Source organism: Streptomyces globisporus C-1027, from assembly GCF_000261345.2.
Taxonomy (GTDB): domain Bacteria; phylum Actinomycetota; class Actinomycetes; order Streptomycetales; family Streptomycetaceae; genus Streptomyces; species Streptomyces pakalii.
The window spans coordinates 1,481,629-1,538,034 of the sequence record NZ_CP013738.1; the positions used below are offsets into that span (position 1 = coordinate 1,481,629).

General features: G+C 71.9%; 52 protein-coding genes (2 of these 52 cut by a window edge). 10 read left to right on the plus strand and 42 right to left on the minus strand.

Annotation, left to right across the window (positions count from 1 at the left end):
- Positions 1-212: the 5' portion of an esterase/lipase family protein gene (locus WQO_RS06440; RefSeq protein WP_010057009.1), read on the minus strand. Its footprint begins 679 nt before the window's first position; 212 of the gene's 891 nt are visible here — the first part of the coding sequence; its start codon is at positions 210-212; the stop codon falls past the left edge of the window.
- Between the two features lie 364 nt (positions 213-576).
- On the opposite strand from WQO_RS06440, the gene WQO_RS06445 reads away from it, so the two are divergent.
- Positions 577-1,074: a phospholipase gene (locus WQO_RS06445; protein ID WP_010057007.1), complete on the plus strand. Its 498-nt coding sequence runs from the start codon at positions 577-579 to the stop codon at positions 1,072-1,074.
- A gap of 94 nt (positions 1,075-1,168) precedes the next feature.
- Here the strand turns inward: WQO_RS06445 and WQO_RS06450 are convergent, their stop codons facing one another.
- Complete coding sequence (locus tag WQO_RS06450) at positions 1,169-2,254, minus strand: S1 family peptidase (RefSeq protein ID WP_010057005.1); 1,086 nt, start codon at positions 2,252-2,254, stop codon at positions 1,169-1,171.
- 448 nt (positions 2,255-2,702) lie between these two features.
- On the opposite strand from WQO_RS06450, the gene WQO_RS06455 reads away from it, so the two are divergent.
- The gene (locus tag WQO_RS06455) at positions 2,703-3,590 is read left to right on the plus strand and encodes an alpha/beta fold hydrolase (RefSeq protein WP_010057003.1); all 888 of its coding nucleotides are present in this window, start codon (positions 2,703-2,705) and stop codon (positions 3,588-3,590) included.
- A gap of 84 nt (positions 3,591-3,674) precedes the next feature.
- Here the strand turns inward: WQO_RS06455 and fxsT are convergent, their stop codons facing one another.
- The 4 genes from fxsT to fxsA all read right to left on the minus strand — a co-directional run bounded on the left by fxsT (position 3,675) and on the right by fxsA (position 11,546).
- Positions 3,675-7,610, minus strand: coding sequence for an FxSxx-COOH system tetratricopeptide repeat protein (gene fxsT, locus WQO_RS06460; RefSeq protein WP_010057001.1), 3,936 nt, complete (start codon positions 7,608-7,610; stop codon positions 3,675-3,677).
- The gene (gene fsxC, locus WQO_RS06465; protein WP_158514062.1) at positions 7,607-8,947 is read right to left on the minus strand and encodes an FxsC protein; all 1,341 of its coding nucleotides are present in this window, start codon (positions 8,945-8,947) and stop codon (positions 7,607-7,609) included. The genes fxsT and fsxC overlap by 4 nt, the downstream gene beginning before the upstream one ends.
- 73 nt (positions 8,948-9,020) lie before the next feature.
- Positions 9,021-11,351, minus strand: a complete 2,331-nt coding sequence (gene fxsBH / locus WQO_RS06470; RefSeq protein WP_010056999.1) for a radical SAM/SPASM protein FxsBH, inactivated beta-hydroxylase extension form — start codon at positions 11,349-11,351, stop codon at positions 9,021-9,023.
- Between the two features lie 30 nt (positions 11,352-11,381).
- Positions 11,382-11,546, minus strand: coding sequence for an FxSxx-COOH cyclophane-containing RiPP peptide (gene fxsA / locus WQO_RS34420; protein ID WP_010056998.1), 165 nt, complete (start codon positions 11,544-11,546; stop codon positions 11,382-11,384).
- A gap of 659 nt (positions 11,547-12,205) precedes the next feature.
- On the opposite strand from fxsA, the gene WQO_RS06475 reads away from it, so the two are divergent.
- Positions 12,206-13,102: a DUF4231 domain-containing protein gene (locus WQO_RS06475; protein WP_032747716.1), complete on the plus strand. Its 897-nt coding sequence runs from the start codon at positions 12,206-12,208 to the stop codon at positions 13,100-13,102.
- A 24-nt stretch (positions 13,103-13,126) separates the two neighbouring features.
- On the opposite strand, the gene WQO_RS06480 is transcribed toward WQO_RS06475, so the two are convergent.
- The 10 genes from WQO_RS06480 to WQO_RS06525 form a co-directional block, all read right to left on the minus strand.
- Positions 13,127-13,606, minus strand: coding sequence for a hypothetical protein (locus tag WQO_RS06480; protein ID WP_029181960.1), 480 nt, complete (start codon positions 13,604-13,606; stop codon positions 13,127-13,129).
- 187 nt (positions 13,607-13,793) lie between these two features.
- Positions 13,794-14,693 carry a S1 family peptidase gene (locus WQO_RS06485; RefSeq protein WP_010056994.1) on the minus strand — a complete coding sequence of 300 codons (900 nt, stop codon included), beginning with the start codon at positions 14,691-14,693 and terminating at the stop codon, positions 13,794-13,796.
- A gap of 231 nt (positions 14,694-14,924) precedes the next feature.
- Entirely contained in the window at positions 14,925-15,746 is an 822-nt protein-coding gene (locus WQO_RS06490; protein ID WP_010056992.1) for a DUF1684 domain-containing protein, read from the minus strand.
- Positions 15,747-15,750: 4 nt separating this feature from the next.
- Positions 15,751-17,031 (minus strand): NtaA/DmoA family FMN-dependent monooxygenase, encoded by a 1,281-nt coding sequence (locus WQO_RS06495; RefSeq protein WP_010056990.1) that lies wholly within the window; start codon positions 17,029-17,031, stop codon positions 15,751-15,753.
- A 14-nt stretch (positions 17,032-17,045) separates the two neighbouring features.
- Entirely contained in the window at positions 17,046-18,122 is a 1,077-nt protein-coding gene (locus WQO_RS06500; protein ID WP_058953890.1) for an LLM class flavin-dependent oxidoreductase, read from the minus strand.
- A 105-nt stretch (positions 18,123-18,227) separates the two neighbouring features.
- The gene (locus WQO_RS06505) at positions 18,228-19,202 is read right to left on the minus strand and encodes an ABC transporter substrate-binding protein (RefSeq protein ID WP_010056986.1); all 975 of its coding nucleotides are present in this window, start codon (positions 19,200-19,202) and stop codon (positions 18,228-18,230) included.
- Between the two features lie 47 nt (positions 19,203-19,249).
- On the minus strand, positions 19,250-20,002 hold the full coding sequence (locus WQO_RS06510) for an amino acid ABC transporter ATP-binding protein (protein ID WP_010056984.1): 753 nt from the start codon (positions 20,000-20,002) through the stop codon (positions 19,250-19,252).
- 17 nt (positions 20,003-20,019) lie between these two features.
- A complete protein-coding gene (locus WQO_RS06515) occupies positions 20,020-20,937 on the minus strand; it encodes an amino acid ABC transporter permease (RefSeq protein WP_010056983.1) in 918 nt (305 codons plus the stop codon).
- 83 nt (positions 20,938-21,020) lie between these two features.
- Positions 21,021-22,862: an FAD/NAD(P)-binding protein gene (locus tag WQO_RS06520; protein ID WP_010056982.1), complete on the minus strand. Its 1,842-nt coding sequence runs from the start codon at positions 22,860-22,862 to the stop codon at positions 21,021-21,023.
- Entirely contained in the window at positions 22,859-23,734 is an 876-nt protein-coding gene (locus tag WQO_RS06525) for an amino acid ABC transporter permease (RefSeq protein ID WP_029181958.1), read from the minus strand. The genes WQO_RS06520 and WQO_RS06525 overlap by 4 nt, the downstream gene beginning before the upstream one ends.
- Before the next feature lie 505 nt (positions 23,735-24,239).
- On the opposite strand from WQO_RS06525, the gene WQO_RS06530 reads away from it, so the two are divergent.
- Entirely contained in the window at positions 24,240-25,178 is a 939-nt protein-coding gene (locus tag WQO_RS06530; protein ID WP_010056980.1) for an ABC transporter substrate-binding protein, read from the plus strand.
- Positions 25,179-25,212: 34 nt separating this feature from the next.
- Here the strand turns inward: WQO_RS06530 and WQO_RS06535 are convergent, their stop codons facing one another.
- Complete coding sequence (locus WQO_RS06535; RefSeq protein ID WP_029181957.1) at positions 25,213-26,427, minus strand: DUF5685 family protein; 1,215 nt, start codon at positions 26,425-26,427, stop codon at positions 25,213-25,215.
- Positions 26,428-26,736: 309 nt separating this feature from the next.
- On the opposite strand from WQO_RS06535, the gene WQO_RS06540 reads away from it, so the two are divergent.
- Complete coding sequence (locus tag WQO_RS06540) at positions 26,737-27,180, plus strand: cell division protein SepF (RefSeq protein WP_010056978.1); 444 nt, start codon at positions 26,737-26,739, stop codon at positions 27,178-27,180.
- A 67-nt stretch (positions 27,181-27,247) separates the two neighbouring features.
- Here WQO_RS06540 and WQO_RS06545 read toward each other — a convergent pair whose 3' ends face one another.
- Positions 27,248-28,468 carry an acyl-CoA dehydrogenase family protein gene (locus WQO_RS06545; protein WP_010056976.1) on the minus strand — a complete coding sequence of 407 codons (1,221 nt, stop codon included), beginning with the start codon at positions 28,466-28,468 and terminating at the stop codon, positions 27,248-27,250.
- Positions 28,469-28,570: 102 nt separating this feature from the next.
- Entirely contained in the window at positions 28,571-30,292 is a 1,722-nt protein-coding gene (locus tag WQO_RS06550; protein WP_010056974.1) for an MFS transporter, read from the minus strand.
- 501 nt (positions 30,293-30,793) lie between these two features.
- Between WQO_RS06550 and WQO_RS06555 the strand changes: the two genes are divergently transcribed.
- A complete protein-coding gene (locus WQO_RS06555; protein ID WP_029181956.1) occupies positions 30,794-31,810 on the plus strand; it encodes a phosphatase PAP2 family protein in 1,017 nt (338 codons plus the stop codon).
- A 68-nt stretch (positions 31,811-31,878) separates the two neighbouring features.
- On the opposite strand, the gene WQO_RS06560 is transcribed toward WQO_RS06555, so the two are convergent.
- The 4 genes from WQO_RS06560 to WQO_RS06575 form a co-directional block, all read right to left on the minus strand.
- Positions 31,879-32,094 (minus strand): I78 family peptidase inhibitor, encoded by a 216-nt coding sequence (locus WQO_RS06560; protein WP_010056972.1) that lies wholly within the window; start codon positions 32,092-32,094, stop codon positions 31,879-31,881.
- A gap of 272 nt (positions 32,095-32,366) precedes the next feature.
- Positions 32,367-33,332 (minus strand): helix-turn-helix transcriptional regulator, encoded by a 966-nt coding sequence (locus tag WQO_RS06565; protein ID WP_058953891.1) that lies wholly within the window; start codon positions 33,330-33,332, stop codon positions 32,367-32,369.
- 51 nt (positions 33,333-33,383) lie between these two features.
- Complete coding sequence (locus WQO_RS06570) at positions 33,384-34,220, minus strand: hypothetical protein (protein ID WP_010056969.1); 837 nt, start codon at positions 34,218-34,220, stop codon at positions 33,384-33,386.
- A complete protein-coding gene (locus WQO_RS06575) occupies positions 34,217-35,500 on the minus strand; it encodes a glycosyltransferase family 4 protein (protein ID WP_010056967.1) in 1,284 nt (427 codons plus the stop codon). The genes WQO_RS06570 and WQO_RS06575 overlap by 4 nt, the downstream gene beginning before the upstream one ends.
- Before the next feature lie 571 nt (positions 35,501-36,071).
- Here WQO_RS06575 and WQO_RS06580 point away from each other — a divergent pair.
- Positions 36,072-36,854: a hypothetical protein gene (locus tag WQO_RS06580; protein ID WP_010056965.1), complete on the plus strand. Its 783-nt coding sequence runs from the start codon at positions 36,072-36,074 to the stop codon at positions 36,852-36,854.
- 137 nt (positions 36,855-36,991) lie between these two features.
- The gene (locus WQO_RS06585; RefSeq protein ID WP_029181955.1) at positions 36,992-37,327 is read left to right on the plus strand and encodes a hypothetical protein; all 336 of its coding nucleotides are present in this window, start codon (positions 36,992-36,994) and stop codon (positions 37,325-37,327) included.
- A gap of 70 nt (positions 37,328-37,397) precedes the next feature.
- Here WQO_RS06585 and der read toward each other — a convergent pair whose 3' ends face one another.
- The 7 genes from der to WQO_RS06620 all read right to left on the minus strand — a co-directional run bounded on the left by der (position 37,398) and on the right by WQO_RS06620 (position 42,944).
- Positions 37,398-38,867, minus strand: coding sequence for a ribosome biogenesis GTPase Der (gene der, locus WQO_RS06590; protein ID WP_006123505.1), 1,470 nt, complete (start codon positions 38,865-38,867; stop codon positions 37,398-37,400).
- Positions 38,868-38,945: 78 nt separating this feature from the next.
- Positions 38,946-39,602 carry a lysophospholipid acyltransferase family protein gene (locus WQO_RS06595; RefSeq protein ID WP_010056960.1) on the minus strand — a complete coding sequence of 219 codons (657 nt, stop codon included), beginning with the start codon at positions 39,600-39,602 and terminating at the stop codon, positions 38,946-38,948.
- Positions 39,599-40,294, minus strand: a complete 696-nt coding sequence (cmk, locus tag WQO_RS06600) for a (d)CMP kinase (protein WP_029181954.1) — start codon at positions 40,292-40,294, stop codon at positions 39,599-39,601. Before cmk ends, WQO_RS06595 begins: the two co-directional genes overlap by 4 nt.
- 133 nt (positions 40,295-40,427) lie before the next feature.
- On the minus strand, positions 40,428-41,513 hold the full coding sequence (locus WQO_RS06605) for a prephenate dehydrogenase (RefSeq protein ID WP_010056957.1): 1,086 nt from the start codon (positions 41,511-41,513) through the stop codon (positions 40,428-40,430).
- Positions 41,510-41,872: a chorismate mutase gene (gene aroH, locus WQO_RS06610; protein ID WP_010056956.1), complete on the minus strand. Its 363-nt coding sequence runs from the start codon at positions 41,870-41,872 to the stop codon at positions 41,510-41,512. Before aroH ends, WQO_RS06605 begins: the two co-directional genes overlap by 4 nt.
- Before the next feature lie 101 nt (positions 41,873-41,973).
- The gene (locus WQO_RS06615; RefSeq protein ID WP_010056955.1) at positions 41,974-42,576 is read right to left on the minus strand and encodes a TetR/AcrR family transcriptional regulator; all 603 of its coding nucleotides are present in this window, start codon (positions 42,574-42,576) and stop codon (positions 41,974-41,976) included.
- 5 nt (positions 42,577-42,581) lie between these two features.
- Positions 42,582-42,944, minus strand: coding sequence for a DUF1304 domain-containing protein (locus WQO_RS06620; RefSeq protein ID WP_010056954.1), 363 nt, complete (start codon positions 42,942-42,944; stop codon positions 42,582-42,584).
- A 134-nt stretch (positions 42,945-43,078) separates the two neighbouring features.
- Here WQO_RS06620 and WQO_RS06625 point away from each other — a divergent pair, with 134 nt between their 5' ends.
- Positions 43,079-43,504, plus strand: coding sequence for a Rieske (2Fe-2S) protein (locus WQO_RS06625; RefSeq protein WP_058953892.1), 426 nt, complete (start codon positions 43,079-43,081; stop codon positions 43,502-43,504).
- A gap of 55 nt (positions 43,505-43,559) precedes the next feature.
- On the plus strand, positions 43,560-44,300 hold the full coding sequence (locus WQO_RS06630) for a nucleotidyltransferase domain-containing protein (protein ID WP_010056952.1): 741 nt from the start codon (positions 43,560-43,562) through the stop codon (positions 44,298-44,300).
- On the opposite strand, the gene WQO_RS06635 is transcribed toward WQO_RS06630, so the two are convergent.
- The 12 genes from WQO_RS06635 to WQO_RS06690 all read right to left on the minus strand — a co-directional run.
- The gene (locus WQO_RS06635; RefSeq protein WP_029181953.1) at positions 44,266-44,709 is read right to left on the minus strand and encodes an SRPBCC family protein; all 444 of its coding nucleotides are present in this window, start codon (positions 44,707-44,709) and stop codon (positions 44,266-44,268) included. The two genes, WQO_RS06630 and WQO_RS06635, sit on opposite strands and share 35 nt — an antisense overlap.
- Positions 44,710-44,771: 62 nt before the next feature.
- A complete protein-coding gene (locus WQO_RS06640; protein ID WP_010056948.1) occupies positions 44,772-45,797 on the minus strand; it encodes an ADP-ribosylglycohydrolase family protein in 1,026 nt (341 codons plus the stop codon).
- Entirely contained in the window at positions 45,794-46,561 is a 768-nt protein-coding gene (locus tag WQO_RS06645) for an NUDIX hydrolase (protein ID WP_058953893.1), read from the minus strand. The genes WQO_RS06640 and WQO_RS06645 overlap by 4 nt, the downstream gene beginning before the upstream one ends.
- Positions 46,558-47,637: an AAA family ATPase gene (locus tag WQO_RS06650; RefSeq protein WP_010056945.1), complete on the minus strand. Its 1,080-nt coding sequence runs from the start codon at positions 47,635-47,637 to the stop codon at positions 46,558-46,560. The genes WQO_RS06645 and WQO_RS06650 overlap by 4 nt, the downstream gene beginning before the upstream one ends.
- On the minus strand, positions 47,634-48,290 hold the full coding sequence (gene pnuC / locus WQO_RS06655; protein ID WP_010056944.1) for a nicotinamide riboside transporter PnuC: 657 nt from the start codon (positions 48,288-48,290) through the stop codon (positions 47,634-47,636). The genes WQO_RS06650 and pnuC overlap by 4 nt, the downstream gene beginning before the upstream one ends.
- A 124-nt stretch (positions 48,291-48,414) precedes the next feature.
- Positions 48,415-49,701: a pseudouridine synthase gene (locus tag WQO_RS06660; protein WP_010056943.1), complete on the minus strand. Its 1,287-nt coding sequence runs from the start codon at positions 49,699-49,701 to the stop codon at positions 48,415-48,417.
- Positions 49,701-50,357, minus strand: a complete 657-nt coding sequence (gene scpB, locus WQO_RS06665; RefSeq protein WP_010056942.1) for an SMC-Scp complex subunit ScpB — start codon at positions 50,355-50,357, stop codon at positions 49,701-49,703. Before scpB ends, WQO_RS06660 begins: the two co-directional genes overlap by 1 nt.
- A complete protein-coding gene (locus WQO_RS06670; RefSeq protein WP_058953894.1) occupies positions 50,354-51,397 on the minus strand; it encodes a segregation/condensation protein A in 1,044 nt (347 codons plus the stop codon). Before WQO_RS06670 ends, scpB begins: the two co-directional genes overlap by 4 nt.
- Before the next feature lie 66 nt (positions 51,398-51,463).
- On the minus strand, positions 51,464-52,027 hold the full coding sequence (locus WQO_RS06675; protein WP_010056939.1) for a hypothetical protein: 564 nt from the start codon (positions 52,025-52,027) through the stop codon (positions 51,464-51,466).
- A complete protein-coding gene (locus WQO_RS06680) occupies positions 52,024-53,142 on the minus strand; it encodes a ParA family protein (protein ID WP_010056937.1) in 1,119 nt (372 codons plus the stop codon). Before WQO_RS06680 ends, WQO_RS06675 begins: the two co-directional genes overlap by 4 nt.
- 368 nt (positions 53,143-53,510) lie before the next feature.
- Positions 53,511-54,626, minus strand: a complete 1,116-nt coding sequence (gene ald, locus WQO_RS06685; protein ID WP_010056935.1) for an alanine dehydrogenase — start codon at positions 54,624-54,626, stop codon at positions 53,511-53,513.
- Positions 54,627-54,769: 143 nt separating this feature from the next.
- Positions 54,770-56,406, minus strand: the 3' portion of a protein-coding gene (locus WQO_RS06690) for an ATP-binding protein (RefSeq protein ID WP_010056933.1). The gene runs 496 nt beyond the window's last position; 1,637 of the gene's 2,133 nt are visible here — the last part of the coding sequence; the start codon falls outside the window, past its right edge — the gene reads right to left on this strand; it ends in the stop codon at positions 54,770-54,772.

Below are 56,406 nucleotides of genomic sequence, written 5' to 3' on the forward strand. Positions count from 1 at the left end.
CCGAAGGTTCCGTGGACCAGGACGACCGGGCGGGGATGAGCGGCGGAAGGCTTGCAGGAGTAGTCGTTCCAGCCTCGCGACGTGGCCGCTTCGGCAGCGGGGGCCGCGCTCGCGGTCGCCGTGGGGGCGACGAGAACGGTGAGGGCGAGAAGCAGGGCGGCGAGCAGACTGCGCGTGCGGGGAACGCGCGCAGCACGGAACCAGGGCAGCATCGTGGGGTCTCCTTGCGGCTCAAGGGAGGTGCGATGGCGGTGCGCCCTGTGGTCCGGACCACAAGCTTTATGTGCTCATGCCAAGCTACGCACGAGTAAGCAGGCGAGGGAAGTTACGCGTCGGTAAAAAGTGGCGCGACCCCGGGCGGGATCACGTAATGACGTCGGCCGCGGCCAGAGCCCCGACGGCCACCCCGACCGACGTGCGCCCCAACTCCCGGTGCCGGACGGACAATTCCCGATGTCCACTCGGTGCGACATCTAGGCATGACGCGTTCATGACGACATGCTGCTCCTGCTCCCTCGCACCACCCGGCGAGGAGCGCCTCAGGAGCAACTCCCTTCACCCCCACGGAGGTCGTCCATGCGTCGTCGCTTCACGGTTCCGCTCGCCGCCGTCGCCCTGTCACTCCCCCTCACCCTGGGCTCCGCCGTCTCCGCCTCGGCCGCCCCCGCGGACAAGCCCCAGGTGCTCAGCTCCTGGACCCAGACGAGCGCCTCCAGCTACAACGCCTGGAACGCCGCCCGCAACAACCAGGGCGCCTGGGCGGCGTACGGCTTCGACTGGTCGACGGACTACTGCAGCAGCTCCCCCGACAACCCCTTCGGCTTCCCGTTCCAGAACTCCTGCGCCCGCCACGACTTCGGGTACCGGAACCACAAGGCCGCGGGCACGTTCTCCGCCAACAAGGCCCGGATCGACTCCGCCTTCTACGAGGACCTCAAGCGTGTGTGCGCCGGCTACTCGGGCGCGACGAAGACCTCGTGCAACAGCACGGCCTGGACCTACTACCAGGCCGTGAAGGTCTTCGGCGTCTCCCCGGCGGACGGGGGCGCCCGCAATCTGCCCCGGGCCGCCTGAGCCCGATCTCGATCACGTCCGGGCATACGGGAAGGGCCCCCGGCGAACCGGGGGCCCTTCCTCGCGCCGTCGCACGGTGGAGCGGTGGTGCGTGTCAGCCGATCTCGGCGCCGTAGGCGGCCAGCGCCTCCGGGACCGGCTGGAAGAAGGTCGTACCTCCCGAGGAGCAGTCGCCGCTGCCGCCCGAGGTCAGACCGAGTGCGGTGTCGCCCGCGAAGAGGGCGCCGCCGCTGTCGCCCGGCTCGGCGCAGACCGTCGTCTCGATGAGGCCGTTGACGATGTCGCCGTTGCCGTAGTTGACCGTGGCGTCCAGCCCGGTGACCTCGCCGTCGTGCACCTGGGTGGTGGAACCGCTGCGGGTGACCGCCTGGCCGACCGTCGCGTCACCGGCCTGGGTGATCGCCTGGGTGGAGCCGTCGTAGAGGTTCACCTCGCTCGGGTGCTCGGTGTCCGAGGTGTACTTGACCAGGCCGTAGTCGTTCTCCGGGAAGCTGGAGCCCTCGTTCGCCCCGATCTCCGCGCCGCCCTGGCTGTCCGACCAGCTGCTGACGGACTCGGTGCAGTGCCCGGCGGTCAGGAAGTACGGTTCGCCGTCCTTGACCACGTTGAAGCCGAGCGAGCAGCGGGAGCCGGAGCCCCAGATCGCGTCGCCGCCCGCGATCAGCGGCTTGAACTCACCCTTGGTCTTCGTGAGTTCGGCCTTGCCGCCGAGGCCATCGACCACGGCCGAGAGCTTCTTCCAGGCCGCGCCGTCGACCGTGCTGTCGGCGGTGACCTTCACCTTGTTGGTCACCGGGTCGACGGCCCAGGAGGTGCCCGGGATCGTCGCCTTGTCGGTGAGGGTCTGCCGGGCCGACTTCAGCTCGGCGAGGGAGTTCTGCACGATTCTGGCCTTGGCGCCCGCCTGGCGGACCTGCTCGGCGCCGGCCTCGTCGACGACGTTCACGACGAGAGCCTTCGCCGTCGTGTCGTAGTACGAGCCCGCCGCGTCCGCACCCAGATCACGGTCCAGGCTGTCGGCGAGCTTTCCGGCCGCGTCCGCGCTGAGAGTCTTGGCCGCGAACTGCGGCACATCGTCACTGGCGTTCGCAGACTGGAACGTGAATCCCGCTGCGACCAGGGCGACGACGGCCGAGCCGGCCAGCGTCGCGCGCTTCCTGGATATGCGTCGATGCTTCAACTTCGACCTCCTGTGGGGCCGCGCACGGAGCATGTGGGGTGCCCGTACACGGAGGATGGGGCGCCCACTATTCCGAGGCCGGGAAACGCACACAAGGCCGACTTCCGGACGTGCACACGACACCGACGCTTCGCCCTCGGGTCGTTCACTTACCCCGGGTCACGCCATGTCGGTTCCCTTCGCAAACACCCGCTGCAACCGTCGACGGCCCCAGGGTGAGGACTAGTCCTGTCCGATTCTCGCCCCCTCGGTCCGGATGGTGGTGCGGTCCGTCCGGATGGCGACGGGAATCGTCCCTCGGCCGCCTCCCAGGACCTTCACAGTTCCTCGTCGACGAACGGTCCCCGTAACGCCCCTGATGGGTCATCATCGAAACGGCGGCAGGCACCGGGAGCACCACGGGTCCGGGCCCGCCGGGTGACCGGTTGACCGAGCGGGGGAGGCACGGGTGCGCAATCGGGTGCTCGCGGCGGACGGGCGGCATCTGATGGTCGAGCGGATGGGCGATCCACGGGGAAGACCCGTCTTCCTCCTCCACGGCACCCCGGGCAGCCGGCTCGGCCCCGCTCCCCGCGGCATGGTCCTCTACCAGCGCCATACGCAGCTGATCGCCTACGACCGCCCGGGCTACGGCGGCAGCGACCGCCACGAGGGCCGGCGGATCAGCGACGTCGTCGAGGACGTCCGCGCCATCGCCGACGCGCTGGCACTCGACCGCTTCGCCGTGGTCGGCCGCTCCGGCGGGGCCCCGCACGCCCTGGCCTGCGCGGCGCTGATGCCGGAACGGGTCACCCGGACCGCGGCCCTGGTCAGTCTCGCACCCCGGGACGCGGCCGGGCTCGACTGGTTCGAGGGGATGAGCGCGTCCAATGTGCTCGCGTACTCCACGGCGGCCGACGACCCGGAGTCCCTGGCACGGTCCTTCATCGTCCGCTCGGCACAGATCCGGCAGGACCCGGTCCGGCTGCTGGACGATCTGCGCCGGGAACTGACCGACTCCGACCGGCTGGTGGTCAACGACGCGGGCATCCGGTCCATGCTGCTGCGCAACTTCAGCGAGGGGCTGCGCAACTCGGCGTACGGCTGGATCGACGACGCCATCGCGTTCTGCCGCCCCTGGGGGTTCGATCCGGCCCACATCGTCGGCAAGGTGCTGCTCTGGCACGGGGAGAAGGACGTCTTCTCCCCGGTCGGCCACTCCCGCTGGCTGGCGGGGCAGATCCCGGGCGCCACGACCGTACTGGAGCCGAGGGCGGCGCACTTCGACGCGTTCCCCATGCTCCCCCGCATCCTCGACTGGCTGCTGGACGAGCGGGAGCACTGCGGCGGGAACTGACCCCGGCCGCCGTGCGCCGGGAGGAGGAGGGGGCGTCCGGCCCTGATCCGCCGGACACCCCCTGGCCTCCCGGCGCGAGGTGCGTCACACCGACATGGGTTCCAGCTCCCGCCGGAACCGCTCCTCGGACCGGGCGATCCGGACCAGCGGATGGTCGTCGCCGAGCAGGCGCGACAGGTCGGGAACGATGTCCGCCCGCAGCTGTACCGCCTCCTCCTCGCGCCCCATGGCGTCCAGCGTGACCGCCATGTTCGAGGTCATGGCCAGGGTCTCCGGATGGTGCGCCCCGAGCGCCTCCCGCAACTGGCCGCACAGCCGCTGCTCGGTCTCCAGCACGATGTCCAGCTCACCCCGGTCCGCCGTCGCGCTGGCCAGGTTCATCACACAGAACAGGGTGTTGGGGTGCTCCCGGCCGAAGGCCTCGCGCATGCCCGCGACGACCAGTTTCAGCACCCGCTCCGCCGCTTCCGGCTCTCCGGCCCCGGTCAGATAGACGCCGAGGTTGTTCTGCGCGGCCAGGGTGTACGGGTGCTTCTCCCCCGGCACCTTCATGTACTGGTCGACGACCTCCTGCGCCGTGTCCCTCGCCTCGGCACTCTCCCCGGCCGCGAACAGGTCGGCGGCGAGGTTGAGGTCGCAGGCCAGTGAATCGGGGTTGGCGGTGGTGTACTTCGCCCGGTACCGGGCGCGGGTCGCCACCGTGAGACGGCGCGCGTCCTCCAGCCGGCCCGCCCTGCGCAACGACACCGCGAGGCTCTTGGCGGCGCTCAGCGTGGTCGGGAAGCTGCGGCCCATCGTCTCCTTGAAGCTGTTGTACGTCGTGCTGAGCAGTGCCGCCGAGTCCTCGTAACGCCCGACTTCCCGCAGGTCACGGGCGAGGTTCATGGCCGAGGAGAGGCTGTAGGGGTGTTCCGCTCCGAGCACCTGGGTGCGGAGGTCGTAGACGTCCTGGTCGATCTCCCGGGCGCGGGCATACTGGCCGACGCTGCGCAGGTTCAGCGCCAGGTTGTTGGCCGCGGCCAGGGTCCGGGGGTGGGAGTCGTGGAAGATCTGCCCGAACCCCTCGTGGGCCTCGGTCGCCATCTCGATCGCCCCCGCGTAGTCCCCCAGCAGGCCGAGGTCGATGGCCAGGCTGCTGGTGGTCATGTACGTGTGCGGGTGCTCGGGTCCCAGCACCTCGCGCTGGCGTTCCAGGGTGACCTGGTCCAGCTCCCTCGCCTCCACGTAACGCCCGCGTGTGCGAAGGATGTTGGAGAGGTGGAAGCGGAGGTAGAGGTACTGGAGATCGCGCTCGCCCAGCTTCTCGCGCCAGAGCTCGCGCAGATCCTCGCCCAGCGCCCACGCGGTCCTGACGTCGCCGCGCTTCCAGAGGTAGCGGACCCGGTCGATCAGGAGCCTGCGGGTCTCCGGCTCGGTGCAGTTGCGGGCGTCGGAGGGGCCGAGGTGCGGCCAGATCGTGGCGAAGGTCGGCCAGGTGGCCGGATTGTCTATCGGCTCGTCGTCGTCGGGCCGGGCCCCGGCGAGGATGCGGTGCACGACGTGCCGGGCCTCACGCTGCTCCTCCTCGCTGAGCTGTGCCTTGATCACGGCCTGGACGAGGCGGTGCACCTGGATGGAGTTGGAGACCTGGTCGACCTTGGCGAGGGCGAAGCGGCCGATCTCCCGGATGACCCGGCCGAGCACCAGCTTCTCCTGGAGCGAGGAGTCGTACGGCTTCAGCGCGTCGATCATCTCCTTGCTGTAGAGGAGGTTCGCGGAGATCGGCTCCGGGGCGAAGAAGGCACAGAGCTGAAGCAGCCGAACGGCGGCGGGCGAACGCTCCTTGAGCCGGGAGATGGAGATGTTCCAGGTCGCTGCGACCGGCTCCGGGTAGCCGGCCGGCTGGTTGAGCGCGAGGACCTGGGTCGCCTGCTGGGCGAGCTGTTCGAGATAGGTGCCGATGGGGGTGGCGGTCTCCGCGATCCAGGCGGCCGCCTGCTCCACGGCCAGCGGCAGGTCGCCCACCGCGGTCGCCACCTGGTCGGCGTCGTCGTCGCTGAGCCCCGGGGCCCGGCGCTGGAGGTGTTCGATGGACTCCTCGCGGAGGAAGACGTCCACGGGCAGCGCGTCACCGTGCTGGGACCAGCTCTGGTTGCGGGAGGTCACCAGGATGTGGCCGGACCCTCCCTGCGGGAAGTAGCGGCGCAGCTGCTCGGGGTCGTCCGCGTTGTCGAAGACCAGCAGCCAGCGGTCGGAGGGCACCCCGCGCCGCAGCAGGTCGACGGCCTCCTGGGAGGCGGCCGCCATGTCGTCGCCACCCTGGGCGCCGAGCCGGCCGGCGAGTTCGGCGAGCGAGGCGACGACGTCGTCGGGCTGCTCGGACGATATCCACCACACCAGGTCGTAGTCGGCCATGAAGCGGTGCACGTACTCCAGGGCCACCTGGGTCTTGCCGACGCCGCCGAGTCCGTACAGGGTCTGCGGCTGCGGCAGGACGACGGCCAAACCGCCGCCGAGCTGGTCGCGCATCCGCTCCAGGACGAGCGAGCGGCCAGTGAAGCCGGGGTTGCGGGGCGGCGCGTTCCAGATCCTCGGCACGGTGCCGGGGAAGCGGGGCCCGGGCGAGACCCCGTCGGTCACCTGCACCGGGCGGTCCAGGGCCCGCATCACGGCGGTGGTGGCGTGCACCTCGTCCAGCCGGTAGAGGTCGATCGGGTTCCGGTCGATGTACGGGGTGGTCAGCCGTACGTCCCCGACCCGCAGCGGGACCAGCCGGCGGCGACCGCTGCCCATGGACTCGGATGCGGTCCGTTCCCACAGCTCGACCGCGCGCTGGGACTTGAGATAGGCGCTGGAGAGCAGGACCACGGTGCGGGCGGCGTTCTCGGCGGTGGTGTCGGCCGGCTCCTCGGGCGGGCGTTCGGCGGAGACGTCGCGCGGGACGACGCGGAAACCGGCCCGGGTGAGGATCGATTCGAGCCAGTCGGCCCACATCCGGTTCTCCGCCACATAGCTGAGGTGGAGATCGGCGGGCAGGGCGGGCCTGCGCCGGGTGAAGGCGTCGCGGATCCGCAGCCGGACCTCCTCGCCGACCGGGGGCATCGAGGTGATCTCCCGGTCGGTGATGACCGCGGTGAGCCGTTCGAAGGCGGAGAGCAGCGAGTTGGTGAGCCCGGCCTCGTCCCCGAAGGTGGCCAGCGTCTCCTCGTAGGCGTAGTAGGGCCGGTACGGGATCTCCACCGCCCCCCAGTAGGCGGTGAGTTCATCGCCGGACAGATCGCGCGGCAGCCGGTCGAACTTGAGCCGGGCCAGCGCCCGTCCGGCGTCCGCCTTCTCCTTCTCGCCCTCGTCGATCCGCATCGGTACGGGGTAGAGGGCGATCGGGCGGCCGGTGTTGCGCTCGGCGATCTGGCGGGCGACGGAGGCCGCGCCGTCGATGGACTGGTCGCTGAGGGTGAAGCAGTCGACGAGCACGTCCGGGAGGTGGACGGTGCAGATGTCGGCGATGTCGCTGAGGCCGGTCCGGCTGTCGATGAGGACGTAGTCGTAGTTGGCCTTCATGTCGTCGCGCAGGGCGTCGAAGAAGTGGCCGCCGCCGAACCGGTCGTAGAAGTTGTCCCAGTCGAAGGTGGAGACCGTGGCGCTGTACTCGCGGTTCTGCCGTCCGGCGGAGACGAAGTCGAGCGTGCCGCCCTGCGGGAACTCCCAGCCGAGCGACTCAGGGGTCAGCGACACGGCGTGCGGCTGGATACGGGCGTAGTCGCGGTGCCAGTCCTCGGCGCGCTGGGCGGGGCTGGTCGCGGCCCAGGCGTACTCGGTGATCAGGTCGATCACACCGGTGGTGGCGCCGAGGGTGGACGGGTCGAGGAAGGGGTGGAAGAACCGGTGGAGTCCGGGGGCTTCCAGGTCCCAGTCGACGGCCAGCACCCGCTTGCCGTTGGCCGCGAGGATCCAGGCCGTGTTGGCGAGCGCCATGGTGCGCCCGGTACCGCCCTTGTACGAGTAGAAGGTGACGATGCGCCCGTCACGACCGGCACTCATAGGTCCTCCGCTTCCGTCGCAGGGTCGTGCGGGTCGGGTATGTAGCTCGTGTTGCCCATAGGGCCGGTGAGCCGGGTCCGCTCGCCGGATCCGCCGCCGGATCCGGGCGGGTAGGCCTTCGCGTGCTTCAGATACTGCTGGGCGGCCACCTCGACCACCTGGGGCAGGAGCTGGCCGAACGCCTCCATCGTCGGCACTCCTTTGGCGGCGGCACGGCACAGGGCCCGGCCCTGGCCCATCTTGACCGGCATGACCGCTTCGAGCTTCTCGGTGAGCTCCGTCTCCGCCGCTCTGCTCTGGTGGTCCTCGCGGCTCCACGGGACGACCATGGTCACCCAGGGCCGGTTCTCCGCGTCGAAGGCGGCGAGCCTGCGGCAGTGGTCCTCGTCCCGCAGGGCCCAGCGGTCGACGAGCAGGATCTCGGGGGTGCTGGGCGGGGCCTTGCCGTCGTGCCGGTCCTCGTCGAACGAGGTGATGACGGCCTGGTAGTTGAGCGAGCGGACCAGTTCCTCGGCCACGTAGGCCAGCGGCCGGGCGGAGGCGGGGTAGTACGGGTTCCAGTCCTGGGGATGGTCGCCGTAGTGGTCGCTGTTGCGTCCCTCGGGCAGATCGTGGCGGGTGGGCGCCGCGATGGTGATCTGCATCGGCCGGGGGGCGCCGACTCCGCTGCTGGGGGAGCCGAAGGCGCTGGGGGCGAGCCGGTAGTCGACGGGCCGGCCGGTGTCGATGCGGACCGAGTCGGCGACGCTGACGATGCGTTTGGCCAGTTCGTAGACGGCCCGTTCGTACTCCTCGGCGAAGAGTCTGAGCTTGATCAGACCGTAGAGGCCGTCACTGACGTACCGTTCGCCGAAGTCGCGGTGGTTGAACTGCAACCGCTCAGCGGAGCCGGGCAGTTGGCTCGGGGGAACCGGCACCCAGAGCGCGGGGACGATGGCCTCGGCCGGCTGGTTGGAGCGGGCCCGGTGGTGGATGGCCCGCTGTTCGAAGGCGTACCACTCCTTGCCGCACATCTCGCTGGCGAAGTAGCGCGGCGAGAACAGCGGAACGAAGACCCGGCAGGTGGCGAGGACGTCGCCGAGCCGTTCCGACCAGCCCTCGCCGGAGCGTATCTCCCGGTCCATGAAGCCCGCGGGGGCGCCGGCGGGTAAGTCGGTCATGGCCATCACATGGCCGCAGAGATCCTGGAAAAGCCGTTCGACCCACATATCGGGGTCCGTGCCGGCGCCGTACCCGGGCGTGTGGGCGTAACTCAGAAAGAAATACGGCCGATGGCCCACCGCTCGCTGTTGCGTCGATGCGTGCACCCGCCCCCCGTCCTGTATGAGCACTCGCATCCCGGAAGGAGGAAGGGAGTGCAAGCGAACTCATCATTCCGGAGCGGGCCGCATTCCAGCCCCTCCCGTTCGGTCATTCGAACGTCACTTTCCGGTCAGAGGCCAGGACGTTCACCGAAGGACCGGACGGCGAGAGGCTCCTTCCGTGATTCTTACCGGCCGCACTCCGCGTTCCGCTGATCTCCTTGCGGACAGCGGCGATCAGCTGTTTTCCGTCGACCGTCACCTCCGCCGCTTTTTCGATCATGTCGAGTGCTTCCGGAACACCCGTGAGGAAGCGCGGTTCGTAAAGCCCGAGCCCCGCCCGTTCGAATGTCTCGGCCAGCAGTTGGGAGAACGTCACGTGTTCGCTCCCCCAAGGCGTTCGATGGTCCCAGGTACCGTCCAGGGCGTAAAGATCCGTCACTTCACCGAGCGCGCGCAGTTTCGCCCGGCGAAATCCGCTGAGCAGGCCGAGTGCCAGCTCGTCCGCGCCGGTCAGCGGCCCGGCGCCGAGTGCGCCGGGTCCGTGGTGCCCCGGCGCGGCCGCCCCGGTGGACAGCGGGGTGAGCGTGGTGAGCGTACGGGCGGCCTCGGCGGCCTGGTCCGGTACGGCGTCGGCCAGCAGCGACCAGGCCTCGGCGATGCGGTGTGCCCAGGCCTCGGCGTCCTCCGCTTCCAGACGGTCGGCCGCGGGGGCGTCGAAGCAGTCGCGGAGGGGGTCGAGGTCGTCCAGGAGGAGGGCGGGGGCCGGTGCCTGCCGCAGGACGCGCACGGGCAGCCAGTGCGGGGCTTCGGGCTCGTCGGGTGCGACGCGCCGTTCGGTGCCGGGTGTGGCGTCCGTCCCCCGGACGAGGAATCCGCCGTCCGCGGGGTGCACGACGGCCGTCCCCCGCTCCCCCGGACCGCCGAGGACCACGGTGCCGAGGGTGGGCAGGTGGAGTCTTCCGTCGCGGTACGCCACGGGGACGGGGAGGTCGAGCCGGGCGCGGACGGCGGCGGCGGCCACGGTCGCGGCGAGCCGTTCGGCGGCGGGTTTTGTGAGTCCTCGGCCGGCGTCGACGTCCGCCAGGGCGTCGACCAGCCAGGTACGGGTGTAGGGGTGCGCGAGGACCGCGTCGAGCGCGTCGGCGCCGGCGGTGTCCGCCTCGACCGCCGCGGCGAGCCGCCAGGCGTCGTCCCAGAGCGCTCCGCCCCGCCCGCCGAGGGTGTCGTGGACCAGGGCGAGCAGGGTCCGGGTCAGGTCCTGGTGGGCGGCGAGCAGGGCGTCCGGCGACCGGACGGCGGGTGACTCGGTGGCGGCGGCCGTCCGTTCCTCGATGCCCCGGATGAGGGCGGCCAGGTCGTCGCTGTACACGGACGGGTTGTCGAAGCCCCCGCCGGAGTCGTCGGAGCGGTACCGGTGGGTGTAGAGCCCGCCGCCGCACGAACGTACGACCGGGCAGCTGCGGCAGGTCTCGCTGACGCCGGCCAGACCGAGCTGGCGCGCCCGGACGCCGGGGTGGGCGGCGACCTCGTCGAAGGTGTTGCGGAAGACGTCGAACCCGGTGGCGGCGGCGCCCTCGTAGGCGCTCTTGAGCGAGTCGACCTGTTCCAGCTTCCCGTCGGTCTCGATGACGACGAGGTCGGTGGGGGCGAGACCCAGGGACTCGGTGAGGCTGGGGCCGCCGCTCAGGCTGGAGAGCACCGAGGCGAACATCCGGACGGGCATGGGGCGGCCCTGTTCCGTCCAGCGGTCGAAGACCGTCAGGAGCCATGCGGCGTACGCGGTGGGCGAGCCGTCCGGGCGCGGCGGCGGGTCGTCCCAGGTGGCGTGGGGCAGCAGGAAGTCGACGAGCGGGGGTTCGAGCGCGGCGAGGGCGTCGTGCACGGCCACCGGGTCGTTGTGGATGTCGACCGTGCAGAGCAGGCCGAGGTCCAGGTGGCGGTAGCGCTCCTCGCGGAGCAGGTCGACCGCGCGCAGCACCATCGGGTGGCTGCTGCGTCCGTCGGCGTACCGGCGGTGGCGGTCGTTGGCGGCGCGGTCGCCGTCGAGCGAGATCCCGACGCGGACGTGGAACTCGTCGAAGAGGTCGAGGTAACGGGGGCTGAGCTGGACGCCGTTGGTGTGGATCCTGAGGTCCAGCTCAGCGATGCCGTTCAGGGCCGAGCCGAGCTCCTCGCAGACCCGGCGCAGTCGCGCGGGCCCTGCCAGGAGCGGTTCCCCGCCGTGCAGGATCACTGTGACGGAGGGAAGCGCATGGGTGGTCGCATGCTCGGCCAGACGCCGGGCCGTCCAGGAAATTGCCTCGTCGGAGATGGCTTTCGGTCGGGTCAGCCAGCTCTGATCTGCGTGTTCGTAGACGTAGCAGTGGTCGCAGGCGAGATCGCACCTGCTGTGCACTTTGAGAACGAATTCACGGAAGGGGACCAGGGGTCCTGTCATTCCGCCATTCTAGCCAGTTCTGACGCCTGCTCAGAGAGCGGAATTGAACGTGGAGATCCGGGTGGACCGGGCCGTGGTCGCACCGCATACGCGGTTGATCTTGGTGACGGCGTCGGCGCTGCGGACGTCGGTCGCCGCGAGGGTTGCGCGGGTCTTCGCAGGGGCGAAGTCGGGGGTGGTTCCGTAGGTCTTCACGGCCGTCCTAGGGGGATCCTGAGGGGGTCTGTTTCCGGACATTGAAACGCTGCCGGATTCCGTGTCATCACACGTCCCGGCACGCGCACTTTACTACCGGTAGGGCCCCTCCACATGCCGGCGGAACAGCCTTCACTCCAGTGTTTCGAAAGTCGAAACATCCCCTCCGTTCGGCCTCTTGGGTGGGCGGGCCACGAGCGGCGGAGGCTTCGGGCGGGAGAGCCGGCTTGTCCGCCGCCGGCTTTCGCAGGTGGGAGGCTTGCGGGCGGTTTCGGAGCCGATCCGGAGAGGGGGCGCTCGCGCGAACCGTGACGCGTCCGCCACGGCCTCGCGGAGCCGCCGGGACGCCCTGGCGACGTCGGTAATTCACTCGTTCACCGGTTCCGCGCCGGGGAGGTCGCCTTCCGCGCGGCGGTCATGAGGTCCGTGCGCCGGCCCCGGCCCGATCACGGAGCGGCCCGGCCTGCTCGTCACCCCCTTCGCGGAGGTGGCCGAACCCCGTCGTGGCAGCCGTCCGGGGGGCCGGGACGCTCTTGCCCGGCCCTTCCCTCCCCCCTACTCTCGTGGCCCCGGGCGGGTGAGGCGTGACGGCCGGCCGGGTCATACGACAACTGCAGACGGAGGCGACCGTGACGGCGCTGCCCGAGCCGCTGAGATCCATGGTCTTCAGGAACGACGACCTGCCTGAGCTGTTCCATCACACGGACGCGATCGCCGTGGCCCGCCAGCGCGAGGCCGTGAACACCACCCGGGTGCAGCTGGCGCTGCTCGTGGCCGGCACGGTGCCCGCGGCGCTGCCCTGGGACGCCGACGACGGGCCCGCGGCCCGGGCGCTGTACGGCGCGGCGGTGCTGGCCTATCTGGGCGTGCTCTTCACTACCTTCCTCGCCTCCCAGCGCAAAGCAAAGTCGCATTGGCAACTCAACCGCTCCGCAGCGGAGTTCATCAAATCGAACTGCTGGCGCTACGCGGTGCACGGCGCCCCGTTCGACAGTGCGTCCGAGCATCCGGAGGCGCTGTTCGCCAATCGTCTGGAGGACGGTCTCCAGGAGCTGCGGAAGGTGGGCTGGGCCGACCCGCGCGAGGAGCTGCCGGATTCCGGCGGACTGATCACGGAGTCCATGCGCGCCTTGCGGAACAAGGCGTACACGGTCCGCAAGGAGACATACGTACGGGACCGGCTCATCGAACAGCGCCGTTGGTACCGCCGGCGTCAGCAGGCCTCCCGGCGCGGGGCGCTCATGTGGTCGGGTGCCATTGTCGCGCTGACGCTCCCGGCGCTGGCGCTGAGTGTGCTCCAGACCTTCGGCGTGGGCCGGTCGTTCGGTCTGACGGGGGCGCTGTCCGCGGCGGCGGCGGCCTGTCTCGCCTGGAACGAGATGCGCCGGCACCATCCGCTGATCTCGGCGCACTCGCTGGTGGAGGAGGACCTGGAGTCGATGCAGGCCGCCATGGAGACCACCCTCACCGAACGGCACTGGCCGGCGGCGGTGTTCGAGACCGAGCGGATCGTGTCGCCCGAGCACACCGACTGGCTGGTCAGACACCGCGTGTGACCCGCTCCCCCGCCCCGGCCGGGGTCAGCCGCGCAGCACCCCGTCGCGCCAGATGACGGTGACGGGGCGGCCGAGCGTGCGGGCGTACGTCACGATGTCGCCCGTTCCGCCGAGGCCCCGGGCGGGGAGGCCGTCCCAGACCGCGAGCAGCCGGTCGCAGTGGTCGGCGATGTAGGCGCCCGCCGCGTAGTACGCCTCGTCGGTGGAGTGCGGGAAGTCGAGCCGGACCTCCCGTGCCGCGCGCGCCTTGAGTGTGCGGTAGCGGGCGAGGTCGGCGGCGTTGTCGAAGCAGGCCTCGTAGTCGCCGCTGGGGATCACGGCGGTCAGTTCGGCGCCGCAGGTGAGGGCGAGGTCGGCGAAGAGCTGGTCGGCGCCGACCGCCAGGCTGGAGAGGGCCTGGCTGGGGCGGTCGCGTCCGCAGAGGGCGGCCCGCATTCCGGCGAGGACATGGGCCTCCGCCTCGGCGGGGATGGAGCGGTGACCGGTCACTCCGATGCGATACACGGACCTGCTACCCCCTGATGCCAGCGGAGCGCACCCCGGGAGCGCCCCCGCCCCCTGCCGCCCCGTCACGACGATCCGTCGTGGCGACATCCTCTCAAGAGCCCCCCGGCGAGCGGGAGCCCCCGTCCGGAATTCCGGACGGGGGCACGTATGTACGGACAGCTCCGTACCTGATCGGCGGGGCCGGTCAGTACACGCTGACGCCGTACGCGTTCAGGGCTTCCACGACCGGCTGGAAGAAGGTCGTGCCACCGGAGGAGCAGTTGCCGCTGCCGCCGGAGGTGAGACCGATCGCCCGGGTGCCGGAGTAGAGCGGGCCGCCGGAGTCGCCGGGCTCGGCGCACACGTTGGTGCGGATCATGCCGTAGACGACGTCGCCGCCCCCGTAGTTGACGGTGGCGTTGAGTCCGGTGACCGAGCCGCTGTGGGTGCCGGTGGTGGAGCCGCGGCGGGTGACGGCCATGCCGACGGTGGCGTTGGCGGCGCTGGTGATGTCCTGGCCGCCGACCGTGCCGTCCTTCGGGATCGTGGTGTTGGTGTAGCGCACGATGCCGTAGTCGTTGTTCGGGAAGCTGGACCCGGAGGTCGTCCCGAGCACGGTGGTGCGGGCGGAGTTGGCGTACCAGGTCGTCGCACCGTCGGTGCAGTGACCGGCGGTGAGGAAGTAATAGGTGCTGCCGCTGCGGACGTTGAAGCCCAGCGAGCAGCGGCCGGTGCTGGAGTAGATCGCGTCGCCGCCGGAGATCAGCTTGGTGAACTTGCCGGGGGTGCGTTCGATGCGCAGCGCGTCGGCGTGGGCGCCCGCCGACTTCTTGATGGTGTTGATCTCCGCCTGTGTGACCGTGCTGTCCACGGTGACGACGAGGCGTTTGGTCTGCGGGTCGATGTTCCAGGCGGTGCCCGCGATGTCGGCGCCGAGCACGGCGTCGCTCGCCGCGGTCAGCTGGTTGGCGCTGAACGTCCGGGGGGTTTCGGCGTTCGCGGTGGGGATGGCCATCGCCGCGACGGCGGCGAGCCCCGCGAGGACGGCCGTGGTACGGACGCGTCTCGCCGCGTTGGAGCGGTTGTTGGTTCGCTTGATCCTCACGTCGGGTTCCTCCGAGGGGAATCGGGGGCCCTCCTGTGGGGTGGCGGGCCCGTGAGGCGCAGTCGGGGGCCTGTCCGGATTCCGGAGTTGCCGTGCCCCTGACAATCGCTGACCGGAGTATCGAGGCGCCCGGACGGGAGGCGCAAGAATGCCTTTCGGCCACGCGGGTCCCACACGTCTCCGGCCCCGGGAGCCGTGGGGCTGCCGGGGCCGGAGAGGTCTCGCGCGGGGTCAGGCGTCGATGCGGTTCCGCTCCCCCGCCTCGACCGCCACGGTGAGCGTGTTGCCCGGGGGCGGGAAGGGGCAGATGAAGTGATCGGCGAACGCGCACGGCGGCAGCAGCGCGCGGTTGAAGTCGACGCTCACGCTGCCGTCGGCGGCGGGCGCGCCCGGTCGCAGGAAACGGAAGCGGTAGCTGCTGTTCCCGCTGGTCGCGTCGGCGAAGACGGCCCACAGCGAGCCGTCGGGCTCGACCGCGACCTGGAGCGTGTGCTCCTGTCCTTCCACCGTGAAGGCGAGCTCCCCGCCGAGCCCGAGACCGCGCTCGACCCCGTCCGCGTTGGCCACCCGTACGGTCCGGTCGGCGTACGGGCGGAAGGCCCCGGACAGCGTCCAGCGGGGGTCGTACGGGGTGGCCTCAATGGTCGAGAAGGCGTGCCGGGCCGGTGATCCCGGGTCGAAGTCCCGTACCGCCCACAGCCCTTCGCGACGGAGAACCACCAGTCGCCGCTCCCCCTGCGCGACCCGGGAGTCGTCGATGGGGCCGCGGTCCGCGCCGAGCCGGACCTCGCCGGTCAGGGGCTTGCCGTCGACGACGATGCCGTCCTCGGGGGCGGCCGTGAGGACCACCTCGTCGCCGTCCTCGCGCCAGCGACCGGGGACGGCCGGAATTCGCCCTTCCGGGTAGTCGGAGAGCCAGTGGGTTCCGGTCAGGGACAGCGGGCCGTACGGGGCGGCGACGGCGACGACGCGCCCCTCGTGCCACCGCTGCCAGTCCCGCGCGGCGTCCGGCCCACCGCCGCCCTGTTCCTGCTGCTGTGCGTCCGTGCTCATACGGTCAACCTTTCCATACCGGCTCCGGGAGGCCGAGGTGCGACCGCAGCGTGGAGCCGGTGTATTCGGAGCGGAACGCCCCGCTCTCCTGGAGGAGCGGGACGACCCGGTCGACGACGTCGTCCAGGCCGCCGGGGGTGAGGTGGGGGACGAGGATGAAGCCGTCGGCGGCCCGCTGGTCGACGAAGGCCGTCAGCTCCGCCGCGACGGTGCCGGGCGAGCCGATGAACGACTGCCGGGTGGTCGTCTCGATGACGGTCCCGCGCAGGGAGAGCCCCTTGGCCTCGGCGAGCGCGCGCCAGCGGGCGACGACCGCGGAGGGGTCACCGTGCAGGACCCGGCCCCGAGTGATCCCGGAGTCGGTGACCGGGTCGATGTCGGGGAGCGGCCCGTCGGGGTCGTACGCGGAGAGGTCGGTGCCCCAGATCTGCTCGGCGGCGAGGATCGCGTTCTGCGGGGAGACCTGCTGACGGCGGATCTCGGCGGCCTTCTCCTGGGCTTCGGCATCGTTGTCGCCGACGACCACGGTGACCCCGGGCATGATCTTGAGGCTGTCGGCCTCCCTGCCGTACGCCGCGAGCCGGCCCTTGACGTCGGCGTAGAAGTCCCGGCCCGCCTCCAGGGTGCCGTGCCGGGTGAAGATGATGTCGGCGGCGGACGCGGCGAACTCCCGGCCCTCGGAGGAGTCCCCGGCCTGGATGACGACCGGGTGGCCCTGCGGCGAGCGCGGGACGGTGAACTCCCCGGAGATCGTGAACTGCGGCCCCTCGTGGGCGAACGGCCGCGAGACGCCCTCGGGCGTCCAGGAGTCCCACAGTTCCCGGGCGGTGGCGACGAACTCGGCGGCCCGGGTGTACCGGTCGGCCCGGTCCAGATAGCCGCCCCGGCGGAAGTTCTCCCCGGTGAAGGCGTCGGACGAGGTCACCACGTTCCAGGCGGCGCGGCCCCCGCTGAGGTGGTCGAGGGTGGCGATCCGGCGGGCCAGCTCGTAGGGCTCGTTGAAGGTGGCGTTCACGGTGGCGGCGAGGCCGAGCCGTTCGGTGACGGCGGCCAGCGCGTTCAGCACGGTCAGCGACTCGGGCCGGCCGACCACGTCGAGGTCGTGGATGCGGCCGTTGTGCTCGCGCAGCCGCAGCCCCTCGGCGAGGAAGAAGAAGTCGAACTTCCCGCGCTCCGCCGTCCTCGCCAGCTGCTCGAAGGAGGAGAAGTCGATCTGGCTGCGGGAGCGTGGATCGGCCCACACCGTGGTGTTGTTGACGCCCGGGAAGTGGGCGGCGAGATGCATCGGACGGGGCACGGTCAGGCCTCCTTCGCAGCGGTCCTGGCGGCGGCGTAGCGGCTGGCGGGGCGCACGAGCCCCAGGTGTTCGCGCAGGGTGCCGCCGGGGTGGAAGGTACGGAAGAGGCTGCGGTGCTGGAGGAGGGCCACGGTGCCGTTGACGATCCTTTCGAGGTCGCGTTCGGGGGTGATGGGCGTGAGGTGGAAGCCGTCGGCCGCGCCGGAGCGGTGCCACTGGGCGATGAGGTCGGCGAGGTCGACCGGGCCGCCCCGGAAGTAGGTGCCGCGCCCGGCGAGCTGCGGTCCGCTCTCCAGACCGGGTTCCGGCGCGGTCTCCACGTCCCCGAGGTCGACGGTGAGCGCGACCAGGACCCGCAGGGACCCGGGGTCGCGCCCGTGGGCGGCGGCCTTGCGGAGCAGATCGTCGCGGACGGCGGCGGCCTGTTCGGGGGTGGTGGCCCGGATGTGGACGACATCGGCGTGCCGGGCGGCCGCCTCGCGGGCCGGGACGGTGGTGGCGTCGATGACGGTGACCGGGCTGCCCTGCGGCGGTCGCGGCACGATCGCGGGGCCCTTCACCGTGAAGGTGGAACCCTCGAAGTCGACGTAGTGCAGCTTGTCCCGGTCGATGAAGCGGCCGGTGGCCGCGTCCCGGATCTCGGCGTCGTCCTCCCAGCTGTCCCAGAGCCGCCCGGAGACGTCGGCGACCTCACCGGCCTCCTGCCAGAGCGCGGCGGGCGGCGCGGCGGGGCGTCGGCCGAAGAGCCGGGCCTCCGCCTCGGTGGTGGAGACGTCGGCCTGCCAGCCCGCGCGGCCCCGGCTCACCCAGTCCAGGGTGGCGACGGCCGAGGAGACGTGGAAGGGCTCGGTGTGGGTGGTGGTGACGGTCGGGACGAGGCCGATGCGGTCGGTGGCGGGGGCGACCCGGGCGAGGACGGCGAGCGCGTCGAGCCCGGGGCGGGCGAAGGAGTCGCCGAGGGTGACGTAGTCGAGCGCGCCGTCCTCGGCGAGCCCCGCAAGCCGGAGGTAGTGCCCGGCGTCGTAGTGCGGCGGGCCGCCGATCTCGGCGGCCAGATGGAGGGATGTACGGGCGGACATGTCGGGGACCTCTCGGGTCTGCGGTCGGTCGGGGGCCTCACGGGTGCCGTCGTGGCCGGGCCGGACGGAGCCCGGCCACGACGACAGGCCCTTGAGGCCCGGGCGTCAGCTCTTGGTCTTGGGCAGGCCGGGCGGGTTGATCTCCGACTTCTCGACGGCCTCGCCGCTGAGCCCCCAGCGCCCCAGGACCTTGCCGTAGGAGCCGTCCTGCACGATGTGGTCGATCGCGGCGGCGTACGCGTTCACCAGACCGCTGTCCTTCCTGGTGGTGGCGGCGATCTTGCCCTGGAGGTCGCCGCCCGCGCCGGAGAGCTGGCCGATGATCTCGGACTGGCCGGCCGTGGCGACGTGGTAGGCGGCGGTGGGGCTCGGGCCGAGGTGGGCGTCGATACGGCCGGACTGGAGGGCCAGGTAGTAGTCGGTGTCCTTCTGGAAGTACTTGATGTCCACCGGCTTGCGCCCGGCCTTGACGTTCTCCTCGCTCCACTCGACGAGGATCTTCTCCTGGTTGGTGCCGGAGGAGACCGAGATCGTCTTCCCGGCGACGTCGGCGGGCTCCTTCACCGTCCAGCCGGAGCCCTTCTTGGCCTCGAAGGCGATGTTGTCGAGCCGGTAGGTGGCGAAGTCGTACTTCTCCTTGCGCTCCTCGGTCACGGTGACGTTGGACAGGACGGCGTCGAACTTGGAGCTGTCCAGGCCGACGAAGAGGTTCTCCCAGGAGACCTCCTCGAACTGCGGCTTCAGACCGAGGGTGTCGGCGACGAGGGTGGCGATGTCGATCTCGGAGCCGATCCGGGTCTTGTCGTCGGTGGCGTAGAAGCCGAGCGGCGGCGAGGCGTCGGCGCTGGCCCCGATCCGGAGCGTGCCGCGCTTGCGGATCGCCTCGGGGACGAGATCGGCGGCGGCCGCCACCTTCTTGCCTCTGATCCGGTCCTGGTCGGGTCCGATGTTGACCCCGCCGTCCTTGTGGCCCTTCGGGGCCGCCAGGTCGGCCGCGGGGTCGGAGGTGCCGCAGGCGGTGAGCAGACCGGTGGCGGTGAGGGTGGCGAGAGCGAGGGTGATGCTGCGGCGGACGGACACGTACGTGCTCCTTGCGTGGGAAGTGAGGGAGATGGCGGGCTGGGCGGTCAGAGGACCTTGGAGAGGAACGCGCGGGTGCGCTCCTGGGTGGGGTGGTCGAGTACGTCGGCGGGCGGGCCCTGTTCGACGATGCGGCCCTCGTCCATGAACACGACGGTGTCGGCGACCTCGCGGGCGAAGCCGATCTCGTGGGTGACGACGATCATCGTGGTGCCGCCGTGGGCCAGGTCCTTCATGACGTCGAGGACCTCGCCGACGAGTTCGGGGTCGAGCGCGGAGGTCGGCTCGTCGAAGAGCAGCAGCCGGGGTTCCAGGGCCAGGGCACGGGCGATGGCGACGCGCTGCTGCTGGCCGCCGGAGAGCTGTGCGGGGTAGGCCGTCGCCTTGTCGGAGAGGCCGACCCGTTCCAGCAGCTTCTCCGCCGCCGCCACGGCCGCCTTGCGGGGGCGGCCCAGCGCCGAGACCGGGGCCTCGGTGATGTTCTCCAGGACGGTGAGGTGCGGGAAGAGATTGAAGTTCTGGAAGACGAAGCCGATCTTGGTGCGCTGGCGCAGCACCTCGCGTTCGCGCAGCTCGTAGAGCTTGTTGCCGTCCCTGCGGTAGCCGACCAGGGTGCCGTCCACGCTGATCCAGCCCTGGTCGACCTTCTCCAGGTGGTTGATGGTGCGCAGGAGCGTGGACTTGCCGGAGCCGGAGGGGCCGAGGACGACGGTGACCTCGCCGGGGCGGACCGACAGGTCGATCCCGCGCAGCACCTCCAGGGAGCCGAACTTCTTGTGCACGGAGCGGATTTCGACCATGGCATCGCTGGGTGCGCTCATCGCACGGCCCCCTTGGCGTAGTGACGTTCGACGTAGTGCTGGAGGACGGAGAGCGCGGTGGTGAGGAGGATGTACCAGACGGTGGCGACCATCAGCAGCGGCACCACCCGGCCGTTGCGGCCGTAGACCACCTGCACCTGGTAGAAGAGTTCACCGATCGCCATGACGGAGACGATCGAGGTGCCCTTGAACAGCGAGATGATCTCGTTGGCGGCGTTGGGCAGGATCGAGCGCATGGCCTGTGGGAGGACGATCCGCCGCAGCTGCCGGAACTTGGGGATGCCGAGCGCGGCAGCCGCCTCCGACTGGCCGCCACCGACGGCCAGGACGCCGCCTCGTACGATCTCCGCCGCGTAGGCCGCCTGGTGCAGGGCGAGGCCGAGCACGGCGGCGCTCATCGCCCCGACCAGGTTCATCGTGTCGAAGGAGAAGAACCCCGGGCCGAACGGGATGCCGAAGGTCAACTCCTTGTAGAGGTAGGCGAGGTTGAACCAGAACAGCAGCTGCACGATGAGCGGGATCGAGCGGAACGCCCAGATGTAGCCGTACGCGACGGTCCTCAGGAACCCGCTCGCCGACAGCCGCATGAAGGCCAGGACGATCCCGAGGGCGAAGCCGATCGCCGTTCCGTAGAAGGTCAGTTGGAGGGTGATCCAGACGGCCTTGAGGATGGTCGGCGCGGTGAAGAACTGCGCGAAGACGTCCCATTCCCAGCCGGGGTTGGTGATCAGCCCGTGGAGGAACTGGGCCAGCAGGACGGCCGTCGCGGCGATGGCGACCCACCGCCACGGATGGCGTACGGGCACGACGGTCAGCTCGTCGGGGCCCGCCCCGCTTCCGGCCTCCTTCGCGGCGGGCGGATCTGCGGGCGGCTCGACGGGCGGATCGATGGGTGGGTCGCTGGTCAGTGACATGAGAGGAGTCCTTGGGCGCGGAAGCGGCGGTACGGGAGAGAGGTGCTGAGGGTCCGGCTGTACGGAAGGGAGCCGGGCGGCGCTCAGGAGGCGAGGTGGCCGCGACAGGAGAGGTCGCGCAGGAAGGTGAGCGCGGCGCGGGCGGCGGCGTCGTTCTGCCGGAACGCGGGCCCGCCGGTACGGGGCCGGGTGAAGGCCCCGCTGGAGCGGGCGGTGGTGAACGGGCCGAGCGCGAAGCGGCGCGGGTGCGGGCGGCCCTCGTCGTCCAGGACCCGGCTGTCGGCCGGGTCCACGGCGAGCAGCCCGTCGTCGGCGATGGCGGCACCGCCGTCGCGCAGGGCGCGGAGCAGGGGGCTCGCGGTGTGCCGGAGCGAGGGGTCGGGCAGCCGGGCCTCGACCAGCGCGCGGGCCTCGGTGCGGGCACCGGGGACGGTGGCGCTGCGGGCCCGGAAGAGGCCCTGCTCCTCGTCGGTCTCCACGGTGAGGCCGGCGCCGAGGAAGCGGACCACGCCGGCCCGGGAGAGGGCCAGGAGTTGCTGGAGGCGGGGGCCCGGCGGGCCGGAGGCCAGATAGCTGAAGAAGCCGTGCCACCAGGAGCCGATGTCGCCGAGCCGGACGATCTGCGCGTAGGCGGAGAGCAGCCCGAGGAAGACGGCGAGGTCCTCGCTGTGTTCCGGGTCGTGACGGCGGGCCAGGTCGGCGGTGATGTAGTTGCGCAGGGCTTCCTGGAGGGCTTCGGGCGAGTCGTGGCGGACGCCGTCCAGGGGCCGGTCCAGCGCGTCGAGGTCGAGCCGGTCGGCGGGATCGGGCACGGCCTCGGCGATCAGTCCGGCCAGTTCGGGGCTGCCCGGATCGGCGGCGGTGTACTTCTCGGCGAAGACCTCGTGGGCCAGGGCGGTGCGTTCGGGGTGGGCGGTGAACAGCCGGTGGTAGTGGGCGTGGCCCAGCTCCTTCGCGACCGCCGGCCAGATGTCGCGCCGGAAGTCGAGCGGCCCGGTCCGCTTCAGCAGCTCCTCGGTCCACGCGGGCCCCAAGTGCTGTGGCAGGGACGGCCGTTCACCGGACCAGGGGTAGCCGATCTTCGCGTGGTACGGGACGCCGCGCCGCGATCCGACGTACAGCACGGGCTCGCGGCCGGACGGCAGGTACTCCCCCCTCTCGTACCGTCCGCCGCGTCCTTCGGTGAGCAGGACCATCAGGTCGACGAAGGCGAGGCCGAAGCCCCGGACGATGACCGGTTCCCCGGCACGGAGGGCGTCGAGGTCGCTGTCGGCGGTGAAGTCGGGCGGCAGGTGGACCAGGGCGTGCCGCCGGGCGAAGTCGGCCAGTCCCTTCTGCTCGGGGTCCTGTTCGGCGTCGAGGTGGCCCACGGTGAGGACGACGAGGTCGGCGAGCAGGGGTTCGGGGCGGCCCTGGAGCCGGACGCGCTGGAGGCCGCCGCGCGGTCCGGTGACGGCGAGGGCGGTGGTGCGGTGCTCGTGCACGGTGATGCCGGGCGGCAGGGCGGCCAGCGCGCGCTCGTAGGTCCAGCGCAGATAGGCGCTCTGGAGGCGCCGGGTGGGGAAGTCCGCTCCGGCGAGGCCGTGGATCTCGGCCAGCACTGCGGGGTCCGCGTCCGGGGTGATGCGCCCGGTGCGGACGTCCTCGGCCCAGGCGTCCAGGGCCGGTCCCGCCACCACGGGTCCGGCCAGCTCCACCGTCTCGTCGGTGAACATGGTGACGTCCTCGGCCATGGAGTTCATCCACAGCAGCGGCGACTGGTCGGGCCGCCAGATCCGGCCGCCGCCCGCCGGGTGGGGGTCGACGACGTGGAGGTCCAGGGGCCGGTCCCCGTACAGCTCGACGGCGTTGGCGGCGATGCGCTCGATCACGCCGGTGCCGCGGGGGCCGCCGCCGATCACCACGATGCTGGGCGCGGCGGTCATCGCGCACCCGCCGTGCCACGGGCGTAGTACCGCTCGACGTAACGCTGGCCGATGCTCAGCAGCGTGGTGACGGCGGCGTACCAGATGGTGGCGACGAGGAGCAGCGGGATGACCTGGTAGGTGCGGTGGTAGACGAGCTGGACGGAGTACAGCAGGTCCTGCACGGCGATGATGCTGACGATGGAGGTGCCCTTGAGGGTGCCGATCAGCATGTTCCCGGCGGGCGGCACGATGGAGCGCATGGCCTGCGGCAGCACGATGCGCCGGAACCGCCGCCAGGGGCCGAGGCCGAGGGACTGGGCGGCCTCGATCTGTCCGCGTTCGACGGAGAGGATGCCGCCGCGCACCACCTCGGCGGCGTACGCGGCCTCGTGCAGGGTGAGCCCGATGACGGCGATGGTGACGGGGCCCAGGAGGCTGACCGTGGAGACACCGAGGATCTGCGGGTACAGGGCGCCGATGTTGAACCAGAACAGCAGCTGGACCAGGATCGGGGTGGAGCGGAAGAGCCAGACGTACCCCCAACTGACCGCCTGGAGAACCGGGTTGCCGGAGAGTCGTAGGACGGCGAGCAGCGCGCCCAGCGCGAATCCGAGCACCATGACCACCGCGGTGAGCCAGAGGGTGAGCCAGAGCCCGCGCAGGACGGGCACGGTGGCGAAGTAGGCGAGCACGACGTCCCACTGGAAGGCGTCGTTGCGGATGACGGAGTCCATCGCGAGCGCGAGCAGCACAAGTACGGCAACAGCCGCTGCCCAGCGGCCTGTTCGGCGGACGGGGACGATGCGCGGCACCGCATCGGCGTCCTTGGCGAGCGACGGTGAGGCGGGGGGAGGCGAGGAGGAGGGCAGCGAGACGGTCTGCGGGGGCATGCGGGAGCTCCGTGGATGCTCAGATCGAACACGGGGCGTGCCTTCACACCGGAAAACCACACGTGGACCGGGCCCCTCAGCGCCGGTCCTGTTCCGAGATAAGCGGCGTGCGCGGGGAGTTGTCAAGCCTGTCCACACTGTGAGCTGTAGATCTCACCTCGGTTGACGCGCACTCGGATGCCTGTTCCACTTGGCCCATGCATCCGCAGCAGTGGCTGGTCACCCGCTCCCACATCGACTTCGGTCGCGTGTGGTCCTCTTCCTGTTGAGCTGACCCTCTGCTGTCCGGTTTCATCCCGCTCACGCCGCTTTTCCGGCGTTCGAGCCCCGTTCCCCGCGTGACTTCACCCTCGCCTTCGCCACACCGCTCCACCCTCCCCTCGCCTTGCTGAACGCTCTTGCGCACCGCTGAAGACTTTCGCCGTCCCCCCGTGCCGTCCAGGCTCCGTGCCGCCGCGGCCCGGGGGCGGTCGGCATCCCCCGACGAACCCGGAGAAGCACCCCCATGTCCCGATCCCGGCATACCGCCCTGTTCGCCCTGGTCACCGTGGCCGCGCTGACGCTCACCGCCTGCGCCGAGCCGACAGACCCGGCGGGCGGCGGATCCGACCGGGCCGCCGCCAAGGGGAAGACCCCGACGACCGACGTCGTCTCGAAGGTCCATAAGGACGAGGCCGCCGCGAAGCTGCTGCCCGCCGGGGTGCGGGAGGCGGGCACGCTGCGGATCGCCTCGTCCGTCGGCACGCCGCCCGGCGCCTTCTACGAGAAGGACGGCTCCACGGCGGCAGGCGCCGACATCGACTTCGCGGACGCGGCGGCCCGAGTGCTGGGGCTGAAGCTGAAGCGCGAGGTGGCGTCCTTCGAGGCGATCCTGCCGGCGCTCGGCAGCGGCAAGTACGACCTGGGCACGGGGAACTTCGGCGTCACCGACGAACGCCGCAGGACCATCGACTTCGTGACCTACATCAACGACGGCCAGGGCTTCGCGGTCCGCGAGGACAGCGACCTGAAGAAGGTCACCGACCTCACCCAGCTGTGCGGCCTGACCGTGGGCACCGGGGCGGGCACCACCTTCGAGGTGACGCTCCAGGAGAATCTGCCCCGGTGCGCGGAGGCGGGAAAGAAGCCGTACAAGGTCAAGACCTACGCCGACCAGGCGGCGGTCTGGATCTCGCTCCAGCAGAACCGCTCCGATGTCGTCATGTCGACCATCAACGGGCTGCGCTACGCGGTGACCCAGCAGGAGGGGCTGCGCTTCCTCAACGAGTTCAAGCGGCTCGACGTGGGCTTCGCCTTCAAGAAGGGCAGCCCGCTGACCCCCGCCTTCCAGGCCGCCGTCAACCGGCTCAAGGAGGACGGGACCTACGACCGCATCCTGAAGAAGTGGGGCACCACCGAGTCCGCGATCGAGACCTCCGAGATCTCCCCGCCCGAGCTGAAGTGACCCGGCGTCAGCGAGGCGAGGAGGCACGCATGCCTCAGCAGTCGCAGCCGCAGGACTCTCCGCAACAGCAGCAGCCCTCACCGCAGTCGCCGCAGCAGTTGCACGCCTCGCAGCAGTCGCCACAGCTCTGGCACGGCGACTGCCGCTGCTCCCTGCTCCAGGGGTCCTCGAAGCTCCCGCAGCACATCTGGCAGGTGCAGGCGAGCCCGACCCACACCAGGCAGCCGGCGATCAGCCCGCGCCGGTCGCGGGGCGGCTGCGGCGGGGGCGGCGGGGAGCCGGGGCCGCCGGGGGCGTACGGGCCGCCGGGCGGCGCACCGTACGGATTGCCGGGCGGGGGCCCGAAGGAGCCGTCCGGGGTCAGCAGCCCCTGACCCTCCTGGTGCGAGCAGGAGGAGGTGCCGAACGCCCGGTCGACCGAGCGCCGCAGCTCGTGGGCGAGCAGGACGTGGACGAGCTTGCCGTCGGTGAACTCCACCTCGCGCAGCGCGAGCCGTACGCCGTGCAGCGCGTCGTCGCAGAGCCGGCGCGCCTCGGCGAGCGGGGTGCCGGTGGCCGTCAGCGGGTTCCAGGCGCCCGACGCCGCGTCCGCCTCCCGGTCCTCGACCGCGTCCAGCAGATGGGCGAGCCGTCCGAAGAGCCGGCCGGCCTCCGCGAGGGGCGCGGCGTTCTGCGGCTTCCCGGCGAGGTGGGCGGTGTGGGCGAAGGCGGCGGCGGTGGCGGTCTCGGTGGGTTCGGTGACCGTCAGCAGCGGCGTGCCGATCCCGGCGAGCGTCTCGATCCCGGTCTGCCGGTCGACCGCGTCGATCAGGAGGGCGGTGTCGAAGCCGAGGGCCGCCCCGGTCCGGGCGCCCGCCCGGTCCCACCCGGCGGCCACGCGGCGCGCGGCGGCGGCGACCGGGCGGCGGGCCAACAGCCCGTCGCGGTCGGCGACGTGGTCGCGGACCTTGGCCGAGGCGAGGACGAGCGAGACGGCCGCGGCGAGCCGGGCCCCCTCGCCCTGGGCGACCGGCGCGGTGCGCATGGCGCGCAGCGGGCAGGGGCCGGCGGTGCGCCGTCCGCCGGGGGCGAGGCCCGTCTGAGCCTCCGTCAGGACGGAGACGATGAGGCCGTCATAGTTCGTGACGATACGGGCGAACTGTCCGTGATCCGCCCTCAGGGCCAGGCAGAGACCGCAGAGATGGGCCATCCACTCGACTCTGAGACCTTCGGAGAGGCGGTGGGTGCAGGGCCTGACGATTCCGAACACGACGATCCCCCGGGAGCCGTTCAGCCGGTACGCGACGCTCGCGCACCGGGGCGTCGTGCATCGTATCCAGCCATCCCTTCACCCGTCCGTCGGCAGCATCACCCGTACGGCTCGACGCATCATATTTTCTTTTCGCAACCCCCCTTATGCAGGACGAACCCTGACGAATCGCCACATCCTCTGCACCAGTAGCGTCACGAATCGCCTGCGAGCCGACTATCTACTTGGCGCGCTATCCGCATCATGGACGACCATAGGGATACGAAAGAGATGCGGAACACCACAGAACCGCGGTGAGAGGAGGCGTCCATGGGATCGGTGCGCAAGGCGAGTGCCTGGCTGGGCCTCGTGGAGGACAACGAGCGGTACTACGACGACGAGTACAACGAGGGCACGGAGACCGGTACGGGCCACCAGGCGGCCTGGGTCACCGACCCGCGGGTGCAGGTGGCCGCCGAGGCCGCCGAGGAGCGGGACCGCCGGATCGCGACGGTGACCCCGGACAGCTTCCGGGACGCCCGGGCCATCGGCGAGCTCTTCCGGGACGGCGTCCCGGTGATCGTCAACCTCACGGCCATGGACCCCGCCGACGCCAAGCGCGTGGTGGACTTCGCCGCCGGGCTGATCTTCGGTCTGCGCGGTTCGATCGACCGGGTGGCCACCCGGGTCTTCCTGCTCTCCCCCGCCGACACCCAGGTGGTGGCGGGCGAAGCCGCCGGCCGGAAGACCGACGGCTTCTTCAACCAGAGCTGAGCGGGGCGCTCGCCGGAAAGTTCCGGTCAACGCATCCGGCCGACGCGTGCGTCACGGCGCACCTCCGTCACCGGAAGGCGTCGAGACCGGTGAGCGCCTTGCCCAGGACCAGCTGGTGCATCTCCACGGTTCCCTCGTAGGTGAGCACCGACTCCAGGTTCGTCGCGTGCCGCATCACCGGGTACTCCAGCGAGATTCCGTTGGCCCCGAGGATCGTGCGCGAGGTCCGGCAGATCTCGATCGCCTCCCGCACGTTGTTCAGCTTGCCGAAACTGACCTGCTCCGGCCGGAGCCCGCCCGCGTCCATCCGGCGGCCCAGGTGGTGGGCGAGCAGGATGCCCTTGTGCAGCTCCAGGGCCATGTCCGCCAGCTTGGCCTGGGTGAGCTGGAAGCCGCCGATCGGGCGGCCGAACTGCTCCCGGCTCCTCGCGTAGTCGAGGGCCGACTCGAAGCTGGCCCGCGCCGCGCCCATGGACCCCCAGACGATGCCGTAGCGCGCGTGGCTCAGACAGCTGAGCGGGCCGCGCAGCCCCTTCGCGTCCGGCAGCACCGCGTCGGCCGGCAGCCGCACCTCGTCCATGACCAGCTCGCTGGTGACCGAGGCGCGCAGCGACCACTTGTGGTGGATCTCCGGCGCGGAGAAGCCGGGGGCGTCGGTCGGCACGACGAACCCGCGGATGCCCCGGCCGTCATCACCCTCGTCGGTCTGCGCCCAGACGACGGCGACCCCGGCGACCGAGCCGTTGGTGATCCACATCTTGCGGCCGGTGAGGACCCAGTCCTCCCCGTGGCGCTTGGCGTACGTCCGCATCCCCGCCGGGTCCGAGCCGTGGTCGGGCTCGGTCAGGCCGAAGCAGCCGATGATCTCGCCGGAGGCCATGCCGGGCAGCCACCGCTGCTTCTGCTCCTCGGAGCCGAAGCGGTGGATCGCGTACATGGCGAGCGACCCCTGTACGGAGACGAGCGAGCGGATCCCGGAGTCGGCGGCCTCCAGCTCCAGGCAGGCCAGCCCGTACTGGACGGCGCTCGCCCCGGCGCAGCCGTAGCCGTCCAGCGACATGCCGAGCGCGCCCAGGGCGCCGAGCTCGCGGGCCAGCTCCCGGATGCCGGGCAGCTCGCCCTTCTCGTACCACTCGGCGATGTGCGGCAGGACGCGGTCGGTGGCCCAGGTGCGGACGGTGTCGCGGATCGCGAGGTCGTCCGGGCCGAGCAGGTCGTCGATGCCGAGGGGATCGGCGGCGTCGAACGGCGGGAGCTTCGACGGCTTCGCGGACTCGGTGCTGGACATGAGGGTGCCTCCGGCGGCTCGCACGGTGCTCGGAGGGACCGGGAGACGCCCGCCCTCCGAAAACTAGCAGTGGTAGTCAGGGCGTCGTGCTGACGTTACGGGTCAGTGTGCCGCTCGTCCAGAGACGGCCGCCTCGGCCGGTTCGCGGCGCGCGGGCACCAACGGGCGCGGGACCCGGCGGTTCCGCGCGGCCGGACGGACGGCCTCGGCGGTCTCGGAGGCCCCGGCGAGGTCGGCCGATTCGGCCGGCTCGGCCTCGCTCCGGCGGCAGGGCTCCTTCGGCGGGCAGTCCATGACCTTCGGCAGCCGCAGGGCGGCCAGCGCCCCGAGCAGCAGCAGCCCGGCGCTGACGAAGAGCGTGATGTGGAGTCCGCCGATGAAGGCGTGCCGGGCCGTGGAGCGCAGCAGATCGCCCATCGGGCCGCCGAGCTGCGCGGCGACCTGGTAGGCCTCGCCCAGCGAGTGGGAGGCCTCGGCTCCGGCGCGGGCCGGGACGCCCTTGTCGCCGAGGGAGGCGAGGCCGGGGGCGTAGGCGGCGTTCATGACACTGCCGAGCAGGGCGATGCCGAGGCCCGCGCCCAGTTGGTAGGAGGTCTCGCCGACCGCCGCCGCGCCGCCCGCCCGCTCCGGCGGGGCGTCGCTGAGCATCGACTCGTACGCCCCGAAGAGCGTGGTCTGCAGTCCGAAGCCGAGCAGGACGAACGCGGCGGTCAGCAGGGCGGGCCGGTCGTGCTGGCCCATCGCGGTGAGCAGCAGCACGGAGGACGCGGTGAGGACGAAGCCCCAGCCGACCATGCGCCGGGGGCCGAAGCGGCGCAGGGTGTACGAGCCGGTGGCGCCCGCGGCCATCGCCGCGAAGGTCAGCGGCAACAGGCGCAGCCCGGTCTCCAGCGGGGTGAGGCCCAGCACCAGCTGGAGGTACTGGACGGCGATCAGCTGGAGGCCGACCAGCGCCAGCATGGCGAGCACGATGCAGCCGACGGCAGTGGAGAAGGCCGGGCGGGCGAACATCGCGACGTCGATCAGCGGATGCCTGCGGCGCTTCTGCCGGCGGACGAAGAGGATCAGAAGAGCGAGACCGAGAGCCAGCGGGCCGAGTGCCACCGGATCGAGAAGCCCCGCGCCGCCGCCCAGGCGCTTGACGCCGAGGACGACGCCGAGCACCCCGGCCGCCGCCGTGAGCGCGCCCAGCACGTCCCACGGGCCGTCGTCGCCGCCGCGCGACTCGGGCAGCAGCCAGCGGCCGAGCGGCAGGATCACGGCCATCAGCGGGATGTTGATCAGGAAGACCGAGCCCCACCAGAAGTGCTCGACCAGGAAGCCGCCGACGACCGGCCCGGTGGCGGCGCCGACCGCGGCGACCGCGGTCCACACGCCGATGGCGAGCGCCCGCTCCCGGCGGTCGGGGAAGACCTGGCGCAGGATCGACAGCGTGGCGGGCATGATCATCGCGCCGCCGACGCCGAGGAGGGCCCGGGCGGCTATCAGGACGCCGGAGGAGTCGGCCGTCGCGGCGAGCACGGAGGCCACGCCGAAGAGCGCGTAACCGATCAGGAGCACGCGCCGTCTGCCGATCCGGTCACCCAGCGTGCCGAAGAGGATGAGCAGCGAGGCGCAGACCAGGGGGTAGGCGTCGACGATCCACAGGAGGGCCGTGCCGCTCGGGCGCAGCTCCTCGGTGAGGGACGGAACCGCGACATGGAGCACGGTCGCGTCGAGGGCGACGACCAGAAGACTGAGGCAGAGGACGACGAGGACGACCCAGCGGTTGGCGTCGTCGGCGGCTTTGCGCAGCCGGACCCCGGCCGTGGTCGTCCCGGACATCTACGTACCTCCCGATGAGTCCCTCGCGCTCGGCGGACCGGCGGTGACGTGTGAGGTGCGCGTCCCTCGGGCCCGGCATCGACGGTCGAGTGATTCGCCAGCGTACGCGAGTTCGGGGTGGTCACACGTGGTCCACGTCATACCCCGGCCCGCCGCACAGTGTGGCGTACGCCATCCCGGGCCCGGTCGGGGGGGGCTCCCTCCGAAGGGCCCGGCAGGCCCGTCGCGGCGGGGCTGCGGGCGGTCGGCGCGGAGACGGCGGGGCGGCGCGCGCGTCCCCCGAATGGCGGGATCGAATACCGCTGATTCCGGTGGGCAGAATTTTCCGAGAGATCAAACACGCTTACGAACGGAACCGGCGCGCTATTGGGGCCAAGATCACGAGGATTCTTCCCGACGTCCGGAAAAGACGCCGTCCCGAGACAAAGTCCACATCACATCGTCATCACAAAGCGGCCGGATTGGCCTGCTCACACACTCACTCGCTGTAACGTCGATTGGGTGCGTACCGACATCTTTGCCCGGCTGGACCGGGAGCCGGAACCGCCGAAGATAGAGGCACCGCGGATGAGCCGTCACCGCATCGCCCTCTTCGGCGGGACGTTGGCGTTCTATCTCGCCATCGTCTGGGCGGTGCTGATCACGTCCTGGCTCGTGGCCCTGGACTGGAAGGTCATGCTGTTCCGGCCCTACCAGCAGTGGCCGGAGCTGCACCCCTTCCTGGACTACTACGTCGTGCTCGGCCAGCGCGGCCCCACGGCGGTGATGGTCGCCTGCTGGCTGGGCTGGCGCTCCTGGCGTCAGCACACGCTCCGGCCGCTGCTGGTCCTCGGCACGTCCCTGCTGCTGCTCAATGTGACGGTGGGCGCGGTCAAGCTGGGGCTCGGGCGGCTGGGCCCGCACTACGCGACGCAGATCGGCTCGGCCGAGATGTTCGCCGGCGGCGATATATTTCCCTCCGGGCACACCGCCAACGCCGTCGTGACCTGGGGAATCCTCGCCTATCTGGCCACCACGCCACGGGCCAGGCGCTATCTGTCGGCGGTCTCCGCGACGGTCTCGCTGGGGGTCGGCCTCACGACCGTCTACATCGGTACGCACTGGCTCAGCGATGTCCTGCTGGGGTGGGCGGCCGGGCTGCTCATCCTGCTGGCGCTGCCGTGGTTCGAGCCGCTGATCGCCCGGACCGAGGAGTGGATCTTCGCAATGCGCGAGCGGTGGCGGGAGCGTCGCGGCGGGTCCCGTCCGGCGCCCGTGGCCGATGCCGGGCCGCAGCCGGTGCTGCTGCCGCAGTCGATGGCCACCGACGGCCTGACCGCCGAGGCCGTGACGGCCCCGGCCGAACCGGTGCTTCCCGCCGGGCATCCGGCGGGAGCCACCAGGGCGCGGGCCCACGGCGGGCACCCCGCGCGCCCGGGCTCCATGCCGGTGGCCCCGGCGGGCGTCCGCCGTCCCCCGCCGCACACCGAGCGGGGCCCGCGCGCGGGCAGCCCGGCCCGCCCGATGACCGGCGGCTGAAACGAGCCTGTGGAGACGTCGAAGGCCCCGACCGCGGTCGGGGCCTTCGACGTTGCGGGGCGAGCCGTTCAGCCCACCCAGCAGCGTGTCACGGTGCCGTCCTCGACCTGGAAGTTGATGCGGCCGTGGCGGAACTCCATGGTCAGGAACGTGCCCGGGGGAACAGCCCGGACCGTATCCCAGCCACGGCTTCTGGCCTGCCGGTCGGCGGCGTCGGAGTCGAGGCCGACATACGCGTCGGCGTCGTCGTCCGGCTGTGCTGGAGGGGTCGGTAGAGATGCCATGCCCTCACCGTAGGCGGCCCCGGACCGTGACGGAAGGCGGGGCCGTCAGGGCGTTCCGCTGCATCTCCACATGCCGGGGCGGTCACGCTTGTGTCACAAGATCCCCACACGCTTATACGCGCTTCCATTCACCCGAACGGACCGGCGGGAAGCATCCCGAAATCATGGGGTGACCTGCTTCTTTTACGATCGGAGCGGCAGATCTTCAGAATGGCCGGGGCACCGGAATTTCCCTCACCCGTAAACCTTCATTTCCTTATCACTCCGCCGGCTCACGGTCCGTCGAGCGCCCGCGAGATCCGGTCCCTCGCTTCCCTCAGGACCTCGGTCAGCTCGGGCGGTTCGATCACCTCGAAATCGATCCCCATCATCAGGACGTGGACCGACAACTCGTCAAGGCTCGACGCCCCCGTGGTGAGCCGGCAGGATTCCGCGCTCTCGGCCTCCAGGACCCCGGCCGAGGGCGAGACCAGCCGGGCCGCCTCCGCCAGGGGCGCCTTCAGCCGGACCACGGCGCGTCGCGCGTAGACCGAGACCGCGACGCCCCGCGAGACGTACGCCGCCAGATCCTCCGCGGGCGGGGGGCGCGGGACGAAACGGGGGCCGTGGGGCGGGGTCGGGGTGATCCGGTCCGCCCGGAAGGTGCGCCAGTCCTCCCGCTCCAGGTCCCAGGCCACCAGATACCAGCGGCGCTCGGTGCAGACCAGCCGGTGCGGCTCGACCGTGCGGCGCGAGACCTCCCCGCCGTGGGTCCGGTAGGCGAACCGGAGCCGTTCGGCGTCCCGGCAGGCCCCGGCCAGCTCGGTGAGCAGAGCGGGGTCGACCGCGGAGGCGTCCTGGCCGCGCAGCATCGGCACCGTGAACGCGCCGAGCGCGCCCACCCTGCGGCGCAGCCGGTTCGGCAGCACCTGTCCCAGCTTGGCCAGCGCGCGTACGGAGGACTCACCGATGCCCTCGATACCGTTCCCGGCGGCGGTGCGCAGGCCGACGGCGACCGCGACGGCCTCCTCGTCGTCCAGCAGCAGCGGCGGCAGCTCGGCGCCCGCCCCGAGCTGGTAGCCACCGCCGGTGCCCCGGGAGGCGTTCACCGGGTAGCCCAGTCCGCGCAGCTTGTCGACGTCCCGGCGGACGGTGCGCGGGGTGACACCGAGCCGGTCGGCCAGATCGGCGCCGGACCAGTCGCGGTGGGTCTGGAGCAGTGAGAGCAGGCGCAACAGGCGTGCCGAGGTCTCCAACATGGGGCGAGTCTGTCAGGGCTTGCGGACAGCCCCCGTCCGCAAGCCTCCTCCTCAGCGGTCCGCGGGTGCGGGCTCCAGACGCAGGCAGAGATCGTTGTCGGCGGTGTAGCAGGGTGTGGCGAGCACCCCGGGGGGCGCCGGGTGGCCCGGGTAGACGAAGGACTTGTTCCGGGACCAGACGTCGTCGAGGATCCGGGAGATCCTGACCCCGTCCGCGCCCGCCGCCGGGACCAGCCACAGTTGCCAGAGCTGCGCCTCGGGCACCGGTCCGGCGGCCGACGGGGCGTAGGGCAGGGTGAAGGCGAAGGACCCGGCAGGTCCGTCCGGGTCCGGCGCGGTGAGCGGGACGCTGTGCGTCCGGTCCGGCTGCCCCGGCAGCCGGGCCTCCACCGCGGCCCCCTCCCCCGTCTCGACGCCGTACAGCATGCCCTGGACCGTCATCCCGGCCGGGCCGGCGAGGACGTGGCCCGCCTCGGCGTGCGGGGCGCGGACCCAGGAGCGCACGGCGAGCCGGCCGTCGAGGGTGGGGTACGGGACCCGGGCGCTGACGCTCGCGGCTCCGGTGTCCGGGCAGCGGTCGACGAGGGCCCGCAGGTCGCGCAGCCCCGGTTCGACGACGGCCTCGGCGGGTTCGTCCCCGGGCTCCTCCACATACGCGTCCCAGCGCCCCTCGGCCAGTTCGGCGGCGGCCGGGAGCACCGCCCGCAGCCGCCCGGGCGCCGGCCTGCTGAGGGGTATGCGCACCGTGCCGCCGGGCTTTCCGCCCGCCGCACCCCGGCGCCGCAGGAGCAGCACGGAGTCGGGGGCGGGGGCCGGGGCGGTCAGGTCGAACGTGAGCGTTCCGGCGCGATCGGCGGCGCAGTCGGCCCGTACGGCGGTGGAGCTCATGAGGTCCTTCCCTTGCGGAGCACGTCGGCGGCCTTGTAGCGCAGGGCGTAGGCCCCGTCGAGGACGCTGCCCCGGGTGCGGTGCAGGGCGGTGCGCAGGGCGCCGTGCCCGTGCCCCTGGCTGCCGCGCGCGACGAGTTCGGTGAACAGGCTCTCGTGCTGTTCGGCGATCCGGACGGGGTCGAAGCGGGCCGAGGCCTTCAGCGCGGCCCCGCCCATCCGGTGGCGCAGCCCGTCGTCCTCGATCAGCTGGAGCAGGGCTGCGGCGATCGCGTCCGGGTCGCCGACCGGCACCAGGCGGCCGTCGACGCCGTCCTCGATGATCTCGGCCGGTCCGTGCGGGCAGTCGGTGGCGACGACCGGCAGTCCGCCGCGCATCGCCTCGACGATCGTCATGCCGAAGGACTCGCGCTCCGATGTGACGGCGGCGATCGACCCCTTGGGCCACTCGGCCTCCATCGGGTTGGCCGAGCCCATCAGGAACACATGGTTGTGCAGGCCGAGTTCGTCGACGAGGGTCCGCAGCGCCGCTTCTTCGTTCCCGGTGGCGTCGCCGCCGCCGTAGATGCGCAGCCGCCAGTCGGGGCGGGCCTCGGACACCTGGGCGAAGGCCCGCACCAGGTCGTCGTAGCGCTTGACCCGGTGCAGCCGGCCCGCCGCGACGACCCACTTCAGGTCGCCGTCAGCGGGCGGGCAGAAGGGCTCGGGGACGGCGTTGGGGATGGCCTCGATGCGTACGCCGGGGAGCTTCAGCCGGCTGCGGTAGTCGTCCGCGTCGGCGCGGGTGACGGTGGTGAGCGCGTCGAGCAGCGTGTAGCGGTGGGCGATCTCGCGGCGCAGCCGGTAGCCGTGGCTGTCCAGCGTCAGGTGCTCCTGCCCGACGCGCGCCGGTCCGCGGCGGGTCTGCCGGCTGAGGTGCACGTTGAGTCCGGGGCGGGTGCCGACGACGACGTCCGCCTCGATGCCCTGGAGATGGGCGGCGATCCGGGCGTCGGTGAGCCGGCTGTACTGCTTGTGCCTGCTGTCGCCGCGCGGGAAAACAGTCGCGGGCCGGGCGTGTTCGGCGCTCTCGCCGTCGTAGGTCGCGCTCTTCTTCCGCAGGTCGACGAGGTGGCGCAGCGTCACGCCCTCGGGTGCGCCGAGGACGGGGGCGTCACGGTGCCGGAAGACGGACACGATCTCGACGTCGTGCTGCTCGGCGAGCGTACGGGCGAGCGTGAACGTCGTCCGGATCGTTCCTCCGATTCCGTAGGCATTGTGCAGAAGAAAAGAAATATGCATGGTGTCGCTGTTTCCCCTGTCGACCCGGCCTTGTCAAGACTGTAACTTCCCGGCGGATTTCTGCCCGAAATGCGCCGGGAAATCCCGGAGCATCCGCGACATGGCGCACGAGATCCCCGGTTCCGCCACCGGACCCCCACTGACCTGCGGCTTCCGGAGGCTGTCCATCCGTTTTCCTGCGGGCCCGGAAGTGCCGGGACCGCCGCTGCGGGCCCACCGGTGCGGTAAACCGGCGCCTACCCGCCACCCGTTCGCCAATGCTTTCCTCCAAGCCTGACGAAGGAAAATGCCGGGAGGTTGCCCGCGTCCCGGCAAAAATTCCGGGCGGGACGCGGAAGCCGTACGCCGAACGTGCCGGAGACGTTCGCCGAACGTGCCGGAGACGTTCGCCGGACACGCCGGAGACGTTCGCCGGACGCGCGAGGGCTGTGCGCCGAACAGTCGATGTACCGATGTGTCGACCTGGCCGCACTTCCGTCCGCCCAGGTGCGTGACCCCGGCCACGGATCCCGCGTTGTCTCTTCATGAGCCGGGAACCACCCGGCCCACGCACCGAGTTCGAGGAGCCCCCGTGCCGCGCATGCTCGACGTCAGCCAGGACGTACGCGCCGAGATCGGCGACGACGAAGCCGACCGGCTGCTCGTCGGCGACAACGCCCCGGGCAGTTACGACTGCACCTCCTGCCGGACCCCCGGCGACTCCGACCAGGAACGCACCAGCACGGTGCTGTTCATCGGCGACGAGACCGCCGTCCTCGCGTTCGCCCACGCGACGTGCATCCCCTCGCAGGTCGTGAGGGTCGCGGAGGACCAGCTCCAGGGCGCGGTGCGCAGTATCACCGGAAGCGAGCAGAAGGACACGGAGGGGCTCATGCCCGAACAGGCCGTCCTCGGTATCACCAGCGGACTCGTTCTCATCGAGGACGATCTGCGCCCGGCCCTGGTCGTCGAACCGACCGGCCCGGTCGCCCGGCCCGGCACCGACGGCAGCGGGGGCGACGAGTTCCTCCAGCTGCTGCTGGAGCAGGGTTTCCGCCCGGCCCCAGACATGAACCGGCTGCCGGAGGTCCTCGCGGGCTGGTCCGTGCTGCTGGCGGTGGGTCAGCTGCACGCCGTACTGCAGCCGAGCGCCGGTGGCGGCAACCCGGTCGCCTGGTGGCAGGCCCACCAGCCGCTCCAGGTGACCGAGGGCTGGCGGGCGGCGGTCAACAAGTCGCAGACGGTCCTCGTCTTCGCCGCCCCGGCCGGCACCATCGGCCAGCAGCCGCGCGAGGACCTGCTGCGGGACGCCCTGGAGAAGGCCGCGGTCAACGGGCTGCTGGTCGCCGCCTCGATGCCGCTGGCCGGGACCTGATCATGTCCGGCCGGCTCGGCCACCCCCGCCGAACAGCGATTTCTCCGGCGGGGCCGCATCCGACGGGCCGTGAGGTCGTTGGCACCTACGTGCACTCATACGACTCCCCCCGCCAGCATCAGAGTCAGATCCCTGCCATGCGTCCTTCGCAGGATCCGTCGGGGGGCGTGTCCCCCACCCCGATCTACGACGCGCTGTACTCCGAGTACCGGCGTTCGTTCCGGGCGTTGCCGGGCGACCGGAGCGGCGAGGAGAATCTCTCCTTCTCGGCCTTCGGAGCCGGTCTCTTCGCCTCCAGGGCCCCGCTGAGCGGTCACTCCGCCTCCGGCTCGCACGGCGGACACCACGGCCACGGCGGGAGCGGCGGGCAGAGCCAGCACACGACCGGCAGCCTCGGCTCCTGGCAGCGGGTCGGGCGGCATGCGGGGCGGCCCCGTCCCGCGGCGCTGCCGCCGGGGTCACGGGACTCCTGAAACCCGGTGTACGACGAAGCCCTGGGCCGCTCTCGCGAGAGCGGCCCAGGGCTTCGTCGTACACCGAGCGTTACTTGTTGCGGCCGCGCTTCTCGCGGACCCGGACGGAGATGTGGATCGGGGTCCCCTCGAAGCCGAACTCCTCACGCAGCCGGCGCTCGACGAAGCGGCGGTAGCCGTGCTCCAGGAAGCCGGAGGCGAAGAGCACGAAGCGCGGGGGCTTGGTGCCCGCCTGGGTGCCGAAGAGGATGCGCGGCTGCTTGCCGCCGCGGATCGGGTGCGGGTTGGAGGCGACGATCTCACCGAGGAAGGCGTTGAGCCGGCCGGTGGGGACGCGGGTCTCCCAGCCTTCCAGCGCGGTCTCGATGGCCGGGACCAGCTTCTCCATGTGGCGGCCGGTGACCGCGGAGACGTTGACGCGCGGGGCCCAGGCGATCTGCGCGAGCTCCGTCTCGATCTCGCGCTCCAGGTAGTAGCGGCGCTCCTCGTCGAGGGTGTCCCACTTGTTGAAGGCGACGACGATGGCGCGCCCGGCCTCCACGGCCATGGTGATGATGCGCTGGTCCTGGACGCTGATGGACTCGCTGGAGTCGATCAGGACGACGGCGACCTCGGCCTTCTCGACGGCGGCGGCCGTACGCAGCGAGGCGTAGTAGTCCGCGCCTTCCTGGAGGTGGACGCGGCGGCGGATACCGGCCGTGTCGATGAACTTCCAGGTGATGCCGCCGAGGTTGATCAGCTCGTCGACCGGGTCGCGGGTGGTGCCCGCCAACTCGTTGACGACGACCCGGTCCTCGCCCGCGACCTTGTTCAGCAGGGAGGACTTGCCGACGTTCGGGCGGCCGATCAGGGCGATCCGGCGGGGCCCGCCGAGCGCGGTGCCGAACTTCTGGGCCGGGGCGTCCGGCAGGGCCTCCAGGACCGCGTCGAGCATGTCGCCGGTGCCGCGGCCGTGCAGCGAGGAGACCGGGTAGGGCTCGCCGAGGCCGAGGGACCACAGGGCGGTGGCGTCGGCCTCGCCGCTCTGGCCGTCGACCTTGTTGGCACAGAGGACGACGGGCTTGCCGGCCCGGCGCAGCAGCTTGACGACGGCCTCGTCGGTGTCGGTGGCGCCGACGGTGGAGTCGACGACGAAGACGACCGCGTCGGCCGTCTCGATGGCGTACTCGGCCTGGGCGGCGACGGAGGCGTCGAGGCCCAGCACGTCCTGCTCCCAGCCGCCGGTGTCGACGACCTTGAAGCGGCGGCCGGCCCATTCGGCCTCGTAGCTGACGCGGTCGCGGGTGACGCCGGGCTTGTCCTGCACGACGGCCTCGCGGCGGCCGATGATCCGGTTCACCAGGGTCGACTTGCCGACATTGGGGCGGCCGACGACGGCGAGCACGGGGAGCGGGCCGTGACCGGCCTCGCCGAGGGCGCCCTCGACCTCCTCGGGGTCGAAGCCCTCCTGCGCGGCGAGCTCCATGAACTCCGCGTACTCGGCATCGCCAAGTTCTCCGTGCTCGTGGCCCGAGCCCTCGGAGTGAATCTGGTCGTTCATGAAGTCCGTTCCTCTTTGCATCATCATCGATGGACCACGATCAGCGCGGTCCACTACTCAAGTCAGGTCAAGTCTCGCCTATCGCCCGGTGAGGCGCTTGGCGCTTTCCAGGTGGGCGGTCAGCTTCGCCTGGATCCGCAAGGTCGCCTCGTCCAGCGCCTTGCGCGTACGCCGCCCGTCGCCGGCGCTCGCGTCGAACGCGTCACCGAAGACGACGTCGACCCGGCTGCGCAGCGGGGGCAGCCCGGGTATCAACCGTCCGCGGCGCTCCGTGCTTCCCAGGACCGCCACGGGAACGATCGGGGCCCCGCTCCGTACCGCGAAATAGGCGAGCCCGGCGCGCAGCGAGGCGAAGTCTCCTCCGCCCCGGGTGCCCTCCGGGAAGATCCCGAGGGCGCCGCCGTCCGCCAGTACGCCGAGGGCGTGGCCGATCGCGGTGCGGTCGACGACTCGGCGGTCCACCTCGATCTGCCCGATTCCGTGCAGGAACGGGTCGAGGGGGCCGACGAACGCCTCCTTCTTGATCAGGAAGTGCACCGGCCGGGGTGCGGTGCCCATCAGCATCGGTCCGTCGATGTTGTGGGAGTGGTTCACCGCGAGGATGACGGGTCCGGCGGCGGGCACCCGCCAGGCGCCGAGGACCCGGGGCTTCCACAGCCCGTACATCAGGCCGATGCCGATGGTGCGCCCGACGGCCGCTCCGCGCAGCGTGGGCGCGCCGGTGGCATCGCTCACGCGGCGACCCGCTTCCCCTCGACGAGGGTGACGACGCACTCGATGACCTGCTGGAGGGTCAGCTCGGTGGTGTCCACCTCGACGGCGTCGTCCGCCTTGGCGAGCGGGGAGGTCTTGCGGCCGGAGTCGGCGGCGTCCCGCTTGATCAGGGCCTCACGCGTGGCGGTCAGGTCGGAGCCCTTGACCTCGCCGCTGCGGCGGGCGGCGCGGGCCTCCGGGGAGGCGGTGAGGAAGATCTTGAGGTCGGCGTCGGGCAGCACGGTGGTGCCGATGTCCCGGCCCTCGACGACGATGCCGCCGGTGGCGGCCGCGGCGATGGAGCGCTGGAGCGCGGTGATGAGCGTGCGCACCTCGGGGACCGCGCTGACGGCGCTGACCTTGGAGGTGACCTCCTGGGTGCGGATCGGTCCGGAGGCGTCCTCGCCGTCCACGGTGATCGTCGGGGCGGCGGGGTCGGTGCCGGAGACGATCACGGGCTTGGCGGCGGCGGTGGCGATCTCCTCCGGGTTGCTCACGTCGATGCCGTTGGTCAGCATCCACCAGGTGATGGCCCGGTACTGCGCGCCCGTGTCCAGGTAGCTCAGGCCGAGCGCGGCGGCGACGGCCTTGGAGGTGCTCGACTTGCCGGTGCCCGAGGGCCCGTCGATGGCGACGATCACGGAGGAGCGTGCGGTTTCCACGGTGGTGGACACCTTCCTGGTACACGGGGTGGGGACGGACGGGCCAGGGAACGGCCTCGTACCAGGTTACCGAGTGCGGGACGTGCCCTTGTACCCCGTACGGGGGAGGCGCCCGCCACCCTCGCCCGGACCGCGGGCGCCGGGCTCAGCCGCGGATCGACCAGCCCCGTTCCTGGAGGGCCGCGCCGAGGACCGGGGCGGCGCTGGGCTCGACCGTGATCTGGACGAGACCCGCCTGCTGGCCGGTGGCGTGCTCGATGCGGACGTCCTCGATGTTGACCCCGGCCCGCCCGGCGTCGGCGAAGATCGCGGCCAGCTCGCCCGGCTTGTCGCCGATGAGGACGGCGACGGTCTCGTACGCGGTGGGGGCGGCGCCGTGCTTGCCGGGGACCCGGACGCGGCCGGCGTTGCCGCGCCGCAGGACGTCCTCGATGGCGTGGGTGCCCGCGCTCCGCCGGTCCGCGTCGGCGGAGCCGAGCCCGCGCAGCGCGGTCACGGTCTCCTCCAGGTCGGCGGCGACCCCGGCGAGCACGTCGGCGACCGGGCCGGGGTTGGCGGAGAGGATCTCCACCCACATCCGGGGGTCGGAGGCGGCGATCCGGGTGACATCGCGGATGCCCTGGCCGCACAGGCGTACGGCGGTCTCGTCGGCCTCCTCCAGCCGGGCGGCGACCATCGAGGAGATCAGCTGCGGGGTGTGCGAGACGAGGGCGACGGCCCGGTCGTGGGCGTCGGCGTCCATGACGACGGGGACGGCCCGGCACAGGGCGACCAGCTCCAGCGCGAGGTTGAGCACCTCGGTGTCGGTCTCCCGGGTCGGGGTGAGGACCCAGGGGCGCCCCTCGAAGAGGTCGGCGGTGGCGGCCAGCGGACCGGACCGCTCCTTGCCCGCCATCGGATGCGTACCGATGTACGGGGTGAGGTCGAGGCCGAGCGCCTCCAGCTCGCGGCGCGGGCCGCCCTTGACGCTGGCGACGTCCAGGTAGCCGCGGGCCACCCCGTCGCGCATGGCGGTGGCGAGGACGGCGGCGGTGTGCGCGGGCGGCACGGCGACGACGACGAGGTCGACCGGGCCGGCGGGCGGCTCCTCGGTCCCGGCGCCGAGGGCGGCGGCGGTGCGGGCCGACTCGGGGTCGTGGTCGACGAGGTGCACCTGGATGCCCCGGCCGGACAGTGCGAGGGCGGCGGAGGTGCCGACGAGCCCGGTTCCGATGACGAGGGCGGTTCTCACTGGGCGATGTCCTTGCGCAGGGCGGCGGTGGCGCCGAGGTAGACGTGGCTGATCTCGGCGCGCGAGAGGTAGGTCTCGACATGCACGAGGATACGGACGACCCGGGGCATCGCCCCGTCGATGTCCAGCTCCTGGGCGCAGATCAGGGGTACGTCGACGATCCCGAGGCCGCGCGCGGCGGCGGCCGGGAAGTCGCTGCGCAGGTCCGGGGTGGCGGTGAACCAGATGCTGATCAGGTCGTCGGCGACGAGTTCGTTGCGTTCCAGGACGGCGGTCAGCAGCTCGCCGACCCGCTCGTCCATGTGCCCGGCCTCGTCCCGCTCCAGCTGGACGGCGCCCCGGACCGCTCGTACCGCCACGTCGCACTCCTCGTTCTTCGCCGCTCATCGGTGCCCGGGCCCGGCGCCTTCCGGCGCGGTCCGCTGCTCTCCTCAGCCTAGATCGGCCGCGCCGGACGTGATCACGGTGTTCCGTCCGTGAGACGGGCGGTGGCGTGCACGGCCAGGAGCATCCGCCAGATCCGGGCGGCGAGCAGGGCGGGGGTGGCGCTGGTCCGCCCGTGCACCCAGTCGGCGAGGACCCCGGTGAAGAGTGCCGCCACGGCGCTCGCCGTGAGGTCCTGGCCCGGATCCGCCGGTCGCCGGGTGCGCAGTTCACCGAGACTGCGCTGCCGGAGTCGGGCGTGCAGCAGTTCACCGAGCGGGCCGCCGCCGCCCTCCCTCAGCAGACTCCGGTAGACGGGCGCGCGGGCCTCGATCTCCACGAGCAGCGCGCCGAGCGGGGCGGGTGGGGCGTCCGGTCCCGGGGGCGCGCCGTCCCAGGCGTGCAGCGCGTCGACGGCCCGGGTGACGGTCTCGGCGCAGGCGTCCACGGCGAGGGCGTGCAGGTCGTCGTAGTGCAGGTAGAACGTGGCCCGGCCGACCCCGGCGCCCCGGGCCACCTGGGCGACGCCGACCCGGTCGAGCGGCCGTTCCTCACAGGCGGCGAGCAGGGCGGCGCGGAGCCTGGCCCTGGTCCGCGCCGTGCGCGGATCGGCGCTGCCGTCCGTGACCGCGGGCCCCATCGGCCTCAGCCCGCCACGAGGACGAGAACGAGCGCGAGCGCGGCGGGCCCGGCCTGGACGAAGAGGATCTTCCGGCTCACGGTGACGGCCCCGTAGACGCCGGCCACGATCAGGCAGAGAAGGAAGAAGATCTGGATCTGGTGCCGGACCGGATCGCTCGCGAAGAGGCTCCAGATCAGCCCGGCGGCCATGAACCCGTTGTAGAGGCCCTGGTTGGCGGCGAGCGTGGCGCTCTCTCGGGAGAAGGCGGCGGTCGTACCGAAGGCCTTGCGGCCGCGTTCGGTGTCCCAGAGGAACATCTCCAGGATCAGGAAGGAGACGTGGATGGCGGCGACCAGCGCCACCAGAACCTGAGCTGCGACCTGCATGACGAACGTCCTTCCTGGATTTCCTGGACAACTGTACAGGAAATCTGTGCGCCCGGTTGCTTCGACCGGCGTCCTTCCGCCGTCACCATGGCCAGCACCCGCCCGCACCGCCCCGTCACCGAAGGAGAGCTCTCATGAACGCACGGCGAAGGACGGTGCTGGCCGCGGGTGCGGCGGGCGCCGCCGCCCTGGCCACCGGCTGCGGATCCTCCGACGGGGACGGCGGCGACGACGCGAGCCCGACGCCGAGCGCCCCGGGGGACGCCACGGGCGGGGCGGAGCTGGCCAGGACCGGGGACATCCCGGTCGGCGGCGGCACGATCTTCAAGGAGCAGAAGATCGTGGTGACGCAGCCGACGGAGGGCGACTTCAAGGCGTTCTCCGCGGTCTGCACCCATGCGAGCTGTCTCGTCTCGACGGTGAGCGACGGCACCATCAACTGCCCTTGTCACGGCAGCAAGTTCAGCATCACGGACGCGGCGGTCGAGGCCGGCCCGGCGACCCGGCCGCTGCCCGCCGAGGAGATCAGCGTCTCGGGCGGGGCGATCCGGCTGGGCTGAGGGGGACCCGGAATCCCGGAGGCGCCGTGGCCCGCTCCCCCGTACGCTCGCGGCCATGATCTCCGCCACCGACGAGGCACTCGTACGCGACCACACGGTCTACGCCTGTGTGATGGGTTCGCGCGCGTTCGGACTGGCCACGGAGGACAGCGACACCGACCGGCGGGGTGTGTTCCTCGCGCCCACGGAGCTGTTCTGGCGGTTCGAGAAGCCGCCGACGCATGTCGACGGGCCCGCGCCGGAGCAGTTCTCCTGGGAGTTGGAGCGCTTCTGCGAGCTGGCGCTCCGGGCCAATCCGAATGTGCTGGAGTGCCTGCACTCCCCGTTGGTGGAGTCCGTGGACGGCACCGGGCGGGAGCTGCTGGCGGTGCGCGGGGCGTTCCTGTCGCGGCTCGCGCACGGCACGTTCGTCCGGTACGCGCTGGGCCAGCGGCGAAAGCTGGAGGCGGACGTACGGGTGCACGGGGCGCCGCGCTGGAAGCACGCGATGCATCTCCTGCGGCTGCTGGCGAGCAGCCGGGACCTGCTGCGCACGGGCGAGCTGCGCATCGACGTCGGCGATGCCCGGGAGGAGCTGCTGGCGGTGAAGCGGGGCGAGGTGCCCTGGGCGGAGGTGGAGCGCCGGATGGACCGCCTCGGCGAGGAGAACGACGAGGCGGCGGCCCGCTCCCCGCTGCCGGCGGAGCCGGACCGGGCGGCCGTGGAGGACTTCCTCGTCCGGACCCGGCGGGCCTCGGCGCGCGCCGAGGCCCCTGACGGGCTCAGAGTGTCCGGGGACCGCCCGCCTCGGCCGTGAGCTCGGCCAGCTTCTGGAACTCGCCCAGGTCGTAGTTGGCCAGCGTGGAGTCGAGGTTGGTCAGCGCCCCGAGGCGCTCGATGAAGCCCTGGGGGTCGTACTCGATCTGCAGCGCGACGCGGCTCGACGTGTCGTCGAGGCGGTGGAAGGTGACCACCCCCGCGTGGTGGACCCCTTCGACCGTCTTCCAGGCGATGCGGTCCTCGGGGACCACCTCGGTGAGTTCGGCGACGAAGTTCTTGTCCGCGCCGGGCAGCGAGAGCTGCCAGGCGAAGCGCCGCTCGTCGATCGGATCGACGCGCTGGACGTGGCTCAGGAACCGCGGCCACTGGGTGACATCGCTCCACAGGGACCAGGTGACGGCCACCGGGGCCTTGATGTCGACGGTCTCGACGAGTGAGGAGGACACGGATACCACCAGGCCTTCGTACGGGAACGGGTTCCGCCCTCTCGTACCCCCTCCCCCGCCGCTCAGGCGTCCCAGAGTGCCGCCAGGGACAGCAGGTCGCTGCGGTACTCGATGCGCTCGGACCACTCCTTGGGCCAGGCCGCCGCGCCCAGGTGCGCCCCGGCCAGCGCGCCGGTCAGGCAGGCGATGGAGTCGGAGTCGCCGCGAGTGCAGGCGGCTCGGCGCAGGGCGGTGACGGGCTCCTCGGGGAAGAGCAGGAAGCAGTGCAGGGCGGTGGCGAGGGCCTCCTCGGCGATCCAGCCGTCGCCGGTCCGCTCGCACGGGTCGGTCTCCGGCGACGGGTCGCGCAGGGCGTCCCGGACGGTCTCCAGGGCCGCCAGGCACTCGTCCCAGCCGCGCTGGATGTACGCCTGCGGGGTGGCGTCGCCCGCGTGGTGCCAGAGGTTGCCGAGCCAGCGGGTGTGGTACCGGCCCCGGTTCTCCAGGGCGTAGCTGCGCAACTGGCCGATCAGGCCGAGGGGTTCGGCGCCCTGGGCGAGCAGGAACACCGCGCGGGCCAGCAGGTCGGAGGCGGCCAGGGCGGTGGGGTGGCCGTGGGTGAGGGCGGCCTGGAGCTGGGCGGCGCCGGCCCGCTGCTCCTCGCTGAGGCCGGGGACCAGGCCGACGGGGGCGACCCGCATGTTGGCGCCGCAGCCCTTGGAGTCCGTCTGGCTGGCCTCCTGCCAGATCCGGGTGTGTTCGAGCAGCCGGCAGGCGGTGAGGCAGGTGTTGCCGGGGGCGCGGTTGTTGTCCGGCGCGTGGTACCAGGCGACGAACTCGGCGCTGACCGGGCCCGCCATCCGTTCGGGGGTGAGCAGCCCGCGGTCCATGGCGGTACGGATGCCCCGGCCCAGCGCGATCGTCATCTGGGTGTCGTCGGAGACGACGGCGGGGTCCAGGAGGGGCATGTGCCGCCAGGGGCCGAACTTGGAGAGGATGGAGGGCACGTCGTTGAACTCGGTGGGGAAGCCGAGCGCGTCGCCGAGGGCGAGCCCGGTCAGGACGCCGGTCGCGGCCTGCTTGGTCAGGGGTGGGATGGCGAGAGTCATCGGTCGTGTCCTTCCGTTGCGGAGGAGGAGGAGACGTCGGTGCGCGGCGGGCGCAGGAGCGGCGGGTGCAGGGCGGTGGCGTCGCCCGCCCGGTAGAGGGCGGCGGGTTTGCCCCGGCCGCCGGTGCGGCGCGGCGGGCCGCCGACCGGCTGGACGAAGCCCGGCGCGCTCAGCACCTTGCGCCGGAAGTTGGGCCGGTCCAGTTCGACGCCCCAGACGGTCTCGTAGACCTGCTGGAGCTCGCCTAGGGTGAATTCGGCGGGGCAGAACGCGGTGGCCAGGCAGCTGTACTCGAGCTTGGCGCCGATCCGGTCGCGGGCGTCGGCGAGGATCGTGTCGTGGTCGAAGGCGAGGGGTCCGGCCGCGTCCGCTTCCCACCACCGGGCGCTCGCCGCATCGCCACCGCCGCGCGGTTCGGGGAGGTCCGGCAGGAGGGCGGCGTAGGCGACGGAGACGACCCGCATCCTCGGGTCGCGGTCCGGGGCGGTGTAGGTGCGCAGCTGTTCGAGGTGGAGCCCGCCGACGGTGTCCGGGCCGAGGCCGGTCTCCTCGGCCAGTTCGCGGCGGGCGGCGTCGCCCGCGGACTCGCGGGGCAGCAGGAAGCCGCCGGGCAGCGCCCAGCGGCCCCGGAAGGGCTCCTGGCCGCGTTCGACGAGCAGGACGTGCAGCCGGGCCTCGCGGACGGTGAAGACCGCGAGGTCGACAGTGACCGCGAACGGGGCGTAGGCGTGCGGGTCGTAGCCCTCGGGGGCGGGGGTGGTCATCGTTTCTCCGGGAGGGGTGCGGCGAAGTCCCAACCGGTGGCCAGGAGTTCGTCGACGGCGGCGACGGCTGCGGCGAGCCGCGTCTCGGGCGGTCCGGTCATCTCGATGAACCGCCGTCCGGTACGGGTGAGTTCGGCGCGGAAGCGGTCGGTCATCCAGGGGCGCAGCTCCTCGCCGTCGCGCAGCCCGTCGTCCTCGAAGGCGACGCCCTCGTGGTCGGTGAGCAGCCAGAGGTGGTGGTCGACCCGGTCGGCGATCTCCTCGACGAGGGGGTTGCGGCCGCCGACGTACCGCTCGTGCCAGACGGTGGTGGCGAAGGAGTCGGTGTCGCAGAAGAGCACCGGGGACCCGGCGCGGGCGGCGGCCTCCTCGCGGTCGTTCTGGGTCCGCGCGATGAGCGGGAAGTCGCCGGAGGTGAAGGTGACGTCCTCCCAGGCGGCCCCGGGCCACCGTCCGCGCAGGTCGGCGAGCTTGTCCTCGCTGTACTCGCGCCCGTACTCGGCGACGTACCCCGTACGCGCCCACACCCCGCCGCGCGCCCGGTAGTGGGCGGCGAGCGCCCGGGCGAGGGTGGTGGTGCCGGTGGACTCCGCGCCGAGGACGACGACACGGCGGGCGAGGGCGGCCCGTACGGGCGGCTGGAGGAAGTCCCAGCAGCCGACGGGGTCCTTGCGCACGGCGGTGCCGGAGACCGGGAAGAGGGTGCGGTCGGGATCGACGAGCAGGGAGTCCGCGCGGAAGCGGCGGCCCAGCTCCTCCCCGTACGCCTCCGAGGTGAAGACCACGTCCACGCGCTCGGGCACGGCCGCCCTGAAGACGGCCATGTGCGCGTCCCAGACCGCCGGGTCGTTGACATCCATGTGCGTGTCGTCGACCGCGCCCACCACCGTGACGTCCGGGTGGATCTCGCGCATCCAGGCGACCCGGTCCGCGAGCGGGACGGACTCCACGGAGGCCGCGCAGACCAGCACGGTCAGCCGTTCGCAGCGGTCCTGGGCGGTCCGGACGAGGTGGTGGTGGCCGGCGTGCGGCGGGTAGAACTTGCCGAGCACCAGGCCGTGTTCGTAGCGCTTCACGCGGCAGCCACCTCCACCGGACGCGAGGTGCGGGCGGTCAGGTCGCGGTGCCAGTTGCGCAGGCCGACCAGGCAGAGCGCGAGGAACCCGGCGTACAGCAGCGAGGTCAGATACAGCCCCTTGTGGGCGTAGAGCGGGATGTAGACCACGTCGGCGGCGATCCACAGCCACCAGGACTCCAGCCGCTTCCGGCACTGTCCGTACGTCGCCATCAGCGAGAGCGAGGTCGTCAGGGCGTCCCAGAACGGGACGGTGGAGTCGGTGGCCCGGGACAGCAGCAGCGTGATCGCTGCGGTCCCCACCACCCCCGCCGCGAGCAGCCAGACCCATTCGGTGCGGGTCGTCCTGCGCACCGGCAGGACCGAGGTCCCTGGTCCACCCCCGTGGGTCCAGGTCCACCAGCCGTACGCGGCGAGGGTGATGAAGACGATCTGGAGGCCGGCGTCGGCGTACAGACCGGCCTGGGTGAACAGCAGGATGAAGAAGAGGTTGTTGGCGATGCCGATCGGCCAGTTGGCGATGTGCTGGCGGGCCACGAGCCAGACGCAGAGCGCCCCGCTGCCGAAGCCCAGCACCTCGGTCCAGCTGACCGGGGTGTCCAGGACCGTCACCAGGGGCTGCTGCAGGGGATCGAGTATCTCCGCGAGGCTCACGGGCCCGCCTCCTTCTTAATAGTCACTCTGACTATAAAGGGTGGGCGGGGACAGCGAAAGGCCCGCGGCCGGTTCTGTTCGAACTCTCCGAACAGCTACCGGCCGCGGGCCTTGACGGTGAGCTCTAGAGACCGACCTCGCGCATCAGCATGCCGACCTCGGTGTTGGTGAGGCGGCGCAGCCAGCCGGACTTCTGGTCGCCCAGCGGGATCGGCCCGAAGGACGTCCGCACGAGCCGCTCGACCGGGAAGCCGGCCTCGGCCAGCATCCGGCGCACGATGTGCTTGCGGCCCTCGTGGAGGGTCACCTCGACCAGGTAGTTCTTGCCGGTGTTCTCGACGACGCGGAAGTGGTCGGCGCGGGCGTAGCCGTCCTCCAGCTGGATGCCGTCCTTCAGCCGCTTGCCGAGGTCGCGCGGCAGCGGGCCCTGGATGGCGGCCAGGTAGGTCTTCTTCACGCCGTACTTGGGGTGCGTGAGGCGGTGGGCCAGCTCACCGTGGTTGGTGAGCATGATGATGCCCTCCGTCTCGGTGTCGAGCCGGCCGACGTGGAACAGCCGCGTCTCGCGGTTGGTCACGTAGTCGCCGAGGCACTGGCGGCCGTCCGGGTCCTCCATCGAGGAGACGACGCCTGCGGGCTTGTTCAGCGCGAAGAAGAGATACGACTGGGCGGCGACGGTGAGGCCGTCGACCTTGATCTCGTCCTTGTGCACGTCGACGCGCATGCCCTGCTCGACGACGATCTCGCCGTTGACCTCGACGCGCGCCTGCTCGATCAGCTCCTCGCACGCGCGGCGCGAGCCCATGCCGGCCCGGGCGAGGACCTTCTGCAGCCGCTCGCCCTCCTGCTCGGCGCCCGGGTGGGTCTTGGGCAGCTTGATGTCGGGCTTGTTCGCGTACCGGTCGCGGTTGCGCTGCTCGATCTTGGCGTCCAGCTCACGGGGGCGCGAGGGGGAGCCGCCGCGCCGGAAGCCGCCGCCGCTGCCGCCCTGCGCGGACTTCGGGCCGCCCTTGGCGCCGCCGCGGGCCGCCGTGCCACGGCCCTTGCGGGGGCCGTCCTGGCCGCCCCGGGCGCCGGGGGCGTCGTTGCCGACGTCGTAGCGGCGCTCCTCCGGGCGGGGACGGCGGGGGCGCTGGTCCTGCTGCTCGTCGCGCCCGCCCTGGAAGCCCTGACGGCCGCCCTGACCGCCGGAACGCCCGCTCTGGCCGCTGCCGCCGCGTCCGCCGCCACCCTGGCCGCCGGAGCGTCCGCCCTGGCCGCCGCCCGGGCCCTGGCGGAAGGCTCCGCCGCCGCTGCGGCCGCCCTGGCCGCGACCGCCGCCGCCCTGACCGCCGGGGCGACCGCCCTGGCCGCCGCTCCGGCCGCCCTGACCGCCGCTGCCGCTTCCGCTGTTCCTGCCACTGCTTCGCATCAAAATTCCGTCTTGTCGTCTGCGTGAGTATCCGGGGTGTCCGGTGCGTCCGGATCGAACGACGGCACACCCTCTAGCGTCTCAGCCTCGATCGCGTCCGCCTCCGGGAGGAAGGGCGCGAGCTCCGGGAGCTCGTCCAGGCCGCGCAGGCCCATTCGCTCCAGAAAGTAGTTCGTCGTCCTGTACAGGATCGCACCTGTTTCGGGTTCCGCGCCCGCCTCGGCCACCAGGCCCCTCTGGAGGAGGGTCCGCATGACACCGTCGCAGTTGACTCCGCGCACCGCCGAGACCCGCGAGCGGCTCACCGGCTGCCGGTACGCGACGACCGCCAGGGTCTCCAGCGCGGCCTGGGTGAGCCGGGCGTGCTGGCCGTCCAGGACGAAGCCCTCCACGGCCGCCGCGTACTCGGGCCGGGTGTAGAACCGCCAGCCGCCCGCCACGAGCCTCAGGTCGAAGCCCCGGCGCTGCACGGTGTACTCGTCGGCCAGCTCCCGCAGCGCGTCCGCCACGGCCCTGCGGGACCGCTGGAGCACCTTGGCGAGGTGGTCGACGGTCGCGGGCTCGTCGACGACCATGAGGACCGCCTCCAGGGCGGGCTTGAGGTCGAGCGAGGCGACCGCGCCCCCGTCCCGCTCCTGATCCGGCTGCTCGCTCATTCCCGTACGCCCTCCTCGTCCGTGCCGCCGTTCAGCTCCTGGTCGAACTCGTCCGTCACCACCGGCTCCGCGCCCTCCCCGCCGCACCAGGCCACCAGCAGGTCGCCCAGCGCCTCCTCCTGGTCGAGGGTGACGGCCTTCTCGCGGTACAGCTCGAGCAGGGCCAGGAACCGGGCCACCACGGTCAGGGTGTCCGGGGCGTCCTCGGTCAGCGTGCGGAAGCTCACCGCCGCCCCGGCCGCCCGCAGCCGTTCCACCACCAGGCCCGCCTGCTCCCGGACGCTGACCAGGGGGGCGTGGATGTGGTCCACGTACACCTGGGGCTTCGGCTTCGGCTGCATCGCCTTCACCGCCAGCTTCGCGAAGCCCTCGGGCCCGATGCTGATGACCACCTCGGGCAGCAGCTCGGCGTGCTGGTCCTCCAGGCCGACCGTACGCGGGTGGCGGCGGGCCTCCGACTCCAGGCGGCCCTGGAAGATCTCGGCGATCTGCTTGTACGCGCGGTACTGGAGCAGCCGCGCGAAGAGCAGGTCCCGCGCCTCCAGGAGCGCGAGGTCCGCCTCGTCCTCGACCTCGGCGGCGGGCAGCAGCCGGGCGGCCTTCAGGTCGAGGAGGGTGGCGGCGACGACGAGGAACTCGGTGGTCTGGTCGAGGTCCCAGTCGGGGCCCATGGCGCGGATGTACGCCATGAACTCGTCGGTGACCTTGGAGAGGGCGACCTCGGTCACATCCAGCTTGTGCTTGGAGATGAGCTGGAGGAGGAGGTCGAAGGGGCCCTCGAAGTTCACGAGGCGGACGGTGAACCGCTTGTCGTCGGGCTCGGGCGCGCGCTCCGGCCCGGCCGTTTCCGTGGGCTCCGGCTCGGCCGTGGGCTCCGGTACGGCTTCCGGCTCGGGTACCGACTGCGGCTCGGGTACGGGCTCGGGCTCGGCTACCGGTACGGAAACGGGCTCCGGCTCCGGCTCCGGGAACGCCGCCACGCCCGGTCCCCGGCCCAGGGCGCGGCGGCGCGGGGCTGCGGGGTCGTCGGGCGTGGGCATGGAGGTCCAGGGGTGGGGCGGCGGCGGTGGCGGGTCCTGCGGGGCAGGCTACCCGTGCCGCGCCGTTCAGCGGCCGCGCAGCCGCCGTACGAGGATGCTCGCGTCGCCCCGGGACTCCAGGTCGGCGAGGACCACCGCCACCGCCTCACGGACGATACGGCCCCGGTCGACGGCGAGGCCGTGTTCGCCGCGCAGGACGAGCCGGGCGTGTTCGAGGTCCATCAGCTCCTCGGCGGAGACGTAGACCGTGATCTTCTCGTCGTGGCGTTCCCGGCCGCTGGGGCGGCGGTTCGCGCCGCGTGCGCCGCCGCGCCGGCGCTGGGGCTGGACCGCCGGCTGCTGCTCGGCCGGGGCCGAGGCGGCGGAGCGCTCACCGGCGGCCTTGGCGGACGGGGCTCGCTCGCCCTCGCCGCCACGACCGCGCGCGTCGCCGCCGTCGGCGTCGGCCGCGGAGTGCTCCTCACGGTCGGCGGACGACGGGGCCTGGCCGGAGGGATCGCTCTCCCCGGCGGGTGCGGGCACCCGCGGCTCGCCGTTCGCCTTGCGCCGCCGCTCCGCGGGGGAGGACGGCTGGAGGCCCATCCCGCCTCCGGTGGTACGGAACAGTTCGTCGGCCCCCGGCAGACTCACTCGGCGTGACACCGGGCGAGCACCTCCCTGGCGAGCTGGCGATAGGCGGCGGCGCCGACCGAGTTGGAGGCGTAGGTGGTGATGGGCTCACCGGCGACCGTGGTCTCCGGGAAGCGGACCGTGCGCCCGATGACCGTGTGGTAAACGTGCTCGTCGAAGGCTTCGACGACGCGCGCCAGGACCTCGCGGCTGTGCACCGTACGGGAGTCGTACATGGTGGCGAGGATGCCGTCGAGCTCCAGCTCCGGGTTGAGCCGCTCTTGGACCTTCTCGATGGTCTCGGTGAGCAGCGCCACCCCGCGCAGTGCGAAGAACTCGCACTCCAGCGGCACTATGACCTTGTGAGCGGCCGTCAGGGCGTTCACGGTGAGCAGACCGAGCGAGGGCTGGCAGTCGATCACGATGTAGTCGTAGTCGGCCATCAGCGGCTTCAGGGCGCGCTGGAGCGTGGACTCGCGGGCCACCTCGCTGACGAGCTGCACCTCGGCCGCGGAGAGGTCGATGTTGCTGGGCAGCAGGTCCATGTTGGGGACCGCGGTCTTGAGCAGGACGTCGTCGGCCGCCATGCCCCGCTCCATGAGCAGGTTGTAGACGGTGAGGTCCAGCTCCATCGGGTTGACCCCGAGGCCGACGGAGAGCGCGCCCTGCGGGTCGAAGTCGACGAGCAGGACCCGGCGTCCGTACTCCGCGAGGGCGGCACCCAGGTTGATGGTCGACGTGGTCTTGCCGACGCCGCCCTTCTGGTTGCACATCGCGATGATCTTCGCGGGGCCGTGGTCGGTCAGGGGACCCGGGATCGGGAAGTACGGCAGGGGCCGTCCGGTCGGGCCGATGCGCTCGCGGCGCTGACGCGCGGCGTCGGGCGCGAGGGTGGCCGCGTACTCCGGATCGGGCTCGTACTCGGCGTCGGGGTCGTAGAAGTGCCCCTCGGGCACCTCGGCGAAGTCGGCGAAGCGGTCGGTGTCCCGGCTGCTCTCGTTGCCGGCCGTGGCGTTCACGTGTGGGCCGTCCATCATCTGGGGGGCTGTCGTCATGTGCTGTTGGGTGGCGAAGGTGCGGACCGCGACGGAGCCGACAGCTTCGAGCCCGGTCGGGCTCAGACCCCGTACAGGCATCCCTGGTTGACCACCCCCAGGAGTAATTGTCGACTCATTCACAAGTCGTCTTACCTCCTTGGACGTGACCAGGAAACTTATCGATAGGTCAGCGTGGCACCATGCCGACGATTGGCGACTCTATGGCGTGTCACCGGTCCGCAGCAACACAATCCGCCGGACCCGGCCCGATGTGTCGGCAATCGAACGCCTCGCTGTCAAGGGTGCACAGCGACCAAGCCGCACATTTCACCGCTGCACGAAACGGGTAAAGGGTTATGTTCGGCGCGAGTTGCGCAAGGGCCCCACAGGGCCCGATACGCGTCCGGCCGGACCTTGCGCGGCAAGGTCCGGCCGGAGTCGGGATGTTGACGAAGTCGGTTGACCCGTCAGCCGAGGAGCGTGCTCAGCTCGACGTGCGGGAGACCGTGCGCCTCGGCCACCTCGCGGTAAACCACCCGTCCCTCATGGGTGTTGAGGCCCTTGGCCAGCGCGGCGTCGCGGCGCAGGGCGTCGGCCCAGCCACGGTTGGCGAGCTCCACGATGTAGGGAAGCGTCGCGTTGGTGAGCGCGTAGGTGGAGGTGTTCGGGACCGCGCCGGGCATGTTGGCGACGCAGTAGAAGACCGAGTCGTGGACCAGGAAGGTCGGCTCCGCGTGGGTCGTCGGACGCGAGTCCTCGAAGCAGCCACCCTGATCGATTGCAATGTCGACAAGTACACTTCCGGGCTTCATCTTGGCGACGAGCTCGTTGGTGACCAGCTTCGGGGCCTTGGCTCCGGGGATCAGCACGGCGCCGATGACGAGGTCGGCCTCGACGACGGCCTTCTCCAGCTCGAAGGCGTTGGAGACGACGGTCTTCACCTTGGTGCCGAAGATCTTGTCGGCCTCGCGGAGCTTGTTGATGTCGCGGTCGAGCAGCGTGACGTGGAAGCCGAGGCCCACGGCGATCTGGGTGGCGTTCCAGCCCGAGACACCGCCACCGATGACGACGGCCTCGCCGGCGTGGGTGCCGGGGACACCGCCGGGGAGCACGCCGCGGCCGCCGACCGAGCGCATCAGGTGGTACGCGCCCACCTGCGGGGCGAGGCGGCCCGCGACCTCGGACATCGGGGCGAGCAGCGGGAGCGCGCGGCCTGCGGTCTCGACCGTCTCGTAGGCGATGGCGGTGGTGCCGGAGGCCAGCAGCGCGTCGGTGCACTCGCGGGAGGCGGCGAGGTGCAGGTAGGTGAAGAGCGTCTGGTCCTTGCGGAGGCGGTGGTACTCCTCGGCGACCGGCTCCTTGACCTTGAGCAGCAGGTCGGCGGCGGCCCAGACCTCGTCGGCGGTGGCCAGGATCTGCGCACCGGCGGCGACGTACTCGGCGTCGGGGATGGACGAGCCGACACCGGCGTCGTGCTCGATGACGACCTGGTGGCCGTGGCGGACGAGCTCATGCACTCCGGCGGGGGTGATCGCCACCCGGAACTCGTTGTTCTTGACTTCGCGGGGGATGCCGACCTTCACGTCGATCACGGTCCTTGGCTCGGAGGGTTACCCGGGCACAACGGTGCACACCCGGACATATACAGCATAAATGGAGACGCCACGGAGGGACGCGGCAGAGCCAGTCTAATGAAGGACTTCGCGCTGTCTAGCCTTACAAAGCTTTAATTTTCTGTCGAAGCACTACGGATTTCGTAGGCTGAGACCTCCTCGCCCAGCAATCTGTCGGCTGCGCCCCGGTGCAACCGGGCCGCCGCGGGATCCCCGAGCCGGTCCAGCGTGTCCGCCAGCCGGAGCTGGAGCGCGGCCTGAAGCCGCACGTCACCGGCGCTCCGGGCCAGCTCGACGGCCTCCCGGCAGGTCTGGAGCGAGTCGTGCGGCCGGCCCGCGTACTCCTGGACCCGGGCCGCCTCGCTGAGCGAGCGCGCCTGGGCAGCCGGGTCGCCGAGCCTGCGGTGGCCGGAGGCGGCGGCGCGCCAGTTCCGCAGGGCCTCGCCGTACCGCCCGGCGTACGTGTGGACCGCCCCGAGCCGTCCGTAGAGCCGGGCCTCGTCGGCCCGCTCCCCCTGGGTGAGCCGCTGGGAGAGCGCCCGGCCGTACCAGTCGGCGGCCCGGTGGTAGTCCCCCAGCTCCTCGTACGCGCCGCCTACGGATTCCATGGCGCGGCCGGTGGCGTACAGGTCCTTCGCGGCCTTTCCGGCGTCCAGCGCGGCCCGGTAGCGGGTCAGCGCCTCCCGGGTGCGGCCGGTGCGGGCGTCCAGGTCGGCGAGGTTGAGCAGGGCGGCCGCCTGTTCGCGGGGCAGCTCGCGGCGGCGCGCCACGTCCAGGACGAGACCGTGCAGCCCGTACAGCTCGGGGGCGGCCTCCTCGGTTCCCCGGTGCGCGGCCAGCGCCCGCACCAGGGCCGCCACCAGGCGTCGTGCCAGGGTGTCCAGCTCGCCGTCGGCCACGGCGAGCCGGGCCGAGGCGAGCAGGGCGGGCTGGCGGACCCGCAGCCAGGCGCCCGCCTCCTCGGCGTTCGGGAAGCGCAGCGAGCGGGGCAGTCCGGCGACCTTGCCGCGGGCACTGGACCCCTCGGGCTCCGCGATCGCATGGCAGGCCTGGAGCCGGCGCACGGTCCGCTCCAGCATCCGGGCGCGGGCGAGCTGGATCTCGGCCGGGCGGTCCCGGTCCTCCAGGAGCGCCCGCAGCAGCGGGGCGAGGCAGCCGGGCACCGCGTACTGGGGGTGGGCCGCGCCGTCCGTCCGCAGCAGCCCGAGCTTCACGAAGTCGTCGAGGGTGGCGCGGGCGGCGGAGACCGAGCAGCCGGCCAGCGCGGAGGCGGTGTGGGCGTCGGCCAGTCCGGCGGGGGCGAGAGCCAGCAGACGCAGTATCCGGGCGGCGGTCTGCGGCAGGGAGTCGTGGACGAGGCGGAAGGCGCGGGCCAGCGGGCGGGCGCCGACGGGCTGCTGCTCATCGGGGTCGGGCAGCTCGTGCAGCTGCCCCGCGACATCGGCGACCGAGGCCATGGGGTTCGCGGCGAGCAGGCCGCCCACCAGGGCGAGCGCCGCGGGCTGTCCCCCGCACTCCTCGGCCAGCTGCTCCGCGGTGCGGGGGTCGACGGTGATGCGGACCTGGCCGATGGCGCGGGCCAGCAGCCGCACCGCCGCGCCCTTCTCCAGTCCGCCGAGGGTGCAGGGGCGTACGTCGGGGATGCCGGTCAGCGGCCCGGTCGCGGTGGCGAGGACCAGGCAGTCGGGGTTCTCCGGGAGCAGCGGGTCGACCTGTTCGGCGTCGGCCGCGTCGTCGAGGACCAGGACGA

What these genes read in the sequence shown, in the direction of transcription:
- WQO_RS06680 (WP_010056937.1), bottom strand. Translation starts at nt 53,142, where the DNA reads ATGCCTGTACGGGGTCTGAGCCCGACCGGGCTCGAAGCTGTCGGCTCC.
- WQO_RS06585 (WP_029181955.1), top strand. Translation starts at nt 36,992, where the DNA reads ATGCGTCCTTCGCAGGATCCGTCGGGGGGCGTGTCCCCCACCCCGATC.
- WQO_RS06550 (WP_010056974.1), bottom strand. Translation starts at nt 30,292, where the DNA reads ATGTCCGGGACGACCACGGCCGGGGTCCGGCTGCGCAAAGCCGCCGAC.
- WQO_RS06530 (WP_010056980.1), top strand. Translation starts at nt 24,240, where the DNA reads ATGTCCCGATCCCGGCATACCGCCCTGTTCGCCCTGGTCACCGTGGCC.
- fxsT (WP_010057001.1), bottom strand. Translation starts at nt 7,610, where the DNA reads ATGAGTGCCGGTCGTGACGGGCGCATCGTCACCTTCTACTCGTACAAG.
- WQO_RS06645 (WP_058953893.1), bottom strand. Translation starts at nt 46,561, where the DNA reads ATGACCACCCCCGCCCCCGAGGGCTACGACCCGCACGCCTACGCCCCG.
- WQO_RS06565 (WP_058953891.1), bottom strand. Translation starts at nt 33,332, where the DNA reads ATGTTGGAGACCTCGGCACGCCTGTTGCGCCTGCTCTCACTGCTCCAG.
- WQO_RS06540 (WP_010056978.1), top strand. Translation starts at nt 26,737, where the DNA reads ATGGGATCGGTGCGCAAGGCGAGTGCCTGGCTGGGCCTCGTGGAGGAC.
- WQO_RS06545 (WP_010056976.1), bottom strand. Translation starts at nt 28,468, where the DNA reads ATGTCCAGCACCGAGTCCGCGAAGCCGTCGAAGCTCCCGCCGTTCGAC.
- fxsBH (WP_010056999.1), bottom strand. Translation starts at nt 11,351, where the DNA reads ATGACAGGACCCCTGGTCCCCTTCCGTGAATTCGTTCTCAAAGTGCAC.
- scpB (WP_010056942.1), bottom strand. Translation starts at nt 50,357, where the DNA reads ATGAGCGAGCAGCCGGATCAGGAGCGGGACGGGGGCGCGGTCGCCTCG.
- WQO_RS06625 (WP_058953892.1), top strand. Translation starts at nt 43,079, where the DNA reads ATGAACGCACGGCGAAGGACGGTGCTGGCCGCGGGTGCGGCGGGCGCC.
- fsxC (WP_158514062.1), bottom strand. Translation starts at nt 8,947, where the DNA reads ATGCGAGTGCTCATACAGGACGGGGGGCGGGTGCACGCATCGACGCAA.
- WQO_RS06560 (WP_010056972.1), bottom strand. Translation starts at nt 32,094, where the DNA reads ATGGCATCTCTACCGACCCCTCCAGCACAGCCGGACGACGACGCCGAC.
- WQO_RS06630 (WP_010056952.1), top strand. Translation starts at nt 43,560, where the DNA reads ATGATCTCCGCCACCGACGAGGCACTCGTACGCGACCACACGGTCTAC.
- WQO_RS06520 (WP_010056982.1), bottom strand. Translation starts at nt 22,862, where the DNA reads ATGACCGCCGCGCCCAGCATCGTGGTGATCGGCGGCGGCCCCCGCGGC.
- WQO_RS06640 (WP_010056948.1), bottom strand. Translation starts at nt 45,797, where the DNA reads ATGACTCTCGCCATCCCACCCCTGACCAAGCAGGCCGCGACCGGCGTC.
- WQO_RS06490 (WP_010056992.1), bottom strand. Translation starts at nt 15,746, where the DNA reads ATGAGCACGGACGCACAGCAGCAGGAACAGGGCGGCGGTGGGCCGGAC.
- WQO_RS06575 (WP_010056967.1), bottom strand. Translation starts at nt 35,500, where the DNA reads ATGCATATTTCTTTTCTTCTGCACAATGCCTACGGAATCGGAGGAACG.
- WQO_RS06445 (WP_010057007.1), top strand. Translation starts at nt 577, where the DNA reads ATGCGTCGTCGCTTCACGGTTCCGCTCGCCGCCGTCGCCCTGTCACTC.
- WQO_RS06495 (WP_010056990.1), bottom strand. Translation starts at nt 17,031, where the DNA reads ATGCATCTCGCCGCCCACTTCCCGGGCGTCAACAACACCACGGTGTGG.
- WQO_RS06620 (WP_010056954.1), bottom strand. Translation starts at nt 42,944, where the DNA reads ATGCAGGTCGCAGCTCAGGTTCTGGTGGCGCTGGTCGCCGCCATCCAC.
- WQO_RS06515 (WP_010056983.1), bottom strand. Translation starts at nt 20,937, where the DNA reads ATGTCACTGACCAGCGACCCACCCATCGATCCGCCCGTCGAGCCGCCC.
- WQO_RS06525 (WP_029181958.1), bottom strand. Translation starts at nt 23,734, where the DNA reads ATGCCCCCGCAGACCGTCTCGCTGCCCTCCTCCTCGCCTCCCCCCGCC.
- WQO_RS06670 (WP_058953894.1), bottom strand. Translation starts at nt 51,397, where the DNA reads ATGCCCACGCCCGACGACCCCGCAGCCCCGCGCCGCCGCGCCCTGGGC.
- der (WP_006123505.1), bottom strand. Translation starts at nt 38,867, where the DNA reads ATGAACGACCAGATTCACTCCGAGGGCTCGGGCCACGAGCACGGAGAA.
- WQO_RS06510 (WP_010056984.1), bottom strand. Translation starts at nt 20,002, where the DNA reads ATGGTCGAAATCCGCTCCGTGCACAAGAAGTTCGGCTCCCTGGAGGTG.
- WQO_RS06475 (WP_032747716.1), top strand. Translation starts at nt 12,206, where the DNA reads ATGGTCTTCAGGAACGACGACCTGCCTGAGCTGTTCCATCACACGGAC.
- WQO_RS06615 (WP_010056955.1), bottom strand. Translation starts at nt 42,576, where the DNA reads ATGGGGCCCGCGGTCACGGACGGCAGCGCCGATCCGCGCACGGCGCGG.
- WQO_RS06660 (WP_010056943.1), bottom strand. Translation starts at nt 49,701, where the DNA reads ATGCGAAGCAGTGGCAGGAACAGCGGAAGCGGCAGCGGCGGTCAGGGC.
- WQO_RS06570 (WP_010056969.1), bottom strand. Translation starts at nt 34,220, where the DNA reads ATGAGCTCCACCGCCGTACGGGCCGACTGCGCCGCCGATCGCGCCGGA.
- WQO_RS06500 (WP_058953890.1), bottom strand. Translation starts at nt 18,122, where the DNA reads ATGTCCGCCCGTACATCCCTCCATCTGGCCGCCGAGATCGGCGGCCCG.